The organism is Paenibacillus sp. FSL R7-0198, from assembly GCF_038000415.1.
In the GTDB taxonomy this organism is placed as follows: domain Bacteria; phylum Bacillota; class Bacilli; order Paenibacillales; family Paenibacillaceae; genus Paenibacillus.
This window is the reverse complement of sequence record NZ_JBBOCB010000001.1, coordinates 115,343-173,013: the sequence shown is the minus strand read 5'-3', so window position 1 is coordinate 173,013 and position 57,671 is coordinate 115,343. Positions and strand designations below refer to the sequence as shown.

Below are 57,671 nucleotides of genomic sequence, written 5' to 3'. Positions count from 1 at the left end.
GGATATTGAATACATATATTGAATAAATACAATGCCAGAATATAGAAAAAAGCAGCCGCTAACGGCTGCTTCAGTCTGCTTAATTACTCGTATATTTGACCCAATCGTACTCTGCATAGAGCGGATTGGCCCCATTATAAGGACCGAGCCAGCTATCTACTCCTGTTCCATTCCAGAGGTTCATCATGATTTTTCCGGGTGTTTTAGGAATATTGCTGGTTGCCGTGTGTTTCAGTACACCATCAACATACCATTTGATATGTCCGGGCTGCCAATCAAATGCATACGTATGGAAACCCTGGGATGCATCAAAACCTAGATTGATAATCTTCTCATGATTACCAACTCCATTGGTGTAATAATTAAACTGCACTTTGGTTGTGTCTTTTCCTAAAAATTCGATATCAATCTCATCCCATTGGGTGCCATGTGCGGGCCCTGTGTATGTGAAAAATGAGGAAACTACACCTGTGTTCTTGGCAGGTTTCATACTGACTTCATACAAGCCGTACCCATACGTATTCGTGGAACGGTACTCTCCGCAATCAAATTTGTTCTGTGCAGAGCTGGTCAAACCAAGCTTAAGCTTGCCGTCACTTGTAAAATTAACATTGTTAGCCCTCCACGTACAGTTAAACATGTTCCCGTTGGAATACCCATCTGCTTTTTGCCACGTACTTGCGTTAAAATAGGTTAGAGGTTCCCAGAACACATAACCCGCGAAAGCGCTTACTGAAAAAAACAAAGAGACGACACCAGTCACCACCAACGTATACCAAGACTTTCTCTTCATCATACACCTCCATGAATAATTCCAACATGTACAAGCAGTTTAATAATAGATAGCGCTTACATGGTTGGTATTTCCATTTTATCTGGAAGCAGAGTAGTACACTATAGCAAACTTTAAAGCAGAGATATTCATTTTTTAAGATTCTCGTTTCCGTATCTCATTATGACACGTAAAAACTATGCTACTTTCATACACGTAAGATTGATTGAATGAAGCGCCTGCCCTTCAGCATAGAAGGAATCAGGCGCTCCATGAAAACCATTTTTACATCTATCTCAACATGTTTGTTAATTTACTCACCCTAAAAGGGTCTATTTCGCACCAGCTTGTACCAAAATGTCTTCAATTTCCTTGAAGCCTTTATTCTGCGCATGACTGAGTGGTGACACCCCATCACGATCCGATATGTTTACGTCTGCTCCGTGGTCAATGAGTAATTGTATCGTCTCCTGCTGTTGAGCATTGCCATCGTTAAGAATGATCGCTTCGAGTAGTGCTGTCCATCCCAATTGATTCACATGGTCCACATCCACCGAAGTTTGAGTCAGTAATTCTTGCACTACATCCACATATCCATGCTCCGAAGCTGGAATAAGCGCTGTCCCTCCATATCGATTCGTTATCGCTGGGTCCGCTCCCGCCTCAACTGTCAGCTTCAAAATATCCAAGTATCCTTCAGCGCCAGCATACAGAAACGGGGTATTTTGCATATCGTCCTGTATATTCACATCTGCCCCCGCTTCAATTAACACTTTAGCCGATGTTAGATCATTATTGTAAGTTGCAATCATTGTAGCGGTTCGTCCACTCTGATCTTGAGCATTGATATTGGCACCTGCTTGAATCATTTGTTCGATGCGTTCAGTATCGCTGTCCTCTACTGCCTTGAACAGCTGCTCATCTGCTGAAGTCATGGCCTTTTCCTCCACGTTGGAGTCGTTTCTCATTTCAGGCACGCAGCCTTGAACGATCAACATACTGCTTATCAGGATAACGATGATCAGCGATTTACTCATACTGCCTCCCTTACTCCAGTGTCACGGTGACCGAAGAAGCGACACTCCAATCGCCAACTGGGTTTATTGTATACGTAGTACCCGGAGTTAACTTCCCATCATTTGTTAGGTCGAATACACCCGTCGCACCTTTTCGACTTGAATATTTATAAGTGGCCGTCAGAACATCCCCGCTAGGTGAAGTTAACGTTACACTTCGACCAGAGAACAGTTCATCCCCAGGGTCCTGGTCAAGCGTAACTTCAATGGAGGTTTCGCTCACTGCTTGAGCACTTGCAACCACCAACGAATCAAACGATTTCGCTGTAAATGAAGCATTTTCTAGGTTCGCCCAATCCGAAGTAACCGTATATGTGACACCTGATTTCAGCGTTTGACCCTCAGGCAAACGGAACTTCGGTTCTTGTTTACCATCTGTGGATTGTGTGAACGGAACATATCTGGCAACGATAGGCTCGCCACCTTCTGGCGTAATTACAACTTGTCTTGCTTGCATGGAAGAGATGATTTGAACCGTTTTGCCTCCTGCTTGCTCTTGATCATTCAGCACAAATGCATTAGCTCCTCGGCCACCGCTGTAAGCCGAAATGATGTAACCGTAATCCACTACACCGTTCACTTGCAGTGCTTCAATCTCGAATGTATCATTCGTTACTTGACTAGCCGTTGTCATGTTTATTTTCGTGCCACTACCTTCAAAGGACCCAGCGTCTTGCCCTTTGTAAGTCAAGTTGTACACTTCACCAGCATCTTGTACGGACGTTGGAACGATGTAAGTCGCAATCGACCCTGTTTTCAAACGGGGCATATTGGTTAACGTCAATCCGCCACTAAACGCAAAGTCCGTTTGTGCCTTGGCAAAAGCTTCATTCGCTGCTGTCAGCGGTTTGTCAAAAGTTACAATTAACGTAATGGCATTCAGTGATCTAACGCTCTTGATTTGAGCTTGCTCCGAAGGAATAGCTTGGTGTGCGGTTTGTAACAACACTGCTGTTTCGCCACGCGTTGCTGAACCGTTCTCGGAGTAGAACACGCTCATCCAATGGTGAACGGACTTTACATCACGTTGCATTGCTTTAGATACGACTTGTTCGAGTTCAGCATCCGACACTTGAGTCTGCGGATTGAATTGTCCATCGTTAGCTTGCATGATGCCGAGTTCAACAAGCTTTGACGCATATGGCGCATACCATGCATTGGGATTTACATCCGTTAATTCTACGGCTTCTCCCGTCTTGCTCTCCAAATTAAATGTTTTGAAAACCAATGAAGCTAACTCCGCACGGGTAATTGCTCGATGTTCACCCATAGATTGATCTGCATATCCGTTCATGATCCCCAAGCTATTCAGATCCTTGATAGCAGTTTCAATCTGTTGTTGGGTAAGCTGTGCGGTTGTTGCTGCAATGTTAGTAACGTATGTAGCTGCATGTACTTGATTCGCAGTTAGCGGGAATACTGCTGTACCTAATGCAGTTATGGTTAAAAAAGTAGCGATTTTGCGGGTTGTAGAATTCATAGTTGAATTCCTCCTCTATAGGTTGTAGTTGCCTGTATCTATAGAATAGAGGACAAAAAGAAACTCCCAAGGACAAAGTTATTAACAAAATATAAACTGGGTCTAAATTTTCACGAAACTTATGCAGTAAACCGATAGCCCGCGCCCCAGACGGTTTCGATATACTCTGGATTTTTGGGGTCTGTCTCCAGCTTCCCACGCAGTTTGCGAATATGGACGGTTACCGTCGCAATGTCTCCGGTGGAATCCATGCCCCAGATCCGCTCGAACAGATCAGATTTGCTGAATACACGATTGGGATGACTCGCAAGAAATACAAGTAACTCGAATTCCTTGGTTGTAATCGCCACCTCTTCTCCATTAACAAAAACGCGGCGTGATCCTTTATCAATGTGAAGCCCGCGAATGTGGATTTCATCCTGCTCAGCTGGTTTGTTTTTACCAAGTAGTCTCTCGTATCGGGTCAAATGAGCCTTTGCTCGTGCAACTAATTCACTTGGGCTGAACGGTTTTGTAATAAAGTCATCAACTCCCAGATTAAATGTCCTGATCTTATCGATTTCTTCCTTTTTCGCGGAAACGACAAGGATGGGCACCTCCTTCACCTCGCGAATGCGCCTGCAACATTCGAAGCCGTCGAGTCCCGGAAGCATCAGATCAACAATGATCAGATTATAGTCCCCCTCCAGTGCCTGTTTCAGGCCTTCATCTCCAGTATGGCAGAGATCCACAGAAAATCCGTTGAGCTCAAAATAATCCCGTTCCAGTTCCGCGATCGTTGTTTCATCTTCAATGATCAAAATGTTTGCCATTACTCATTAGTCCCTCTCTTCATTCAGCCGTTTCAGCTTGATATATATGCTCGTGCCATCATTGGGCTGGCTTTCTGCCCAGATGAAGCCCCCATGTCCATCAATTATTTGGCGGGCTATTGCCAGTCCAAGTCCACTTCCGCCCGTTGAGGAATTGCGGGATTGTTCTGCACGATAAAAGCGTTCAAATATATAAGGCAGTGCCTCTTCGGGTATTCCCCTGCCATTATCTTTAAAGCCCATTGTAATCCATTTCTCATCAGCTTGAAGTGTAATCTCGAACCGTTTGTGTTCATTCTCCATGTATTTGAGTGCATTATCCACCACATTAACAACGGTACGTTTTAACTTCTCTGGATCCACAGCAGCCATGGCGGGACCAAACACCTGGTTAATCCAATCCAGGGCAACATCTTTATCCTCCAGATCATATCTCAGCTCTTCGATGCTATCTTCAAGGAAATCAGCGAGATCAACTGTCTTGAACAGGAAAGGTTCTTGGTTCAAGTCGAGCTTGGAATACAAAAACAGTTCATCCACCAGCTTATCCATGCTAACTGCTTTGGAGTGAATGATATTAACGTAACTCTCCATTTTCTCCGGAGTATTAGCCACTCCGTCACGAATACCCTCAATATACCCTTTGATATTGGTAATCGGCGTACGGAGATCATGCGAAATGTTGGAGATGAGCTCTTTGCGGTTTACTTCGTCCTGCTCTCGTAATGCATAGGAGAGCTGTAATTGATTCCGCATGCTCTCAAACGCTTCGCTGAGTTGACCAACCTCGTCATTGGAGTTTAGCTGAAGCTTAAAGGATAGATTGCCATCTTTAATATGTTCGGCTGAACTTCGTAGTTGATTCAATGGCTTAATGAAGCTGCGCGTGATCCAGCGGAACAGGAGTAGATTTGCAATGATGAGGACGCCAATAAGCAGGAATGACATCACAGGTAGCAGTTTGCGAGTAAGCTCCGCAAAAGGGCTTCTCTCGCGAATGACAAAGATACTCCCTCGTTCCCCGTCTGAATACTGAAAATCAAATTTTGCATACGCGTAAAATCGCTCACCAATATTGAAGGTGCTCCGAATCTGGTAATTGTTAAGATCATAGGCAGGCAGTGCTTGCTTCAGCTCTGGCTGGTTGAAGGTCAGCGATTCGAAGATCTGGCTATTCTCCCGTCTGACGTAGAGCCCTGACTTCTCAGCTCGAAGCTTCATATCATATTCACGCAGCAAAACCTTGTTTTGCAGGTCGTCCGGGTCATTTTTGGCCAGGAACTTCATCTCTTGAAAGATCGATTCTCCCTGTTCAGTCAGGGGGTTGATCTGATAATGTACCTTGTATATATCACGGAAACTCTGTAGATCCCCTGTGGCCGCAATCGTATACAGACTTGCCGTAAGCAGGATGAACAGTAGACTTATAACGAGCATGCCCGTGAAAGACAGCAGCATTTTTATTCGAATTGACATGGGTTCCCCTTCTCAAGCAAGCAATTGGATTAGTTAGTGCACATGTTAACACAAGATGGATTCTATTGCCCATATGTAAAAAAGAGCTTTCTTTATCATTATATATGTTGACAGTGATAATCGTTATCAATAATGTTGGAGTAAGGTGCACAACGATTTATCTTAGAATGACCGGCAAACACTTTTGAAATGAGGTACGTAATGTGAAAGTAGACGTTAATCAGTTAGCAGCGCATTTTGCACACATTCCTTTTCAAGTAGAAGGAGTATATCGATATGCTAGAAATCCAGGGGTTCCCCCGGCTGACTATACCGATTCTTTTCCTGGATTTGTATTTCCTCTTACAGGAAAAATACAATTTCAATTTGATGGTACGCCCTATATCTTTTCACCAGGAAAAGTTGTACATGGGGGCGCGAAAATGAAACTGGATCAAACCGTGTTTCATAGAACGGACTGGGAATACATCCTCGTTTTATACCGGATATGTAGTTCGGACCTCGAAGAGACAAGCTTTTCCCATCAGCATTTTGAATTATCAACGGGTCAGTCCCCACGTCTGATCGAATTAATCACGCGTCTTTGGCATGTGTATAATCAGCGTGGAGGTATTTCAAAGTTTCAGACCGAGATGCTGTTTCGCGATGTACTGAATGAGACTTTAATATGTGTTGATCATAGGCAAAATAGTGGTGAATCAGATGTTTTATTCGAACGGGTCTCTACCTATATCCAAGAAAACTATGATCAAAGTCTGACTGTCGCATCGCTTGCAGAACAAAATAACGTTAATCGAAATCGACTTTCCTACGTGTTTAGAAGACATGCGGGTATGGGTCCGGCAGAATATATATTGAAATATCGTATAAATATGGCACAGCAAATGTTATTGGCAAGTGATGCGTCTGTACAACAGATTGCCGAGACCGTTGGCATTGCTGACCCCTTTTATTTTAGCAGAGTGTTCAAGAAACAATGTGGTATTTCTCCTACGGAGTATCGTCTGAAGTTCATCAATAATCCATCCTGATTTCAATAGGCATCCATGTTATACAAAAGCTTAGATCAGTATACTGAAACTATAGGATTAATACACAGGAGGAATGACGATGCACTATCAAGCTATTCAATTGAATGAGGAATTCTCGAAATTAAACGATCTTTGGTCTCCCAAACTCATTGGTGAAATGAATGACTATCAATTTAAGATCGTTAAGATTGCTGGAGATTTTGAGTGGCATGTTCATGAGGAGACCGATAAGTTATTTTTTGTGCTCGAAGGGGAAATGATAATTGATTTTCGTGATGGGCATGTGAAGATTTCCAAGGGTGAGATGTATATTGTCCCTAAGGGAGTCGAGATCAAGCCTTCCGCCGAAAAGGAATGTCATATCATGTTGATGGAACCTGGAAGCAAAGTAAACACTGACTGGACTAAGGCCGAATAAGCGTCAGTTATTGGAACCAGGATGTCAATTTGCAATATCAGAGTCAGAGAGCCGATAACCGCGTAATAGGGTTATCGGCTCTGCGTCTGTACGGCTAGTTCTTTGACATGTATTAATTGACATATATTAATCAGTAGTCTCTCGGTTATGTCACTTGTTGCTGGTCTTCCTGATCAATTCCACACCATCGTATGCCAGGCTTTCCAAACTTGCTGCCTTCTGCAGTATGTAATGATCAAAAAAGTTCTTCGCATAGTCTGTAACAATATTTCGCATCTCCATAGCATCCCGTTCACCTCTGAGTTCCTCATTAAAACTGGTAAACACGATGTCACAGTAATCCAAATGTGCAACACGATCAACTGAGAAATAATAGGTCTCCATGCTATTGTTAGCGCCAATAATCGCATTCATATTATAGTTAGGTTCACAAAACAGTAGCAAGAAGGGTTTCTTAAGATCGCTGTCAAGAAGTCCAAACGCACCGCTATCCAAGCCAATCCCGCAGGCGAACCGGTCGTCATCCCGGCAAACCATCGCCGTCGTAGGCCCTCCATAAGAATGTCCGACTATACCCATGCCGATGTCAAGCAGCAATCTGCCCTTAAAGATGGAATTCAGCTCTCCAGAGTCCAGTTTGTAAAGATAATCGGCTACATACCTTACATCTTCTGCCTGTGATTCACTATACTCTGTTATCTTGGAAAGTATCGGTAGTGCAAGCACGTTACGGCACATCTCAATGGCAGTTTCATCGTCAGGACGCATCTCCATCTTACCAGCCAACGCCAGCATCTCCGGATCTTCACCAAACGCTGTAATGACATCCGAAAAATCCTTGGATACATTAAACAGGCGCCCATCTTTACGTTTATACATCGTGCTATTCTGATGGCCGATGCTTACCACAACATACCCCATGCTTGCCAAGTCTGTACAGAGCACTGTACCCCATTCTGGAGAACCGCCTCCACCGCAAACATAGAATAACACTGGATAGCGCTTTTCCTTCCCGGAGAGAGCAAGGTCGTCGTAACACTGGGTCTTGATATCTATAGAGAAAACATCCTTCAACGCAGTGACAAGTGGCTGCTCATTAAACATCCCGTAGACTTCAGGAAACATGTACGTTGATGTAGTTTTACCTTCGCTACTGTCAGACGGATAATACACAAAAGCGGTCAGTTCTCTTTTGGAGTAATCTGATGCCGTGTACTCAAAATCCATCTGGGTTCGACCGACAGTATAGCCGCCAATTGGTTCTGGAAATACGTCATAGGTTTTCATTTTCTTTCCCCCTTGAGATCGTTAACCATTTCAGAATATTTATGATCTTCAAGCAGTCCATGGCCCATAAATTCAGCAAAGTATTTGCTGATCTTATGTTGCAGCTTAGAGTCCTTAATATCGAATTCTCTAAAAAACAAGATTAAATTAAGCTGCATTGACTCAAACATAAAAGAAATCAGGTCGTCGTCAACATCCGGTCGGAGATATCCATCAACCCTCATTCGGCGTAAAATGTCCTTGATCATGGGGAATGACTCGCCCTTTAACACATTCACATATACTTTAAGCAAAATGTCCTCAGGAATATATGAAAATGTTTTAGTCAGTTTGATTTCCAACTCATTCAGCGGCTCGGTCACCATGCCATTAACGTTACCAAATAAGCCAGTGAGGAAATAGCTGTAAAGGGAATCTTCATTACTGTTACTAAAATATGCAGCTCTTTTCTGGGTCACATTACGTATTAATTGACAATAAAGGTCATCTTTGTCTTCAAAATATCGATAAAATGTTCCGGGGTGCATGGACAAACTATCCAAAAGCATCTTCATAGTTATATCCTCGTAAAGGTTATTAACAAAAAGATGCATAGCGCTATTCGATATTTCCTCGCGCCTTGCTTCGTCTAAACGAAAGAAAGTATTTTTTGGCATAGATTACTCCTTAATATGAAGTGTGAACTGATTCACACTATACTGATAATACATTCACAAGTCAAATCGTATTAAGATAGATTGTTCAGAAACTCATTATCATTCGGCGGGCTGACCGGGATCAGCTTGAGACAGGAATTGGGTTCCTGATAACAAAAAAAGCCGCTAAAATAGCGACTTTTAATGGTACTGATTTACAACCCGAGATCATCCGCGAGTCCTTCAACTCCTGTGAAGATGGAATCCCCGTAACCCCAGAAGTTGTTGAAATCGATAATGTAGATTTTTTTGTTTTTAACTGCGTTAATGTTTTGTACCTGTTTGTTGGCAAGCAGCTTTTCAATCGTCTGCTCAGGATCAATGCCACCTGCATACCTCGAAATAATCATGGCATCCGGATTAATCTCGATTAACTTCTCCAGACTAAGTGTGCCAGTTTCATTAATAAGCATATTATGCATATTGATTAATGACATTGCACTTTCAATAAACGTATCACCATTTCCGTTGTAGATTCCAATAGTTCCATCACCATTATCCGAAAAAGATGCATAGTTGATCGTTTCAGAGCTAGCTCGGGCCGACAAGGCATTCTCGCGTGCTTTAAGCGTCTCAATATATGCCGCTGCATTGGCTTGTACGTTGAATATCTCACCTAATTCAGTAATATCCTGATACAGACTATCTAACGATGCATCAGGAACACTGGTGCTTTGTACGTACGTTTTAATCCCCATACCATTCAAGCTGCTTACTGTACCAACACCCCAGTCCGCATCCTCAAACAATCCACCACGCCCTACAACCAGGTCAGGCGTAGCCCCTATTGTCACTTCCTTGCCTACATAGCCTTCAGCAAGCACAGGAATTTGTTTGAACTCATCAGCAATATCTTCAGGTACACTACCAAACAACGCAGCTACACCTACAAGTTTGTCTGTCAAACCAAGGCGAATCATCAGCTCGGCTGCACCTTGGGTATTGGCAACTACTCGTTCAGGTGCCTTGTCAAACGTTTGATCCTTCTTCACCCATGTGCCGTTCTCTGTTGTATAATTTGAAACGGTTACCGGGTAAGTTGTTTCAGCAGGTGCTGAAGTCTCTACGTCGGTTTGTTCCCCATTTGTTGCATCATTCGTGGCGTTGCTCTCCACAGCTTGCTGTGAGGTTCCATTTGTATCTTCGCTTCCACCATTGTTGCTTGAACACGCTGCGAGCACCAGAATAATTGCAGTAATCAAACAAAGAAACATCCCTTTTTTAACGGATACCAACATGTAAATAATCTCTCCCTTTTGAATTCTCTCTTGTCGTTTAGACCAATATGTAAAATAACTATTGTCAGTATACAGTAAATGTAGAAGCATGTAAATGAGAACAATAATCAATATCATTCGTCTGATGAATTAAAAGAGACCCTCATATGGTGCCTCTTATTTTGGGCTCACAGAAAAACCAAGTTCATCTCCCCTGTACGGGATTGAACTTGGTTCCTCTTTTACTTAACTATTTATTACGTGCCTGATTAACTTTGGCGATAAGTTCATTAATAATTTCATCAGGTGACCGCTCATTCATCCATTGTTGGCCGAACATTTGGAACACTTTGATCATCGGGAAATCTGCCCAGAATCCCACAAACTCCTCGTTAAGATATACCTTGTCCGTAACATGCCCGTTCATTTCATTCAGGCAATACTCCAATTCCTTTTTCGCCACAGGATCACTCATCCACTCACTGAGCAGACTGAATTTGTGGAACGTGATTTCTTCCTTACCAAAGTCACAATGCAGACGTTCCGTAATTCGGAGATCTTTGGACGAGCTGCCAAGTGAAATTTGGAAAAACCCGGTCTCTGCCACCCAACGGTTATACTTGGTGTTGTAATATGAGAAATCTCTCTCTTCCAGTTCAAAAGTAATCTTGCGTTTTTCACCCGGCTCCAGTTCAACTTTAGCAAAAGCTTTCAATTCTTTCTCTGGACGGGTCCATGTGCACTCTTCATCGTGAACATACAATTGAACAACTTCTTTCCCCTTGCGCTTTCCGGTATTTTTCAATTGGAAGGACACAGTAACACCGGTGTGGGTCTGAGACACTTCCAGATCCGTATAGGAGAACGATGTGTAAGACAATCCGTGTCCAAACGGGAATTGAGGTGCCAGTTCTTTCCGGTCATAATATCGATAACCCACGAACAAGCCTTCGCGATAATACAGCTTGCCGTTCTCTCCGCGAATTCGCATATGTGAAGGGTTGTCCGACAGTTTGACAGGGAATGTCTCAGACAGTTTGCCCGAAGGATTTAACTGTCCGAATAATACATCTGCAATCACTTTACCCATGCCTTGACCCGACAACCAAGAATGAATCACACCAGGTACATGCTGTACCCATGGGCGCATCGCCAGTGCGGAACCGCTGCTCGTTACGACAATACACTTGGGTTGAACCGCGGCTATCGCGAGAATCAATTTCACTTGATGCTCGGGAAGATCAATGCCTTGCAAATCATGCATCTCCGATTCCGCATATTCCGGTTGGCCAACAAACAGTACAGCAACATCGGAATTCATGGCTAATGAGACGCTTTCCTTGATTAGCTCATCATTGATGGAGTCATCCTCCGGGTACCCTTCTGCATAAGTCATGGTCATGGCATCACCAGCCAGATTTTTTATCTCGTCCCATGGAATATCGACTTTTGTAGGCGTTACTTTTGCACTGCCCGCTCCCTGAATTCTCGGTTTTTTGGCAAACCGTCCGATCACGGCAATCGACGAAATGGACTCCTGCCCTAGCGGGAGAATCGCGTTCTCATTTTTCAGAAGCACAATACTCTCGGCCGCCGCTTTACGCGCGAGTGCATGATAGTCCGAATCTGGAGAAGAATCCAAGTCTTTCTTACCCGTTACTCGCTCAACCAACTTCAAAATCCGTCCCACACTTCGATCCAACTGTTCTTCGGCAAGGCTTCCGTTCTGAACTGCTTCAATGATCGCTTTGGCATTGTAATTGGCGGGACCCGGCATCTCCAGATCAAGCCCAGCCTTCAGACCGCGTATGCGATCATTGACAGCTGTCCAGTCGGATAGAACAACACCTTCATAACCCCACTCTTCTCTCAAAATATCATGCAGCAAATGTTCATTCTCACTTGTATATGTTCCATTCAATAAGTTATAGGAACACATAACCGTCCAAGGATCGGATTTCTTAATAATACGTTCAAAGGCGCTCAGGTAAATCTCGCGGAGCGTTCGCTCATCGATTTCCGAACTGGTTACCATCTTCTCGAACTCCTGGTTGTTACCCGCAAAGTGTTTGACAGAAGCGCCCACGCCTTCGCTTTGGATCCCGTTTATAAACGCCGCTCCAAGTTCCCCCGTCAAGTATGGGTCTTCCGAGTAGTATTCGAAGTTTCTTCCGCCAAGCGGCGTTCTTTTCATATTGACACCAGGTCCAAGCAGCAGCTCAACGTCCATGGTTTTGGATTCACGTCCCAGTGCCACACCGACTTCATACAATAAATCCGTATTCCACGAAGAACCGATGGCTGAACCCGTAGGGTAACAGGTTGCGGGTACATTTTCCGTTGTAATCCCCATTTCTTCATCGCTGTTTGTTTTACGGATGCCGTTTGTCCCATCGTACATATGAACTGGCGGAATGTTTAACCGCTCGATTCCTTTTGTCATCCACATATTCAATCCTGCGCAGAGTGAAGCTTTCTCGGCCAGCGTTAATGCCGTCAACAATTCATTGATTGATTTATCCATAGTACTCACCCTTCTAATATCAATTTTGTTCCTGTTCTTTCTTCAGTTCCTGTGCATCATACAGTTTGAAAAACGGAAACCAGACAATAAATACAATCACCAGGACGACCGCCAGCAAGATAAGCCCATTGAGTCCGGACATAATGTAGGTGGACAGGCCGATTGGCGTGTACCATAGCTGGAAGATCTGGCTCGGGATCCGTACCCAACCCCAGTCGAGAGCCAAGTACACAATCACCGGCGTGATAAGTGAGTTAATCCACATCGGCACCATGAGTAACGGATTAAAGGCAATCGGTGCTCCGTACACGACAGGTTCATTAATGTTGAACAAGGACGGGATAATCGTCGCCTTGCCGACAGATTTCAGTTTTTTCGAACGTGCCATCAGGAACCAAACAACTAACGGCAAAGTCGCACCCATACCGCCAATACCCAGCCAGCCGGAGAAAAAGGTTTCAAATGTGTTAATATTGACCGGATCTTGTCCCGCTGCGACAAGAGCTGCATTTTCTTCGATTGCAGGTATCCAGATTGCGTACCAGATCGGTGTCATGACCCACGGGCTTACGCCGAAAGAATACAGTACAACGCCAATGAAATTGAACAATAAAAATCCGGTTAAGCTTTGTCCAACGGCATTGATCGGCTCAAATACGTTCACGATCAGTCCAAAAATATCAAAATGAAGCTGATATACAAGCAACCATCCTGTTGTTAATACCAGGGCGATCGGGACGAGAAAATCGAACCAGTCCATAATGAATTCGGGAAGTGAAGACCCTTTTTTGAAGAACGAAAATTTGTTGCACATGATCATTACAAGAGCGACAAATACACCTACCAACAGTGCTGTAATCATCCCCGAGGGTCCAAATCGTTCAAGGATGAACTGAATGGTACCGTCTTCGTTTACTGTCGGGTTAAGCAGCATAACGAACAGAGATATCCCCGTCATTCCCGCCAGCAACTTGATTTTGTGTCGTTCTCTTTTTTCCATCACGACATAAGGCGTCAAAAAAGCAATAAACAACCCCAGCAAACCGAAACTGAATGTCGTGATGGGTGTCAGGTCCGGCATTCCCGGAATGAAATCCTGCAAAATCGAAATCAATGTAATAATCGAACCGATGAAAATCATCGGAATGGCGACCATGATGGCTTCTTGAATCGAAGAAACCCAAATATTGTTCGTAAACGCCTCCAATCTTGGCGCAAACGAATCTGTCATCCATTTCATGAAACGCTTCATCCAAAACTCCCCCTGTCTTCCTCTAAGCTGCCACAACCATAGTATATCGATTTGTGTTAACGCTTTCTTGTTGGAACTTGCCGCATCATGGTTCGTTTTTTGCCCAATCCATCACTATAGTTCTAGCTTGCCAGCCTGAACAAGAAATAAACAACAAAAAACATCCCTTCACTACTGAAAGGATGTCTTAAGAGCCTTTTTTTAATATTGCCTATCCAAAATGAGCAGCATTACCCCATGCGGTGGAAGAAAAATCTCTCTGCGCCAACTTTCATCTCTTATCATCTCTGTCCCCATCACGGGTCCACTCCTGCCGTTTAGATAGGCGATTTCTTCTTCCGTCAAGGAATATGGCGATCCCATGCGGGTCCACTCATCAAATACCGATCCATGCTCCCGATCCAGTTGATAACTGGTGCATTTATAAGGCCCCTCGAGATTGCTCAGGGTAAGTGCATAAGCTTTGCTGCCTTTTTCCTCAAATACGTCATAGCGGGTTGAACTGGATAATTCCGACCAATCTCCACTTGCAAACAGCTGGTCTACGTGAACATAGTGATAGAACAAAAATTGCATGCTTCCATCCCTTTTTCGGGTTCCGACATAACCGTCTCCCTTGACCATCAGCTCATCCCCAAGCTTTTGCATAAGCTCAAATGCATAATAGCTGGGTTTCTTCAGCCCATCTCGGTTAATCAGGCCAAAACCTCCGTAGAAAGGAGAAGCGGGAACGATACTTTCTTCGAATACATCAGTAAAGGACCAGAAAGCCATCGCTTTCACGTCACCAAGTGTGTTCATGGTGTGGTAAATGACAAACGGAGCCATGAACATGGTATCGTGCAGCAAGTTACGGTCATAAAGTGAAAAGTTCCATTCTGTGACATGAAGTTCAACATGACCGTACGATGACGCATTCATTTTTTGCCGCATAAGTGCAATACTCTCTTTATAAAAAGCAGGCGGCATGATTTGCGTTAAACGATCGTCTTCAACTTTTAGCTTGGGATACTCCGAATAGATGTGAAACGAATAAAAGTCGAGAGCCACTTCCCGCTTGCGGCAATAGGACAAAAATTCCTCAGCCCAGGTATCGTTCCAGAGAGATCCGTAACCCATAGCTGGCCCACCCACCTTCAGTTCCGGCAAAATCGATTTGATGGCATGAACGGTCGATTCGTAAAACGTAAAGTATTCTTCCTTGCTTCCTGCCCAACAAACACCCGCCAGGTCAGGCTCGTTCCATACTTCGAAATACCACTGCCTCACTTCTTCCGCCCCATAACGATTCAAACAATGGCGAACGAATTCACCAACAAGCGCCTGCCACTTGGCAGGGTCGGATGGCGGGCTAATATTCCCTCTCCACCAAAACAGCGTTTCTTTGGATCTCGCCAACTGGCTCGGCATAAAGCTTAATTCCACAAATGGCCGAACACCCTGATCCAGCAGGAAATCATACAACTTGTCCACATAAGACCAATTATAGAGGGGAGTGCCCTGCTCGTTCTCGCTGTACACCATCATCTCGTCATTGAAGATGCCGTGAAATCGAATATATTGAAAAGGTACTTTTCCTTTCAGCGCGGAGAGCTGCTTCCGCCAATCTTCACGTAAACCTTCAATGGCTCTCCCAGCCGTCATGGTCATATTCCAGTGCTTTTCGTAGACAGACGACGTCTGATCCGCACGAATTTCAATATAAGTTTGGTCTGACAGATGTACAGACGGTATAGGAAGCGTGTCTTGATCAGCGTCAACCTTAACATCCAGATATCGATACAGTAAGCTAATCGCATTCAACGTTTCCATCTCGTAATAATCTCCGCTTGAAGACTCCTCATATGTTTTGGGTTTGCGGTTCACATTCAACTGATGGAGTTCCGGTGTACGAGAAGCTTCCCGATAGGAACCGGGCGTACAGCCGTACTTTTCCTTGAAGTATTTGTTAAACAGCTTCACATTGGCAAATCCGCAATCCAGCGCAATCTCCGAGATATTTTTATCGTTTGCTGCCAGCTGAGCCTGAGCCTTCTCCAAGCGAATGAGCGTCAAATACTTTTGGAAAGGTATCCCGATTTTGTCGGTGAAGAAGTGGGAGAAATAATGCAAACTTAAATGTTCGGAATGCGCCATATCCTGCAGTGTAATCTTCTCATTGTAGTGTAAATCAATATATGTGAGGACCCTGTTCAGTCTTTTATAGTCATAATCCCTGCTACCGTCTTCCAATGCGGAATTCGTTCCACTGGAAAAATACCTCTGCAGGCATCCGCATAACATCTGTAATCTGCCCATTGTGAAATTTTGATAACCCGGCGTTTTTTTGTTGATCTCCCATACCATTTGCGCAAGATATTGTTTAATACTTTGCAGGCGAGGAGCGTTTTGTTCCACGTTCATAGCAGAGTTACAGGAGATAAACGCATTATTGTTCATCAACTCGGGACCGAACTGCAATGTTAATAACACATTGTCCTGATTGGTTCGTTCGATCTTGTGGACGGACATACTGTTAACCACAATCACATCATCTTCATGCAGTGTATATTGCTGCTGGTCCAGATACATGATGATTGAACCGTGGAGAACATATACAACTTCCACTTCCTTGTGCCAATGGAAATCAATATGTTTTACCGAGTTCACGAAGAGTTTCATAGGCAGATCGTCCTGATGTTGAATAAACTCATATAGATAGCGAATTGTCTGCACCTTCCTTCATACCGATTATTATAGCCACAGCATTTTGAAGATATCAACAAGCTAAACAGTAAGAACAAAAAAGCCGATCAATTAAGGTTCAATTGATCGGCTCTTCTATATAAATGTTCAAACTACCTATTCAACTAGATGGACTGCTATCTTACCAACCGCGGTTGGACATGCGCTCTTCTGGAGCCAATTTAGAAATTTCGATCCCTTTCATCGGGGCGCCCAAGTTTTTGGATACTTCGGCAATCAGTTTGTAATCTGTGTAATGTGTTGTAGCTTCAACGATTGCACGAGCGAATTTCTCAGGGCTATCGGATTTGAAAATACCTGATCCTACAAACACACCGTCTGCTCCCAGGTGCATCATTAATGCTGCGTCTGCCGGAGTAGCTACACCGCCTGCTGCAAAGTTAACGACAGGAAGTTTGCCGTTTTCATGAACTTCACGCAGTAACTCATAAGCTACACCCAGATTTTTTGCTTCAGCGTACAGCTCGTCCTTGGACATGTTTTGCACTTTGCGGAGCTGGCTGTTAATTAGACGCATATGACGAACTGCCTCAACAATGTTGCCCGTTCCAGGCTCACCTTTTGTACGAATCATCGATGCACCCTCACCAATACGGCGAAGAGCTTCTCCCAAATCTTTGGCTCCACATACAAATGGTACAGTAAACTCATGTTTATCGATATGGAACACTTCGTCTGCAGGAGTAAGAACTTCACTTTCATCGAGATAGTCCACACCTAGGGATTCAAGCACTTTGGCTTCTATGTAATGACCGATACGTGCTTTGGCCATAACTGGGATAGATACAACCTTCAAAACCTCTTCAACGATGGTAGGATCTGCCATGCGAGCTACACCGCCTGCTGCACGAATATCAGATGGTACCCGCTCAAGAGCCATAACAGCTGTTGCCCCTGCCGCCTCAGCAATTTTAGCTTGCTCTGCATTCATAACGTCCATGATGACGCCACCTTTTTGCATCTCAGCCATTCCTCTTTTTACACGATCTGTACCTGTTTGCATGATTGTAGTCCTCCTAATTAACTTTTGGGTGGTTTTCAATAAAGGCATCGCTCTAATCTATGATTTAGTATAGAATGAGAATGGTCATATAAAAAGATCCAATATTTTTGGTTTTTATTGTACCACTTCAATGATAACTCTGGAGGTCCTATGCAATTTCATGTAGCTTACAGTTCATATTTGAACCGAAAATATACAAAGATGAAAGCTCTATATCATGCCATTCGTGATGCAATTCATGAAGGTAATCTTATACATGGTGAGAAGTTACCCTCTACTAGAGAGTTAGCTGCGACGTATCACATTTCCAGAGGAACTGTGAATCAGGTCTATGATACGTTGACTGCTCAAGGTTACATTCATTCAGAGCATGGAAGAGGAACCTTTGTTGCTTACCAGTTGGATTTGAACAATAATGCGTCCACCGTGAAAGCTTGTACGCATCACTTATCCGCCTGGGGAAATCGTATTCAGCAGTTTGAACAGCATTCGATTCAAAGAAATGCACCAGCCAATGCTTATACACATGATTTCAGAATGAATAGCGACGAAGTGATCGACTTTAGCAAATATCAACCTGATTTCTCCAAGTTTCCTTACGATGAATGGAATAATCGATTGTATGCAGAGATAAGGCAGCGTGAGCATCACCTGAAAACAACTTCTGCCATGGTTAGTTCAACCGGGGATCCAAAATTGAGAGAAGCCATTGCTGCCTATCTTCGAAGGATGCGGGGCATTCAAGTCGATCCGGATCATATTGCAGTAACTGCAGGCTCCATGCAAGCTATAGCTCTACTCACTCAATTACTTGCAGATCCTGGGGATTATGTAGTGACAGAAAGTCCTTGTTATGTCGGAATTTCTAAAGCCATATTGGCTGCGGGTGCAAAGTTGATTGAAGCTAATCTCGATGGTCAGGGCGTTGTGCCTCAAGACTGGGAAGCACGTATGTTGTTTGTCACGCCGTCACGACAATTTCCTACTGGTGAAATGCTCAGTCTGGAACGCAGACAAACCTTGCTGGACTGGGCACAGCGAAATGATGCCATGATTGTTGAGGATGATTATGATAGTGAATTCCGATATCGCGGAATGCATGTTGAACCACTGAAAACACTCGATAAAGCTGGACGTGTAATCTACCTGGGCAGCTTTACCAAAACCTTGCCTTTAGAAGTACGACTTGGTTATGTGGTTCTTCCCCCTACCTTGGCTGACACCTTTAGAAAGGCACAGGCATTATATGAGCCAAGACCCGTCAACCTGATCGAACAACGGGCATTAGCTGCATTCATGACAAGCGGTCAATATGAGCGTCATCTGCGCAGAATGAATCGATTATACAGTCGCAAATTCCATCTGTTACTCAAACTTTTGAACAAAAACCTCTCTACATGGTTTGATTGGGTGGAGAATGAAGCGGGTCTACACGTGTTTGGTTGGTGGCGAGGTAATGTGACCACTTATGAAGCCTTTCGGGAATCAGCTAGGTCACAAGGTGTGGTATACTCAGAAGTCAGCAGTTCAACGTCTGTTGGTACGAAGTATGGTATCTATTTGTCTTTTGCACATTTGTCAGATGAACAATTACAGGAAGGCGTATCCAGATTAAAAAATGCCGTTACAACTGCATTGTGAGGTAAATCGTCTCCAAAGTGAGTACAAGAAGATCATCATTCGGAAGAGGGGCGATCGTTATGAATTGGTTAAATGAACTCTACAAAATGAATAAACAGGAACCGGACAAGGAAATCGAACGTTCTTTGGTTAACGCCATCTTCCGAATTTATGACCGGTTCCCACGTATCGGCCTTAGAGAGCGGATCGGACAGCCAGAAATGTCTCTTGATATCGCCGATGCATATATCCATGGACATAATGCCATGATTGAAGCTGGTGTCGGAATCGGCAAGTCTTTTGGGTATCTGATCCCAAGCCTGCTCACGAATCAAATGTCTCAGAAACCAGTCATTATAGCTACCTCCTCCATTCAGCTCTCGGAACAGATACATAAAGATTTAAGGATCATTGGTAGTCGGTTGGGATTCTCAACGGTTCGCTCCGTCGTGGGAAAAGGCATGGGTCAGTATGCCTGCCGAAGTAGAGCAGCGGAATTGATCAGTCTTGATGATGCTAACTCCTCCGTGTCTACCCTTGCGCAGCGCATATTAGATTATGAAATTGATGAAAGAGCCGATATTAAAGCTGGAATTAGTGATGCTGAATGGTCCCACGTTTCCGTGAATGATTGCAAATTTGAACGTTGTCATCATAAAACTGCATGTTTGTTTTACGATATGAGAGCGAAATTAAATGCAAAAGCTCACGAGATTGATTTTATTATCGTGAACCAGGACTTGCTCATACGGGATTTGATGAAGAAAAAAGAAGGAACCAAAAGCATCATCTCGGAACAGCCTGCTCTGATCGTCATTGATGAAGCGCATAATCTGGAAACAAAAGTTCGGGATGCCAGAACACTTGAGTTCACTTATCGAGGAATTTGCCGCATTCTGGATACCACGGTGCAGCTTCTAACGAAACAGTCCGGGGATAAAAGTCTCTTCTCACAATCCAAGTTCATCAAAAACTGCGCTGAGCGCATCTTCAAACAGGTAAACGCGGATCTTCTCGACCATGCCAAGCAGGATAACGACCGAATCAAAGTGTCAGAGATCAAAGGAATACCGTTGAACCAGGTCTCGAACGAATTAAAAGATCTCAGTCTACGTCTTTCCATTTTGACCTCACGCCACGAGCGGGAGATCGATGACGCTTTTGAAGCCATAAATGGGCTCATTACGCTCATCCATGTCTTGGCTGAAATAGAGGACAACTATCTCAGATGGGCAAGCAGTCCCCTGGGAGTAACCACAATCAGCATCTGTCCCAAAGATATAAGCCAATTTCTGAAATACGCTTTATTTAATGGCAAGATACCTGTAATCCTAACATCAGCAACGCTGTGCCAAGGCGGGGATACGCTGGAGGAACAATATTCTTATATGACGCACTCCCTCGGTTATAAGGGAGATTTCCTAGAGCGCCAACCTTCCCCTTTTGATTACACCAACCATACCATGATGTATATTTCGAACAAAGTTCCCTATTACCACCACGATCAGCGCGAAAACTATCTTGAAGCAGCTTACAAAGAAATGGTCCAACTCTGTAATCTAACTCAGGGAAGAACAATCGTCCTTTTTTCAGCAAAGGAAGACATGAAGTACATTTACAGAAAGTTGATCTCAAGGGCTAATGAATACACATGGGGAGTCCATGTTCAAAAAGAAGGATCTTCCCAGGACAGTGTTATCGCTGAATTTAGGAAAAGCAAAGGTGTACTCTTGGGTACAGGTGTATTCTGGGAAGGCGTGAATATTGAGGGTTCTGACCTGTCACAGGTCATTATTTTCCGGCTGCCCTTCCCTGTCCCGTCGGACCCTGTTTATGAATATAAGGCATCTGTAACAGAGAATCCGTTCATGGAGGTGTTTGTACCGGACATGCTTCTTCGGTTACGGCAAGGAACTGGACGCTTGATCCGTAGTGAAACGGACCTTGGCATACTCAGTATACTTGACTCCCGTCTCAGCGCAGCGGCTAAAAAGAGTTACCGGGCACAGGTGCTGGACACGTTGCCGTTCAAAAAAGTGACGGAGGATTTTGCGGTTTTGGAGAAATTTGTACAAATTAAGGGGATACGACGTACGGATTAGAAGTGGTATAATACGTAACCTTGAAAAACTGCCTAAATTACATGAAACGGCCCTTTCGCTCATAAAGCGGAGGGGCTCATTTCATGCTGTAGGATATATGCTACAATATATTCCAGATCTACGAATCCCAAAGGAGGCATTTACATGGTTGAAAGACCAACTAAAGAGGAATATGCAGCTTATTATGAAGGGTACATGCAGCTTGTTCCTGAAGGGAACATCATCGAACGCTTAGAGCTGCAAGCCAACATCATACCAACTTTACTCTCTTCATTGACAGAGGAGCAAGTAAATTATCGGTACGCCGAAGACAAATGGAGCGTGAAAGAGGTCATCGGCCACCTTTTGGATAACGAACGAATTATGAGCAGCCGATTGCTTCGCATCGCCAGAGGTGACCAAGCGAATCATCCCGGCTACGATCAGGACGTGCTTATGCAGAGCCATCCCTTCAATGCGTATACCGTAGCTGATTTGAATGAAGAATATGCTGTCACACGTCGCTCAACCATTCTTATGCTCCGTCGCCTCACCCCGGAAGCATGGCTCTGTAAAGGGATCGTCAGTGATAATCCTGCTTCAGCTCGATCGATTGCATTTGTTATGGCTGGACATGAGCTCCATCATTTATCAGTACTTCGCGATCGCTATTCGTTAGATTTGAAATTATAAAATTCATTCAAAAAGAGACTTTGAACCTACATTCTCAGTAGGATCAAAGTCTTTTCTCATCAGTCGTTTTATCGTTCAAATTATCGTTCAAAATGAATCAGATGTGTATCCTCTCCCAAAGATAATGTGGAATAATGATTCAGAATAGGAATGTCTCCATTGAATTCAATGGGCAGGACCACATAGCTGGATTGGAAGTAATCCGATCCGTTCCAGCGATCTGCAAAGTATAGATACTCCTCTTCTGATCGCTTCAGCACAAATGCTGGTTGCGTTCGGTACGTCGTTTCATCGCCAAAATCGCTTAGCATCCCCCATGGTCCATCCATCGTATCCGCCATCGCGTATTTCCCTTGATTGGGGTCCCAGCCTGTGCAAAATGAGGTCAGCATATAATACTTGCCATTCCGTTTGAAGACAGCTGGCGCCTCCCGATATTCCCCTTGCCACAGCTTTCCGACAAGACTTTCTACATTAAGATAATCCTTCTGCAGACGATAGATGTGCAGGTCCGCATTGTCTCTGGCAGCCGAAATAAAATATGCTGTCCCGTCATCGTCCTGAAAGAGCGTGCAGTCACGCGACATATACCCGTACGGATTAAAGCTGCCATGATACACGAAATGGCTATCCGGAGAATCCGATGTGGCAATGGCGCATGCGGCATCGTTGTAATTATTACCATTCTCATAGTGAACCCAGAGGACGAACTTCTTTGTCACCGTGTTGAAAAGTACTTTAGGCCGTTCAAGATTCACCTTTCCACCTTTATCGTTCACTAATCCCAGATTTGTCCGAACTCGAATGGGTGCAGCTGGCGTAGAGGTCGTCAAGATATGGTTTCGAAACTCCCAGTTGAATAGATCTTTGGAACGGTAACAACTCACATATATATCGTCTCTCCGATCTTCGCCATACCAGTAATAATAGTCGTCATGGAATAACATATGTCCACCATGGGCATGGATCGGCTGACCGCTAAGATCCTTCCAAAGTGTACCATTGGTTAATTGATTATTCACACGGTTACCTCTCTTCTTTTAAGAACAACGTTAATTGGTGTCCGATCCAAATACCTTCACTTCCCAAAGTCTTGGCGTGTACCAGTTGTTAGGGTTGTTATGAAGTGACGCATTTTGCATGTTAATTCGTACGTATCTGGCAGCAGTGCTCGATAGCGTATCTGAGGTGAAACCGTAAGATGTGTTGTTGGTTCGATCCAGTGCTACGGTCCAGTTTACATTATCCGTGCTGGTCTCAATTTTGTATTTGTAAAATCCTTCGGAGCCTTTTTGCATCCACCAGGAGATTTGCACATTATTTAACTGTTGAACGGAGCCGAGGTCTACCTTCCACCAATGTGGCCAGGAACTGCCTGTGCCGATCCATTCGGTTTGATAGTTACCATCATTAGCATAACTTGCCGGATTTGTTCCAGTAGCCGTTTGGGCTGTTGCCGGTTTACCCTGAGACAGCAGTTTTCCATTCTGAACCGGAATTAGGACATCATCGCTTGTGTTGTACAGGACTTGATCAAAATAATCATAAAATGCGTAACCATCGGAGAACCACACAGGAAGAAGTCGTTCCTCCGTTGTTCCGTTTTGCGTACCTGCCCAGCCGAACATCCAGCGATACGCAACCATAACTACGTTGTTGCCCGTATCTGGCTTCACCCGCATAACGGAACCGGACTGCGCCGAGAAGGTTGACGTGTTGCCAATTGTCCGTAATTCAGACCAATCTCCGTCAATGCTTGTTGCTGATGAATACAAGGGTATACTCGGGTACCAACCTGCCGCTTGGGAAGAGAACAAATAATAAATGCCATCTTTTTTGATCATCTTGGGCAGTTCCCTGTGTTGATTTTGATAAATAACAGAAACTTGGTGATCCACATCCAACCAATCGGAGGTTAACTTATATAAGATGGTGTCCGAATTATTATTGGCCGTAGAGATCAGATACGCCGAATCATCGTCATCTTTGAAAATGGAGATATCCCGGGATTGGTTCCCTTCCGGCCGAAAGCTTTTGTGAAATGTAAAGTCTTCTCCAGGTGTAGCTGAAGCCACAGATACTCTGGCAAGCGTGTAATCTGTACTATTTTCATAGTGAGCCCAAAAAACGAATTTGTTTGTGGGCGCATGGTATAGAATATTAATCCCCTCAAATTTGGAGTTCGCCAGATCGGGATGATCCGTGTAGGACAGGACCACTTTGTCGTTACCGTAGGTGATATCATCTGTTGATGTCTGTTGAATCATTTCTCCAAATCCACCTGATGGCTTTTGAACAAAATTAAACCTGTAGTAGGTATCCCCAACTTTAAGTTCATTCGGGAGCATAAGCGTTGATTGCGTTGTGTTATCAAAAGTTGTGAGGTCTTCTGGAAGGCTATAAGGGGTATATTCTGGCGAGACAGCGGAGGTTAACAAGGAAGTTCCGCCATATGCCTTCACTTGATACTTGTATGTGTTACCTATATTGAGTTCATAATCATCCGTCGTTGTACCGGTTAAGGTCTGTAATAACGTATAAGGTGCATTGTTCTCGGATCTGTATAACTCGTATGCAGTCGCTCCCTGGACAGGTGCCCAATGAATTTTGGCATTGGATACTTTGGATTCATTCTTCAGGACAAACAGTGTTGCAGCGATCTTGGTCTCTTCACCAGCAGTAGCGTGAACGGTTTGAGTTGAGGACGTTAAATGCACTGTTAACAACATCAATGCAATGACGATAGCCATCCACGATTTACCTTTGATCATGTCTCATCATCTCCTTTTTTTAGAAGACCAACCTCCCTGTTGCCGGAAGGCTGGTTCAGGTGAAACTAGACTTTATTTCAAATTCATCAGTGTCATTACATCCGTCTCGCTGGCTTGGTTGTACCATTCGTTAACTTCTTCGATAACGGTGTCTCCGCCTTTTTCATGCCACTGTTTCACAAAGGTATCAAATGCTTCAAGCGGCTCATTGCCATATATGATTTTGGTGAACGTCTCTTGTTCCATGGTAGTCAACTGTTCCCACACATTTTGCATCGTTGGTGTTGGTGGACCGTTAAACTCATTTGGCAGTAAAACATCTCTGTTTTCATACGAAATCCGATATCCATCCTGTGTCGTTTGATCTTTTGAAGCGCTTTGAATGAGGACGCCCGTGTCGGCTTTAACTCCATTCGCCAGATCGTAGTACGATTGGCCAGGACCATCAACACTCGGTGTATTTTTGGTAAATGCCATTTTCCCAACGCCCTGCACAGCCTCTAATGGCGTATTAAATTTCGTTGGATCAAAAGTGACTTCGTCGTTGACGATATCGTAATCGTATCCCTGCGCGTAGCCGTATTTAAAATCTCCCGTACTGAACGCCGCGTCGTACATTTTATCGTAGTACAGGAAGAAGGCTTCCATGTTCTGAAAATCCTTGTTAAACATGAACACACCATCGTTCAACTGGGCGGATTGATAGGTCTTATCACCGTTCACACCTTGAATGGTCGGATAAGCACTGATTTTTGCACCCTCCACATTTTTCTCTACGTCCTTCACACTGTCGTAAAGCCAAGGACGACCAATGATGATACCAGCTTTCCCCTCCGTAAAATCGGACAGTGCATCCCATGCACCTTGGGTGGCCAATTCTTTGTTCAAGTACCCTTTTGCATACCAATCGCGTAACTTGGCAAGTGCCTCTTTGTTGCCAGCAGCCACAGATCCATACGTGAGTTTGCCATTGTCGTTATGCCATTGCCTTGGAAGATGTTTGCCCGTGTATGCGCTGAATATCATGACCGGATCGCTGACCCAGCCCGTATTGTAGGAATCTTTACCTGAAAAAGTAAAGCCGTATGTGTCTTTCTTGCCGTTCCCATCGGGGTCCTCATTAGTGAACGCCGCGATGACTTGTTCAAACTCCTCAATCGTTGTTGGCGCTTTCAAGTTTAAACTGTCCAACCAGTCCTGGCGGATCAACATGACTTCACCTTCCGTCAAATTCGGCGCAATGGCCATCCCGTAGACCTTGCCCTCCCTAACCACTGGATTGAAGGTGGTCGGGTATTGTTTGTATATTTCTTTTATCCGGTCAGGCATGTAGGTTGAGATGTCTTCTGTAATCTCCTTGACTTGCCCCGACTCAATCAGATCATTGACCAGCATGGTGTCATAGACGGGCAGAACGTCGGGTAGTTTCTCCGAACCTGTCAACGCCAGCCGCAGCTTGGTATTGTATTGTGAAGCATCACCTCCCAGCAGGGTGGTTTGGATTTTGATACCCAGGTTTTGTTCGCCCCAGCGGGTCAATACATTGTCATTTAACGTCTCACCGTTGATGTACTTTCCAGCATTTTCATCCTGTTGTTTGGCGATGGTGATCGTAAACGGTGGATCATATTTTCCGTCCTTAAGCACCGATGCCGGTACGGTCTCGGAAGCACTCTCCCCTTTGCTACAGCCAGCCATAAGAATAGCCGACAGCATAACCATACTTACCATTTTCCATAAATCAGTTCTTTTCTTCATGGAAACATGCCCCCTTCACTCACTCAATTTGTTTTCTATATAAGCTCAACTAATTTCATATTTACACTGACACTCCGATGACAGAACAACCTTCTGATCGCTGTTATCCCCAGAATTTTTGATTCACTTTTACAAAGGTGAAATTCTGGTAATAGCGTATGCTTGCGATGCAGCTTTCTTTCAGAAAGCTTTTAGGCGAACGCTCCGCTTCTTCAGGCTTTTTCTGTCCTCTCCGTTATCGTGTAAATTTTAGTTGAATTTATATAGCGATCCAATTTTTCGTCATCCTAACTATTCTTTGACGGCACCTAGTACAATTCCCTTCACGAAATATCGTTGTAAAAAAGGATAGACCAAAATGATCGGTAGTGTGCTGACGAAAATTTGAGCTGCTTTGATACTTTGTTCCGACATTGCAGCGACTTCAGACTGGCTCATCGCCATATTTTGCATATTGCTCTGCACGACAACGGTCTGTAAGAACGAAGCCAGCGGATACTTACTTGCATCCGACATGTACAAAATCCCGTCAAACCAGGAGTTCCAGTGCCCCACCATAATGAACAGGGATACGGTTGCGATGCCAGGCAGAGATAATGGTAAATATATTTTGCTGAGAATTACGAAAAAGGACGCTCCGTCAATGAAAGCTGCTTCTTCCAAGGCTTTTGGAATCGTTTTGAAAAAATTAACGAGAAGAATCAAATTATAAGCACCAAAAGCGCCTGGAAGCACAAGCGCCCATATGGTGTCCTTTAATCCAAGGGCTGTGATCAATATGTAAGAAGGTATCAATCCCCCCGAGAAGAGCATGGTGAAGATAAAAAACCACATGAGCACGTTGCGTCCCCGGAATTCCTTGGACAAGGCATATCCTGCACAGGTAAGGATAAACATGCTGATGGTTGTACCCAGTACGGTTCGAGTGATGGATGTCAGCATGGCACCGTTGAAATTAGAATTGTTGAACGTTTTTACATAGGCGTCCACATTGAACCCGACTGGCCAAAATGAAACCATATTACCGCTAATAGCCGCTTTGCTGCTGAGCGATTGTGCCAACAGATGAAGTAGTGGAAGAAAACACGCCAGACCAGCCAGTATCATGAACGCGTAATTAAAATAGGAGAATACTCTATAACCTGTCGTCTTATGGTACATGATCCCTCTCCCTCCTAGTTAGAATATTTTGTAATTGGCATACTTATAGGCCAGCCTATAAGAGACAACGATCAAGATCAAGCTAATCCCCGATTTGAACAGTCCTACAGCGGTTCCGAAGCCGTATTGCCCGTTTAACAAGGATGAACGGTAGACATAGGTGTCAATGATATCTCCTGTACTGTAGACAAGCGGATTGTACAGATTGAAGACTTGATCAAAGCCCGCGTCCAGAATATTGCCCAGACTCAGCGTAGAAATGACGATAATCATGGGCAACATGCTAGGCAAGGTAACGTATCGAATTTGCTGCCGGCGTGTGGCCCCATCGATCTCGGCCGCTTCGTAATAAGATGGATTAATCCCTGCAATGGTCGCTAAGTAGACAATCATGCCAAAACCAAAGCTCTTCCACACATCGCTGATCACAACCGTGAACCGAAACAGATCAGGATCACCCAAGAAGTAAATGGGATCGTTCCCGAAAATCCGGGTTAAGATGTGATTGATTCCTCCGTCTAATCCCAGAATGTCGATCATCAACCCTGCCACAGTAACCCAGGACAAGAAATGCGGTAGATACACCAGTGTCTGTACACTTTTCTTAATGCCCATATTTCGGATCTCGCTCAGTAGAATAGCCATGACAATCGGAACGATAATACCAACGATAATTTTGGAAACGGCGATAATTAACGTATTAACGATCGCTTGTGTGGCTTCTTTGTACTGGAAAATTCGTTCGAAATTATCTAACCCGATCCACCGGGAACCTGTGATGCCCAACCATGGTTTGTAGTCCTGAAATGCCATAAGCAAACCTACCATCGGGCCATAAGAAAAGATGCACACAAACACAAATGCGGGAATACACAGAACGTACAAAGGCCAGCTTTTCTTGATTTCCTTTTTGAATGAAGTCCGCTGGGAAAGCTTTGTTTTTGTTTGTTTCGCGGATCTGGCGGGCACAATCTCGTTAATGTTGCATACCTCCTCTATGATGGATTTTCGAAAGCGATCCTTGAAGATAAGCTTAACAAAAGCGCTTTCATTCCAAAATGCCAAAATTTCAAGATCATAACCCCGCCCTGAAGCATTTTAAAACCGCTTTCATTTATCACCAATGCTACCCTTCCGCTTTTCGAAGGTTTGGCTTATATTAAAGTTAATCCGATCTGGAGTTTGAACTTCTACGTTTGGCGATATGAAAGGAAACACATATGATCAGAAAAATGTATATGAAACGATTCATCTATTTCTTTGTTTTTTTTCTGCTGCTGACGTTGAGTTTGTTTTTCGTAATGAACCGATTGAGCTCCAAGACACTTGAAGAAAATCTGATTGGAGCTTCCAAAAACCAGCTTGATTATGTGAAAGGCATTCTTGACGGGATTATGTACGAGGCAAATATGTACGGGGTTCAGTATGCAGCTGACAGCGATGTCCGGTTTTATCAGAGGCATGTTATTGAGCTGAGCAATTACGATTCCCAAATGAAGAAAAATGAAATCGTTGATCGCTTGCGGCAAACGCTCCTATCCAGTCGATCGATTGAATCGATCGGCATTTACTGGAAGTCTGAAGAAACGTTTCTGTCCACGAACAATACACAGGAAGCGAGACTTCCGTTCAAGGATGTTCATCAACGGGGATGGCAAATTGTCGGCAATAGCTTGTATTACTTTGCCCTCTACCCTTACATCCAAAAATCCGGACAAAATGAACCGACTCAGTACGTCGTTGGTGTAAAGCTGAATACCGATTATTTGAAAAATCTGCTGAAAAAGGCTGTGAACAACGACAGCTCAAACGCTTTTTTTTGGTTTAATTCCCATCAGCTATGGAGTGAGAAAGAAGTCGACAACGATCTATTGAAAGCGGTTACTGAAATGATTTCTCCACAGCCGGAGATCACTTTGAAATATGATTATCATACCAATTCGGACGATTACTATGTTCTTTCCCGATATATTGAATCAATTGACGCCTACCTGATTACATATACACAGACAAATGATTTTCTGCAACCGATTGACCGTAACCGCAAAGTATTTTTTGCCAGCATTTTAGCCGTTTTCACGCTTGGTTTGGTTGTGATCTTTACGTTTTACCGGAACTATTACCGTAATATTCGTTTGTTGGAACGGAAGTTTTCACAGGTCGAACAAGGCAATCACAACACCCGTATTACCGAAAATACGGATAGAGAGTTCTACAGCCTGTTCAGAAGTTTTAATCATATGGTTACCGAGATCCAGGATCTGTTCGTATCCTTGAAGACTGAAACGGAACTAAGACGAAGTGCGGAACTTCAACAACTCCAAGCTCAGATCAATCCTCATTTTTTGTACAACAGTTTGTTTTTCATCATGTCGGTGGCTCAGTTTTCACCTGATTCTGTCATGCGCATGAGCAAACATCTAGCTGAATATTATCGTTATTTAACGAAGTTGGACCGGCATGAAGTCACGCTGGAAAGCGAGCTTCAGTTTGCGGAACATTTCCTGATTATTATGGCTCTTAGCAAAAAAATCGAGTACAGCATTGATCTGCCGCCGGAACTGGCGTCCCTTCCCCTCATGCCGTTGATCATCCAGCCAGTGGTTGAAAATGCGATTCAACATGGAATCGAAGGACAGCAAGGTGCCCATCGGGTGACGATTGATGTCAAACAGACGGAAGCTGTGATAACGATCAAGGTCTCCGATGACGGAAAAGGTCTTTCGCTGGATGATATCCGCAGCCTGGAGGCTCGGCTTGAGAGCGATTCTCCCCCTGAAGGAATTAAAGGCGTAGGGCTCTGGAATGTAAATCGACGTCTGAAAAATACGTACGGCGAACGTAGCGGGTTACATTTTGCTACCAATGATTGGGGCGGCTTGTCCGTCCTGCTGCTCATCAGCATTCCCGACGTGAAAGGAGATAACTAATGCGATTATTAATTGTGGATGACGGACATTATGTCGTTGAGTATATGAAGCACTTGCTCGATTGGAACACCTTTGGCATTGATCAGATCGAGACGATGACCAATTCGATTGAAGCCCGGGACATGTTGACTCAAAACCATATCGATATTCTGATCACTGACATCCGAATGCCCGAGGTTTCAGGAATCGATCTGCTTCAACATATCCACCAACATAACTTGCCAACCAAAGTCATCATCCTTTCGGGCTACTCCGAGTTCGAATATGCGCAACAAGGAATTCGTTTAGGAGCGCTCGACTACTTGCTCAAACCTGTCGACAAAGATGATGTGGAGAAAGCCATGTCTAAAGCCATCAACAATATTACAAAGACACGTCCCGCTCAATCGATCGCATGGGAGAACTTTGATGGATTGGCGTTTCTGCTATCGTTGCTTGGTCATAACGAGACATTAAGTAAGGAATATGAGGCTTATACCAAATTTTTAGAGAAACGCCGTTTTTGCTGCTTTAAGCTGGAGGGTTTTACACAGGAACATGAGGATGTTATAAAACATGCTGTCGGAGACAATTTGGATCGTCTCGTTTGGAATGCGGGAACGCGACTGTTCGGTCTTGTTCCGGAAGAAGCTGCTGGGGAACTGACCATCAAACTGGAGCACTCGGTCGTGTCCCCTCCCTTTTCATTGACTGATCGAAACGTGACCCGTCAGATGTTCTACAGGTTCTTCCTTAATGAGGATGTACACTCAGAAGACTTCATAGGCATATTCAACCATTCTCCATCATGCGGTGATTGGGAGTCAGCCGGAAATATCATTAAAAAATATGATCAAATCCGTCTCCGAAAACAAAAGGCAATCTTTCTGATGAAGACCATTCGATATGTATATCTGACGGATAAGGATCGCGACATCTCTGAAACCGTGGATTGGATATTCAACCGGTTACGGTATCCTGATGAACTATGGTCAACCCTTATGGATCGGGTCAGTCGGATCAGAAACAACAAACAGATGTCCATTCAAGGCATCGTCGACAAAGTGCAAACGTATATCGAAGATCATCTGTCACATGGCCTTAGCCTGGATGAACTGGGAAAAGTTGCACATCTCCATCCTGTTTACATTTCCAAACTGTTTAAACAGGAGACAGGCGAAAATGTGTCAAACTACATTTCCAGGAAAAGATTGGAGAAGGCTTCTCAACTGCTTCAAGATTCGGCACTTCGTGTAGCCGATATAGCGCAAATGGTTGGTTACCGAAAAAATCAATATTTTATCCAGTTGTTCAAAGTGGAATACGGAGTTACGCCCTATCAGTACCGCAGAAATATGATCCATCAATGAGAGCGAATAAATAACTTCATTAAATGGATATAAATCGGGTTGACCATGTAGCCATTCGGACTTACGGAATATCTCTTACCCGTGTCCAATCGTCGTATTTGTTCCATTTCCTTCTCATTCAACTCAAAGTCGAATATTTCATTGTTCTCTTTAATCCTTTGAGGATTCGATGATTTGGGGATGACAATAATTCCACGTTGCAGATGCCAGCGCAAAATGACTTGGGCAACCGACTTCTGATGGCAAAGGGCAATTGCCGCCAGCTCCGGATGCTCCAGCAGCGCTTTGCTTCCCTGCCCCAACGGTCCCCAAGCCTCATGCAGAATCCGATGCCGAACCATATAATCATGCAATTCGTGTTGCGGAAATTCCGGATGGGTCTCGATCTGATTTACCATCGGCGAAATCCGGGAATGCTTCTTCAGATGCTCCAGATGCCGTATCTTGAAATTGGCTACACCTATAACTTTGATTTTACCTGAGTCGTATAATTCTTCCATCGCCTTCCAGGCATTCACGTATTGAGGACCGGCAAAATGAATTAAATACATATCGAGATACGTTACGTTCAGCTTCTGGCAAGTCTGCTCGAACGCCTTTTTCGTCGCGCGGTACCCCAGGTCTGTCGTCCATACCTTGGAAGTAATGAAGAACTCCTCTCTGGGAATGTCGCTGTTTTGGATGACTCGACCTAGCGCCGCTTCATTACCGTAAATTTTGGCTGTATCGAAATGGCGATAACCCATTCGAATAGCCTCCTCGACAGTCCTATCGAAGGTCCCCCCGTCTTTAATCTTATATAGGCCGAACCCGAGTTGCGGAATGTCCACTCCGTTTGCCGCTACGACTGTCTGATTCATTCGCAACTCCCCCTCCCCGTGTTTCCTATTTGTTGTTCCGAAGCTTGTTCTTCGCATTGTGCTAGCAACTTTTCTATTTGGTTCACCAGGTTTTTCAACAATTTCAACTTGCTACGGGAGTCAAGGCTGTAATAGTTGAGAGTTCCTTCTTTGCGAACACTTATTATCTGTGATTCTTTCAATATTTTCAGATGATGTGATACGGTCGGCCGGGAAAGGTGAGTCTTCATCCTGATCTCTCCTACGCGCATGCCGGGTTTTTGCGGCCCTTGAATCAAGGCTATGAGGATGGCTTGCCGGGTTTCGTCTCCGATCGCATTTAACACCTTCTGATTGTTCTTAAATTCGATAGCAATCGTGGTCGCAAGTTCCTGATCCAGGTAAATCATCCCCTTCCATTTAGAACGTTTAATACTTTTGTAGATACAGCCTATCACAATCTCGGATTCGGCTGTACATCGGGAAAGAAATTCAAGAACCTATTTTTCCCATGTCTTAAGAATACACTAGCAAAAGAAGAACCCCCCCAGACGAATGGAGTGGCTTCTATAAATTGAACTTATTTATTCTTCTGTGCAATGATGATATAGACGGGTTGGTTAGCAACTTGCGTCGGTGAATGGATCGTATTTATAACTGAGAAACCTGCCTTAATGATTTCCTCCTCCATGACCTTCGATGAAACTCTTGGACCAGTAGGCATCACCGACTTCTCTAATTCAATGCACAAAAAAATCCCTTTGTCTTTTAATAATCTGTGAATTTCACCCAGTACGATTGAAAGAGGTTGAACCTCGTGTAAGGATATTGAAGCAACAGCCTTTTCAAATCTTTCGTTCCCAAGTGGCATCTCTTTGAAATTTGCGGCAATGGTTTCAATATTGGTTATGCCTTTTTCCTTAGCTTTCACCTCTAGATACTGTAAAATATCATTATCGTAATCCAATGCAACTACTCTTTTCACATAATTAGCAAAAGCAAAGCTTATATAACCTGTGCCAGCCCCAAGGTCTAATAGTTCGTCCTCTTTATTAAGCTGTATAAACTCAAATAACTCCTCTGCTGGGAATCTCTCAATATTCTCTAAGTGCTCAATTTTTCTTTGTATCTTAGGATTCATTTTCATACTCCTCACCTAAACGTATTTGCAAGAACATTTACGGTTCACTTGTTTGGAACTGATATTGTAGATATAAATTATCTTTAATCACTACGATATAAAGAACAAGATTTGTAAATAACAAATATCCCTCCGACCCATATGGCGTAAGAAATCCCGCAAGCCTTTGACCGCGGGTATTTAGAAAAAAGGAATGTAATTACATAAATCTTTATTGGAATAAGTTCTTTCCCCTCAACCTTTAAGATAGGCAATTACATGGATAAAACAAAAAAAAGCCGCTGATTTAGCGACTTTGAATGATATTATAAAACCAACAATTCAAACTCTTTGAATACCTGAACTCCAGCAGATTATTCTATGAAAAATATTTTCCTGAGTGTAAATCTTCTATTTCTTGAGAAAGTCTTTTAGTATGTAACTTCATATAACATTGAGCTTTTTGCAAAATATCTGTATGCCCACCTAGATCATACAAGATTGTAGTAGATAACACTTGTACAATATAAAGGCTCGTTTGAGTTGCCATCCATTCAAAAAAATTGAAAAACTTCTCAATTTGTTCTGTATCATCATTTTCACGAAGCAATCCTTCAACATAAGTAGCCACTTCATCACCAAAAAACACATGTCCTAGAAACTCTTGATATAAATCCAAATGTTCTATATAACAATCGTGGAATTCAGGAAAAAGTTCTAAAAATTGATTGATTAAAATACCTTTCTCCATTCTCCAAGCTCCCTACCTTCCTGCCAGCAAATACTTACTGTTCTTTTGGTTTAAAAAACATCTTGCCAACCATAAGTCCCATAGCAGATGAACAGATCAGATACCCAAAGAACAAGAAAAGTAAATAAACACCATGAAGATCTGCAGGAATCTGTTTCAAACCTTCAAACCAAGCTAAACGAAAAGGATAAAAAATGACTACCCAAATGATCAGCAAGAAAAGAAGAAAATTAATTATTTTTAGCACAATAATGATCCTTTCAAGCTTGAGTGGAAACAGTTGAATGTATATGCTTCATCTTTCATTTCGCATTACCTTACCACTGTCCGCACTATAATAGTTAGCTTATGTATTAGGGTTGATATGTTGAATCTATAAATAATTACTAATTATAACAGGAAACACTAAGGGTATATCTTATTCTTCAGTCCAACGTCAACGTTAAGTGTATAATTCGTGTCTTGCTTTAAGTTTAGGAAGATGATCGTTACGGCAATAAGAAGCCCTTTCATTTGGTAGAACGAGCTTCTTTTTGCGTTTCACGATAACACTTTATGCTTACTGGACACCAGGCGCGTTTTCATTCGTAGTTAAATTCGATCTTTTCTTCTTTCTTGGCTGCCCTTTCCAGGACAGATATGTCCAAATCCGTAGCAGGTACTCGACAGGCCCATTGCTAAATTTCTTAAGATATAGCGGACTGAGCCACAATTGAGTACCGTACACAGCAAGCGCAATAATTGCTCCGATAAACACGCCCGCACTTCCAAACAGTCCCAGGCCATATCCATAGAAAATTGTCGTACAGATTACGCTCTGCATCAGATAATTCGTCAACGAGAGACGGCCAACCGCCTCGAACCTGCCCAACAGGCTGGAACGGCGGTTTCCCGCATACAACAGCGCAAATGCGTATATGTATCCCAGTGCAAGCAATGTTCCTCCAAGCGTCCCCCCGATTCCGATACCGAGCCAACCTTCCGCACCCAATTGTGGCGCCAATACGCCGTATGCTTTGAGTATCAAACCTACTGGAATCAATAACGATGCCCGGCGAAGATACATACTCCGCATCGTTTGGGGATCGCTAAACGTGCCGATTCTGGCAGCGTGCATGCCGAGCAGGAACATCGGTACTGTCATGAGTGGGGCTAACAGCAGGATCAACAAGGCAAATGACAGCTCCAAATCCCCGCCGAATGGATCGCCGTTATTACTGAAATTTCTGATTTCCGCGTATGAGCCGCTACTGTATACACCCTGACTTTGAATGATGTAGTTCTCCATATGAATGGACTCAGTAGCCAGCGGGTTCATCGGATTAGATGCCGGGATACCAAGTATGCCCGCTCCGATGAGTAGCAGTACCGCCCAAATGAGCAGCGTTTTGGGCTTCCGATTCAGGAACATGAGCAGGAAGAAACCGAGTACGCCATAAAATGCCAGGATATCCCCTTCCCACAGATAGATGATGTGCAATAATCCGATTCCAAACAGTAGTAGAAAACGGCGTGCCAGATGACACTTTGGCCGTAAATCTCGTGATTTTAGGCTTTCCGAGAGCTTAACCATTCCGAAGCCAAACATAAATGCAAAAATCGGCATAAAACTGCCCACCACAGTGATCAGCAGGAACGAGAGGAAAGCCTGATCAGCTCCGCCGATCCTGAACAGTTCGGGTTTACTCTGGCCATACATTCCATATTGAAAAGCCAGCATATTCGCCAGCACAATGCCGGCCAGACTGAATCCGCGCAATCCATCAATGACTTGAACGCGCTTTTTTGATGTGCTCAATCAATCACCTCTGTCTATAACATAAAGATCAGATCTAAATATACGTTAAATCCTTCCATAATTTCAACATAAATTAATAAGTGAACGTTTATATTATGATTTACTTTGACGTACCAATAAAACAAAGACAAAAAAAGTCGCTAAATTTAGCGACTTTCAGTTTGAACACCTTAAAGAGTGACAATAATCGGACCATTTTTAGTAAGAATAATGGTATGTTCTATTTGAGCTACATAGCTGTTTTTAGTAACAAAGGTCCAGCCGTCTCCCGTTTGTTCTACTTCTTCTTCTGAAGTTGAGATAAATGGCTCGAATGCGATAACCATGCCTTCTTTTAACAATTCATCATCCGATGGATCATTATAATTATAGATGTGGTCAGGTGCTTCGTGTATTCCACGTCCAACACCATGTCCTGTAAGGTTTTTGATAACCGTTAATTCATGCTGTCTGGCAGTTTGGAATACGGCTTTCCCGATTCCACTTTTTTTGGAGCCTGGTTTTGCTTTTTTAAGACCTGCTTCAAATGCCAGTTTAACAACGTCGCATATTTTCGTTAACACTTCTGCACCTTCGCCTACGACAAACGAGAGTCCCGTATCTGCAAAATAACTGTTCTTGGAGCCAGACACATCAATATTAACGATGTCCCCTTCTTGAATAACCCGATCTCCCGGAATACCATGTGCCACTTCTTCATTAACACTAATACAAGTAAATCCCGGGAAATTATATTCACTTTTTGGTGCAGAAACTGCGCCAGCTTTCTCAAAAAGCTCTCCTGCCAAATCATCAAGCTCTTTAGTGGTTATGCCTGGGATGGTTCTTTGAACCAATTCATCTCTAATTGAAGCCACAATTTTGCCAATTTCCTTCAAGCCATTAAAATCTTCTTCTGTTCTTGCGATCATTTTTTCTACCTCACTATCTTTTATCACTAATTGATTACATAAGTATTTTTTTGATTGAACATTAGATAATCATATCCAAAGCAGCAAAGCTTCGCAACTTTTTTATCAAGCTCACAGATCAAAATCCGATGAGTTCAAACAGTTTTGTTTTTAGTAGGGCACCATGACGTTGATCAATTGGAGATCGTAATGCGAAGATTAGAAAAGAAAGCCTCAGTCCCGATATCTACGAATAGACCAATATATCCAGTGATCACTGTCGCTTTAGTCTGATCTATAGAAATACACTCGGTCCCACCAATATATGCTTTCAGATTTGAATTATCCATGACTAATGTAAGATTAACCCACTCTGCAGGACCAATGTCTGCTCCCGCTTCGAAACGTCCATCCGGGTATTCCTGTCTCAGTCTGTCGAACTTCCAATCCGGATATGCGAAATACTGGAGGGCACGTTTGTCGCGCGGTGCCTCTGGTTGTGTCTTTAAGCCATTAAGGGGACGAATATAAACGGCTTCAAAGGCATCCGTATGGTCACTTATGCGATATGCCAGTCCTGCAAATCCGCGTGCATAAGCCGGAGCATCATCTCTTAACTTGCTAAAGATGTCCACCGATAAAGTACCATTTTTAAATTCTACAGGAATTTTCAAGAATGTTGGCATGTCGATGAAATCAATGTTTGGTACACCATCGGATACCTCATCCGTTAACGTAACTCGTAATGTATGACGACCGCCCATCTGAACTGGGGTGGCAGTAACCGAGTGAGGTTGTGCTCCTTCTGGAATCGTCTCAAGATTGTAATCGATGATCCGATTGCTCATAACTTTCTCCTCCTCATTCATTCGTGATTACGATTTTACCATTCGCTGTATTGCTCTCCATGAACAGATGAGCCGCTGCTATTTCTTCGAGCTTGAACACTTTAGCAATGGGCGGGACAAGCGCATGATCCTTGATGTGGTTAAACAGATTGACTAACACCGTTTCTTTAATAACTTCACTTGTAAAAGCCGTAAACAAAACACCTGACGGTATATCAATTAATGGTTCAAACGAATTAAGGGTCCATTCATTGCCCAAGATGCCTGACATGCATAAGATGCCTCTCTCCGAAACCAATTGCAAAGACTCCTTCAAGGTAAGCGTTCCGATCAATTCCAGCACTTTGTCTACGCCAGTTGGAGCAATTTCAACTACTTTATTTGTAAAATGTTCATCATCCAGTATTGCGAAGTCCGCACCCGCCTGTTGAAGATAAGCCAGCTTTCCGCTGTCACGAGTGGTCGATATGACGGTGGCTCCTACGCTTTTGGCAAGCTGGAGGGCAGCCAGGCCAACGGAACTGGTCCCGCCACGAATGAGAAGTACTTCTCCCGTAGTTAATTGAAGACTTTCAAATAACGATGCGTATGCCGTGTAATACATTTCCGGAATGGCAGCGAGCGTAGTCCACTCCAGTCCTTCAGGAATGAGATACACCTGCTCTGAAGGAATCAAAGCATACTCCGCATAGCTTCCATCAAATTCTCGCCCCAACCCTCCCATCAGAGAAGCAACATGCTGCCCTTTTTGGAATGTGCTATCCGATGCGTCCTCGATCTCCCCCACGCACTCAATACCAATGATCCGCGGAAATTGTACGGAGGGTGAGTGCCCCTGCCTTGTATACATTTCTGAGCGGTTAATGCCAAATGCTCTGATTTTGATTAACACCCAGCCTGGTTTAACTTCGGGAATAGGAACCTCCTGTACGTTTAGTTCTTCAGGTGCGCAGGCACCTTCCAGTACAACTGCCTTCATCACAATTTATCTCCCCGCTCCGATATAGATTCGTTTTTCCAACTGAATGAATAATGCATTTGTCGCTAGGGCAAGTCCTGCGGACAGGATGCTTCCCCATAGAATTTTATCGATATTCATGGTGCGTAAACCATCATATAAGATCGTCCCTAACCCGCCTGCGTTGATAAATGCAGCAATAGTCGCCATACCAATCGTAGATACGGAGGCAAGTCGCAGTCCTGTAAAAAGGGTTTGAATTGCCAAGGGTGCCCGAATCTGAATCAATATTTGCAAACGACTCATGCCCAGCCCGGTAGCCGCCTCAATGATAGGTTCGTCCACATGATTCAAACCGGCGATAAAATGGCGCAGAAGAATGTATTGATTATATAGAATCAGCACGATGATTGCCGTCGTTGTACCCAACCCCGTCACAGGAATCATGATGGTGAACAAAGCCAAGCTGGGGATGGAATACAGAATGGAAAAAACATAAATGAAAACGCGTGACACCCAGTCCGAAGTCAGTACTACGATGGTAAGAATCACGGCAATAATAATGGAGATCACCATGGTAATGACCAGGATCTCCATATGCTCTAACAGGGCTTTTCCCCACTTATCTGGATGTTTGATGGCATAGTCTATCATTTTAAGTCCTCCCAGAAACGCTCTTGCTCCCTTGAAGATTGAATAAGCGACGCTACAAATTCATCGGCAGGATGATTAACGATTTCTTTTGGCGTATCAAACTGGCACACTTTTCCTTGATTCATAATAATGACCCGGTTACCCAACTTGAACGCTTCATTAATGTCATGTGTGACGAACAAGAATGTTTTATTCGACCCTCCATGAATTTTCAATAATTCATCCTGTAAATGGAGACGGGTAATCGCGTCCAAAGCTCCAAAAGGCTCGTCCAGAAGCATGATCGCAGGATTGGTCGCCAAAGCCCGGGCGAGTCCAATTCGCTGTTGTTGTCCTCCAGATAATTGGGAAGGATAGCGATGTTCATACGTCCGAGGGTCCAGTCCCACCAGATGCAGTAGTTCGGAGACCCTCTGCTCAGTTTTCTCTTTATCCCATTTCAAAAGACGAGGTACGGTAGCGATATTTTTCGCGATAGTCATATGCGGGAACAATCCAACCTGCTGGATGACGTAACCAATCTTTCTTCTTAACATCACGGGATCTATAGCCGCAATATCTTCTCCAAACAGCTGAATGTTTCCCTGAGAAGGTTCATACAAGCGGTTTACCATTTTCAAAAGTGTTGTTTTTCCAGATCCAGAGGAGCCTAGTATCGTAATAAACTCCCCTTCATCAATAGACAAATTCACATGATTCACTGCGTATTCATTGGAGTTTGAATAGGTTTTGCACACATGATGAAATTTGATGGCTGGTGGCCCCATATTACCATTACGTTTATTGGATGGATTCATAAAAGGCTTTTGCAACGTCTTCATATTCTTCTTGCTCGACATCCACTTTGGCATTAAGTGCTGTGATCGTGTCTGTGTCCAGTGCCGAACTGATCTTGTTGATGACTTCAGCGATATCTGGATGTGCAGACAGTACTTCATCCCGGATGACAGGAGCTAAGTTGTACGGGGGCCATACTTGTTTGTCATCTTCCAATAGGATGTACTGATCTTTATTTACGAGTTGTCCCTCCGTCGTATATGCAGGTGCAACATCTGCCTCGTTATTTTTAAGCACTTCATATTTCAGACTATTGTCATACACTTTGGAGGACTTCCAGTTTAGCTTGCCATATACTTTTTCCAATGCCGGAATACCATCTGCACGCTGATCCACTTCGCCTTGGGAGGCAAATCGAAGCTCGGTTGCATGCTTTTGCAAATCAGTAATCGTCTTGATCCCCAATTTTTCCGAGGCTTCTGCACGAATGACGAGCCCTGCTCCATCATTAGCTTTGGAATAGTCGAGCCAGGTTAAGTTGAATTGTTTTTTATATTCTTCCTTCACTGTGGCATATACTTCATCCGGATCTGTCAACAAGTCCAGCTTCAGGATGGCTAACAAACCGGTGCCTGTGTATTCGGGGTACATATCGATATCTTGATTTACAATGGAAGAATGGATCACAGAACCCGCAATGTTAGGTACACGCTCTACTTGGTAACCAGCATTCTCCAACGCCAAAGCGTAAAGTTCCCCCACAATCAGATTTTCAGTGAAATCTTTGGTGCCGATTCGAATCGATGTTTCTTTATTTTCCGAAGCCTGATTTTTTTGCTCACCACATGCACTTAATACGAGTGATAATGCGATGATAAGTGAAGTTATGATATAGATTTTTTTCTTTTTATTTTTCATGTCGTTTTCCTACCTTTGCAAAAATTGATATCGAAATAAAATTCGTTCGGATATATCAAGCAAGACTCCGATGACGATGGCTAAAATCGCCACAGCTCCCCCGCCAATTAGAAGCAAATCGATTCGATTGAGTCCCAGACCGGTAAAAATGATCTCACCGAATCCCCCAGCTCCGATCTTGGCCGCCAAGGTGGCACTGGCGATAATTTCAATGGCAGCTGTTTTGATGCCTGTCACAATGAGTGGTGCAGCAAGAGGGAACTTGATCTTCCACATCATTTGAAGATCTGACATGCCCGCCCCTTGAGCAGATTCAAGAATGGATAGAGGAATATGGTTCAAACCGGAAATGGTATTCATCAGTATGGGAGGTACCCCCAATAAGATTAAAGCAATCAATGCTGGCTTCGTACCAGTGCCCATTAACGGAATTAATAGAAGTAATACAGCCAGGCTAGGTACAATCCGCAAAATCTGAATGAGCGATACAATCCACTTTTCCGAGCGTTTGTATGTGATGGTCAGATATCCCAGCGTTATTCCGATCCATGCAGAACAAAGCAATGCCAGTAAACTGACCTGTATATGCTCTCGTCCCAGAGCGAAGAAAGCACGCCCATGGTCTGAGAAATAGGTTGCCAATTGCATCCACAAGTTTTCTTGCAATATGTTCCCTCCTTTCATTTAAGTTGCTTTTCCCTCGACAGCTTTATAATATAAGCATTATAATCGTTTTGAAAGTAGGCACCTTTTTATTAGATAGGAACCAAAAAGTAACTATTGGAGGATTAGCTTAAATGTTTACCAAAAAAGAGTTGCCCGAATGCCCTGTAGCAACAACAGTTGGTTTAATAGGTAACAAGTGGAAATTGCTTATCATGAGAGATCTTCTGAAAGGAACCCAACGGTTCGGTGAGCTTCGCAAAAGTATTCCGGAGATCAGCCAAAAGGTATTAACCGAAAATTTGCGTTCCATGGAAGGAGACGGTATTGTCATTCGCACCGTATATGCGGAGGTACCGCCCAGAGTCGAATACAGCTTGAGTGATTTAGGTAATACGCTGAGACCCATCATTAGTGTGATGGAAACATGGGGAATGGATTATAAGAAGCTGAATGAAGATACTACGACCCATACAGCTGAATAGGATACGGACAGTAGAAAAAGAGCGCACCCATGTTTAGGATGCGCTCTAAATTAGCTGTTCATGGAGAAATCGCTTTTGGCCCACTCCGCAACCCTTCGACTACTTTCTTCTTCCGATAGATCTTCAATCCGAGTCAGAATAGACCACCGTACGCCAAAAGGGTCTAGTATACTTCCGAATCGATCACCAGACGCAAAGTTAATAATCTCTTCTCTTACTTTCGCCCCTCTGGATACGGCGGTTGCAATGGTTTCATCCACATTAATGACATAAATCCCTAAAGAATAACATGCATGATCTTGATCTGGGGGCAAAGCCAATTGATATGCCTGGTTCGCTGCCCCCAGCTGTAAAAACCCATTTCCAAAATCCAATTCGGCATGAACGATCATTGTGTTACCCTTTCCATCCGGATGCTCAGTGATATCCTTCACCCTTGCATTGAAAACAACTTTATAGAAATGGATTGCTTTAGAAGGGTCCTTCACTGTTATAAATGGAGTAATCGATGTAACGCCGTTAGGTGTGCCCTTCTTTGTATATTTTCCGGATACTGCCTTGTGTTTTGTCTGTTCACTCATATGTATACTCCGCCTTCCTTCTCAGTAATCCGAGATTGTCATCATTATAAAACAACTTCACTGACATCTACTGTCAGTGAAGTTGTTAAAGTTGATAATATTCCATTAACTCGGATACAACAGCAACAAGTCTGTCCTTCACACGCTGTGGTTCGATGACTTGAATGGATTTCCCATAGGATAGGAGAAAATAGGGGACGTATGTATCTATTGATTTTTCATCAAATAAAAAGATGGCTTGATTGGGAGTCCGCTCTTCCAGATAATGTCCCATAAACCAATGCAGCCCCAAGTCATCCAATGCTTCTGATCGGCCTTCGATAAACAAGGAAATTAACCCCTCTTTGCCCACTACATCAGGTAACAAATTTTGCATAAATAATTCACGAGCAGAAAAAGATTCAGAACGCTTAAAGCGAAGCGAAGTAGGCTTGATTCGCAGAATACGATCTGCCCGAAAGCTGCGGAATTCATTTCTCAAGTGGCAAAACGCAATGGTATACCATTTATTATTCCAGTAAACCATTCCATACGGGTCTATTACTCTTTTTTTGGGTTGTTCATCACGGCTTCTGCGATAATCAATTTCGACAGAGCAATCATTCGCCACTGCTTGCTCCAATTCCGCCAAGATCGGCTGAAACGATGGGTCTCCCATGCGATTGATAACGTTAAACCCGGCTAAATGACGACGAAGTGTGTTTTCCTGCTCCTGATTTGTATACATTTTCAATTTGGATGTTGCATTGTCCAATGCCTCACTCAAAGGGTATCCAGCTTCTTTTGCAAACACAGCAGCTTGGAGAAGTGCCTTTTTTTCATCAATATCAAATAACAGAGGTGCTTTGATATGCTGATTCAGCAAGCTATACCCGCCGTTGTGACCTGTATCAGAAATGATCGGTACTCCACTGGCACATAATGCATCAATATATCGATATACGGTTCTTATATTGATTTCTAACTTTTCGGACATTTGTTTTGCAGTTACTTTGGTGCCTGAATTCAGCATCCATAGAATGGCTAACATATTATCGTTCTTTGGCATAACCTACATCCTTTGAAAAATATTATTAAATAAATCCTCTATCATTAATTAACTATACATTATCAAGCAAGCATAACTAAAGACAATGGGATCAGTATACCATTTATTAAAGGAAAATTTGATGTTACATTGTACAGTTTCAATGAGAAAACCAAGTTATATTGCATACAAAAGAAACCACAGGAAATCTTTCTCTCTGCGGTTTCTTTTGTATTATTTCCTCTAAGTTATTCTACCTTATCCAAAAGCCCGAGTATAAGTGTAATCGCCTCCGCCCGAGTAGCTGTCTGCATCGGTGCAAAACGATTGCCGCCTACACCGCCTACCAGTCCGGCCTCTACAGCAGAAGCTACATATGAAACTGCCCATGCCGGAACATCCTTGGCATCTTTAAAGTTTAGTTTTGCATTAGAATCAGTAGGGATTCCTCCTGCACGTACGATCATGGTGACCATCTCTGATCGGTTTAGTGTTTTATCTGGCCCGAAAGAACCATTGGCGTAACCATTGACAATGCCCAGGGATGCAGCTGCTGCAATGTACGGTTTGGACCAAGCAGGAATTTTGTTTTCATCCGTATATTGAACATTGTTGCTTACGTTATTCAGATTTAATGCACGACCTAGCATTGTGATGAATTCGGCACGTGTGACTTTCTGATTCGGACGGAATGTATCATCGCCATAACCATTCACGAATCCAGCTGCAAGCGCTCGATCAATGGCAGATTTCGCCCAGTGCCCAGCCGTATCTTTCATTGGTGGTGTGTTTTCACTATTATTATTATTGTTGTTTGATCCTGCCCCTGTCTCATTGCCGGGATTGCTTCCGTTGCCAGTACTGTTGTCAGGACGGTTCTCGGTTACTGTATCTCCAGCGTTTCCTGAGGAGTTATTCCCGCTGCTGGACCCGTTACCTGAGCCGGGATTTGATGGTCCCGGATTGGATGTACCCGGATCTGGAATCGTAGTCTCTGTTTTCTTCACAATACCAAACTGATCAATGATGAACGGAGTGGCCCCATTCACATTCTGATCAATTTCATACGTAATCGCCGTCAGTTTGCTATCATCTATCGTAATTCCCACAAAATTTTGGACCTGACTACGTTTGGGACGGCGGTTATCACTTGGGTCCGGGCCATATTGTGCCGCATGATTTTCTTCTGCACGCTCAAAAAGACTGTAGTAGGCCTCTCCCAGACTCGTGCTTTGATTTTTGTAATATACTTTTGGACCTGCTGTTGCCGGAATCAGATAGATTGTGCCATCGGGATTCACAGAGTACTCCATCTTCTGTCCATTTTGCATTTCCGTGACTATTTCTGGTTGACGTGCGCTCCCCTTCTGGTCAATCGGTTTGGTGCGTGCATAGATATGGTCATGCCCCTGAAGAACAAAATCAATGTCAAGTTCCGCCATGATCGGAGCAATCTTGGAGCGTACTCCATTCACTCCCATAATGTCAGAGTCTGTTGCATGGTTCGATGTTGTGTAAGGGCCTTTGTGAATGTTGACGATGACCCATTTTGCTCCCTTTTTCTTGGCGGCCTGAACATCATCCTTCAGCCACTTGACTTGCTCTAACGAAAAATTGTCATACTCCGTTGAATCCTCATTGGAATTCAATACAACAAAATGTGCATTGCTATAGTCATAAGAATAATAAGCTCCTGTTTCTGTTGCCGAATTCACCGGAGGCTGTACATTAAAATGATCAATAAAAGCATAGTTTTCGTCCTCATGATTCCCGGAGGATGGGACAATGGTTGTATTCAACAGGCTTTCCTGTGAATGTCCGAGCAGCCAGTTCCATTGTTCTTCTTTGACACCTTTATCAACAATATCACCGTTATGCACAACGAACTGTGCATCCGGTACTGTAGTCAGCGCTTTGGCCAACGTCTCGGAAGACAGAATAGCCTCATCTTCTTCTTTCGCTTGCGTATCCGCCAGATCAATGAAAGTGAATTTGCCTTTTACTGGTGCTGTACGGAACGTACCTGTTGCACTCCATACTTGCTTGGTAGCATCGCCTACACGGAAGAAATAGGTCGTATTTGCTTTCAGATCTGTCGCTTCTGCTTTGTGCATCCGCTCGGTTGGAGCATTGGCAGGCTGAGCAGAACGTCCTTCAAATAATTTGGCTTGTGCGAAGTCAGGTGCTGATGATGTTTTCTCCACGACTTGAAGGTCGCTTTGTACTAGTTTATCTGACGTATACCATGTGAACCCTTTGCTCTTGGTCGGATCTCCATGGAACGTTACCGTTATTTTGTTGATCTGTTCTGGAACAGGAACCGTATTCGTTTCTTTGAGAATTCCGAATTGATCTACAATGAACGGCTCTCCGTTATTGGTATGTTGGTCAACCTCATACGTTACAGCAGTAAGTTTGTCACCATCGATTGTGAATGAAACAAAATTCTGAACCTGGCCTCTGGCTGCGCTTGTAGTATCACCATACTGCCTTGCATGATTCTCTTCAGCACGCTCGAACAAGCTGAAATACGCTTCACCTAATTCTGGCTTTTGGTTCTTAAAATATACTTTTGCCCCTGCAGTAGCTGGAATCATATAGATTGTTCCATCTGGTTTTACTGCGTATTCGATACTCTGTCCGTTCAGAGTCTCCGTAATTTTGGACACATCTTCAGCTGTGCCATCACTTTTTATTGGCTTTGTCCGAGCATAGATATGGTCATGTCCTTGAAGAACCAAATCGATACCCAGTTCATTCATCAACGGAGCAATTTTATTACGTACACCGTTTGCACCAATAATATCGCTGTCTGTGGCGTGGTTGGATGTCGTATACGGCCCTTTATGGATGTTCACAATGATCCACTCTGCTCCGGCAGCTTTTGCCTCTTCCACATCCTGCTTCATCCATGCCACTTGCTCGTTGGAGAAGTTGGCGTACTCCGAGGAATTTTCGTTGGAGTTCAGTACGATAAAATGAGCTTTGCTGTAATCATAAGAATAGTAAGTACCTGTTATTGTTCCAGCATTGTCTGGCTGCTTCAGGTTAAAGTGCTCGTAGAACGCATAATTCTTGTTCTCATGATTGCCCGCGGATGGTGCAATAGTCGTATTCATCAGACTGGATTGGGAGTGACCAAGCAACCAGTTCCATTCCTGCTCTGACGTTCCATTTTCTACAACATCACCATTATGAACAACAAACGCAGCATCTGGAACCTGGGTTAACGCTTTAGAAAGTGTAGAGCCAGATAGAATAGCCTCATCCTCTTCCTTAGCTTGGGTATCCGTCAGGTCAATAAACGTAAAGGCTCCGTTCGTGGGAGCTGTTTTGAATGTGCCAACCTCACTCCATATGCCCAGATCTTGGTCGCCAACGCGAAAATAATAGGAGGTATCCGGAATAAGATCTGTTGCTTCCGCCTTATGCACCATCTCTCCCGGAGAGTTGGAAGCCACGGATGAGCGTCCGTTGAAGCTTTGCGCTTGACTGAAGTCAGAAGCGGATCCCTGGTTCGGCAACACTTGAACAGTGCTTTGTGTGGATGCAAGAGGTGTATACCAAGTGAAGCCTTTACTCGTGGTAGCATCACCATAGAAGGTAACGGTTACTTTACTGATATCCAGTGATGGCGCTTCCGCCAATGCTTTAAGCTCCATGTCAAAATACAAATCTGAGCTGCTGTCGCTTTGTTGATGAACTTCAACCGCAATTTCGTTGTTGCCATCGTGCAGATAGGTTTTCAACGGCTCAGTCAGATCAATGTCCTCATACATTACAGGCAAATCTTGACTTGAAGTTGCTTTGGTTGAATACTGAATCTCGCCCTCAGGCATACCAAAGCGACGTATTTCCACACCGTTTACATAGATAACTGCCCCATCATCAATTCCGAACGTGCCGAGAATTTGTCCATAACCATTAATTTCATCCTTATTAACGGTTAGGTTTGTTCTTAAATAGGTCGTCCGGTGTTTTAACTTTTTGTCGTCACCATAACTCACTTCCGTTTTGAGAGGCCCGAAATAAGAAGTGCTTATACCGTTACCGTTGTCCTTGTAGCCAAACGGGGCGGGTCCGATTTCCCATGATGAATCATCATATGAAGTACGCCATTGCGATTCCAGATTCTGACCCTGATCGAAGTATCTCCAATTGGCGTTGCGTTCTAACAGAATGTCAGGCTCAGATAACGATGCGGCTTGAGCTGAATTGACTCCCCCAATACCCGCGAACCATCCGAATATCAAAGAAAGCGATAACAGGATAGGTAACATCTTTTTGTAGAAGTGACTGATCATAATTCTCTCCCTTGTCTGTTTGATAGATTGGCTTATGTAATTCCAAACAGAACTAGCATAACAAGAGGAGATCAAGGGTCCATTACTTGAATGTAAAACTTATGTAAAAAATTACATCTAATATAATTCATATAAGTTCTAGCTGTTACAATTGGAGAGACATACTCCATTGACTCGTTCAGAACTAGAATATGTTTTTAAAGAGTAATAATCTTAACTCATCGAAATGAATGATTACATAAAATAACTTCTTTGGGTAACACTACAAACAAATTCTCCGGTTTGGAGTGAAGCCTGTGACGAAATCCGCATCAACAATCAGTACCTCTGAAGTTATTATTGTGGTTATTAACTCCATTCTTGGTGCAGGAATACTAACGCTTCCTCGTACGATTAGCAAGGCGGTAGAAACACCCGATGTATGGATCTCCGTCATCCTGGCTGGTTTGATCGTAACCATAGTCAGCCTGCTTCTTGTCACTTTATGTCGTAGATTTCCCGGTAAAACGGTGTTCGAATTTATTCCTGAAATCACAGGAAAATGGATTTCTTATCTAATTGGACTTTTAATTATCGTATATTTTGTTGTTCTATGTTCATTCGAAGTCAGAGTCATGGCTGAAATTACAAGTATGTACATTCTTGAGCGTACCCCTAGTTGGGTTACCATTATGGTCAGTTTGTGGATTGGTATTTACATGCTAACAGGTGGTCTTAAGGTCATCATTCGTGTCTTTTCAATCGTTCTGCCCGTTACGCTGGTGTTGCTCGGGCTTGTTTTCCTTTTGAGTACTAAAATGTTTGATATCACTAATCTCAGACCCATTCTGGGTGAGGGGATTATGCCTGTATTGAGGGGACTCAAGCCATCATGTCTCTCCTACTCCGGATATGAAGTTTTGCTCATCGTCACAGCTTACATGAAAGACGTGAAGGCGAGTAATAAAACTGCCATTTTCAGCATACTTATTTGCACGGTGATATACATGGTCACGATTGTCACAGTTGTGGGAAATTTATCTTTGTCGGGTGTTGAGACGCGGATGTGGCCAACATTCGATATGGTTCGAAGTTTTGAGATTGAGGGATTTCTTTTTGAACGTTATGAATCACTGTTCATCGTGTTTTGGCTGATGCAAATCTTTGCAACCTATGCTTTTAAACACTATTTTGCATCCATTGGTATTCGAGATTTGTTTCGTCTCAAAAAAATTACCGGAATACAATTTGCGATGTTACCAGTGCTGTATTTGATTGCTTACTTGCCTAAAAACCTGGAGGAAACGTTAGCTTTGGGTGATTTTCTCGGCAATATGTCCATTTTTTTATTTGGCTTGTTACCACTGCTACTGCTGATCCTTAGTTTTGTTCGTAAAAAAGGCGGGAAGCAGGCTTCTAGTGAAGCACTTAAGGTAGATTGAATGTTGGATTGGTGCTCAGAGCACCTTTCTATTCTGGCTCCAGTAACATAATGCATTGCGTAATTAGTACAAAAAACAAAAAAAGCCGCTACAATAGCGACTTTCAATGGAAGTATTCGTTACATCATTTACATCCAGACAGCAACAGACCGATATCTATTATTTATTAAAAGTAACCTTTTCTGTTCCGCCTTCAAAAATGATGGATGTGTCTCGCGGCTTCGATTCCGCAACTTTACGGCCGCCTCTGTAAGAATAAAGTACGCCGGCTTGTTTGCGAACAGCCTCATATTCGTTCTCTGCTTCAAGTACGATGAAGTTAGCAGGTTTACCTTCTTCAATACCGTATACATCCTCAATGTGTAACGTTCTTGCGCTGTTTTTTGTAATGAGGTCGATTGAATTTACGATCTGGTCGTAACCAAGCAACTGCGAAGCATGAATCCCCATGTGCAGTACTTGCAGCATGTTGCCTGTACCGAGCGGATACCATGGATCGAAGATGTCATCGTGACCAAAGCACACATTCAGACCTGCTTCCTGCAACTCTTTGACACGCGTCAGCCCTCTTCTTTTTGGATACGTGTCGAAGCGTCCTTGCAGGTGAATGTTAACCAGCGGATTGGAGACAAAGTTCAGATCTGCCATCTTCAGCAAACGGAACAACTTGTACGTATAAGCGTCATTATATGACCCCATCGCGGTTGTATGACTTGCCGTTGTGCGTGAACCAAGTCCACGTTCATAAGCTTCCTTGGCTACAACTTCTACGAAACGGGATTGCTCGTCATCGATTTCATCGCAATGGATATCGATAAGACGATCGTATTTTTCAGCCAAATCAAACGCAACTTTCATTGAATCAACGCCATATTCCCGTGTGAATTCGAAGTGTGGAATGCCGCCGACCACATCAACGCCCATTTTCAGTGACTCTTCCAGCAATTCTGCCCCGTTTGGATAAGAGTGAATGCCTTCCTGTGGAAAAGCAACAAGCTGGATGTCCATATATGGAGCCATTTCTTCTTTTACTTCAAGCATCGCTTTAACGGCGATCAAGCTTGGATCGGTAACGTCCACATGAGTCCGTACATGCTGGATACCTTGTGCCAACTGCCACTTGAGTGCTGTTTTGGAGCGTGTTTTGACATCTTCATGTGTCAAGAAAGCCTTGCGCTCTGACCAGCGTTGAATGCCTTCGAACAGCGTTCCGCTTAGATTCCATTCCGGCTCGCCTGCGGTGAGCGTTGTATCGAGATGAATATGCGGCTCAATGAACGGTGGCAGGACAAGCGATCCGTTGACATCCAGGACTTCCTCATTGTCGGTCACTTCCAGCGATTGTGTGATTCGCTCAAACTTCCCGTCTTTCACAACAATATTCCATAGTCCTTCTTTACCCCGCAATTTTGCGTTCTGTATAATCATTTATTTTCCCCATTTCTTTGGATTCTTTCGCAGGAACAATCAGCATCAAGACGATATAGGCCACTGCTGTACCAAGCAGTGCGTTCAATGGTGTTACGCCAGGAGCCAGTTGGGCGAATGCCACGCCGATGGCCCATGCGACCATCGCTACCCAGTTTACATTTTTGAATGACATGTCAGCAAATGGCTTATAGTTTCTACGTTTTACAATGAAGTAATCTGCTATAATAATAGCCCCGATGGATGGTACCGCCGCGCCCAGTACGTTCAGGAAACTGACGAAGTTGTTGTACATCCACATGGCGAATACGGTACCCACAATGCCGTTTACGATGACGAAAAATTTCTTTGAGATTTTGGTGATGTTGGCAAAACCAAGACCTGAAGCGTACAGTGCATTATCGTTGGTCGTCCAGATATTCAAGCCCAGAACGATGATTGCCGGGATGATCAATCCTTGCAGGAACATGACCTCCGAGATATCAGCCAGGTTATAGGCCATCGCACCAACTGCACCGAACAGAAACATGAGTGAGTTACCCAAGAAGAATGCAATCACTGTTGCGGTAACTGCCTGTTTCGATGTTCGGGAAAACCGGGCAAAATCGGGTGTCAGCGTTCCGCCGCTTATGAATGATCCGATACAGATCGTTAATGCTGCCGCCGCGGTAAGCGACTGAGTCGGCGTGTAATCAAGCAACCCTTGCAGACCACCCAGCGAACCCGCACCTTCGAACATGGAGTAACCACCGAGAATGGCAATCGCAGGAACCGCGATATATCCGAGAATGACGAGTGACTTCATACCGAAGATGGCTGATGCTGTCATGGCAAGTCCGAACACGATAATCAACAGGTACACGTTCCAGTCCATGGCTTTGGCGACCGGAATCGCGAACATGGCTACGCCTACTCCGAACCATCCGACCTGTGTGAAGCCTAGCAGGAACGAAGGTAGATACGACCCTTTTGCCCCAAAAGCATATTTAGCGAGCAAATGTGTGGACAGCCCCGTTTTGGCAGCGATATGTGCCAGTGCCCCTGTGTAGATACCGAGCACCAGATTGCCCGCAAGCACGATGCCAATGAACTCCATGAACGTCAAGCTTACTCCCAACGTGCCTCCTGCCAGCATGCTTGCAGAGAAGAAAGTGAAACCGAGCATGACGGATAACGTCTTCCAAAAGTGGTTTCTTTGCGATTTCGGCACAGCTTGCCATGAAAACTCTTGATCTTGTTTGCTCATCAGAATACCCCCAACATAAAGTGTATCTGATACCAAAAAAAGCAGAAAAAAGAGGCTACTCGTCAAGTTATACACTGACAAGTAGCCTCTTTTTGCATCATAACCCGCGCGAAGACACAGAGCATCCCATGACGGGATAAGCCCTGATTCTCGCGTGATTATGAAATCCGCTGCCCTTGCCAGCCTCTCTGGACTGAATTAAAGGTACCAGTATTCAATTACATACTATTATTTTGGAAAAACCTGAAGTTGTCAATGTCATTATTATCCAAGGGTTATTAATTCCTTATATAGCAAGCTGTTTTTGATCACGACTACTCTGATGACAGCGCAGCTGCGGATTGAAAATAATGCAACGAACAAATAGATGCACGCATTGACATTTGTACAAATAAATTCACTGCGTTTTTTTCATTGTAAGCCGCTGAAAAGGCACCTATAATTACGTTGTAATTGATAATGGTTATCAATGAGAAAAAGAGAACTCAGGGGGGAAACAATGATGAACAGTACAATTAAGAAACACCTATTCATATGGGGAGCAAGCTTCCTTCTTCTATCCGTCCTTGCAGCATGCAGCCGTTCGGAAAGCGCACCTTCACAAGAACCTGTGAAGACCAACGAGCAAACGACAAAAAGCTATACAACCCAAACAGACGAAGTGATTGAAATACCAACTCAACCACAACGAGTGATCTATCTTGGTTCAACACTTGGAGATCTCCTGGCCATGGATATCCCCGTGGTTGGAGCCAATCTGATTCATGCTTCCGAAAGCTATATTGTAAACCGATTAGAAGGTATTGAGGATGTCGGGAACCCTGGTGATTTGGAGGCAATAACGGCTTTGCAGCCTGACTTGATTTTGAATGGTTATCACCAAGATGCTGACCGGAACGCCGCTTTTTCGAAGATTGCGCCTACCATTCCGTTCAACTCGGCCTTACCATTTACAGAACGCGTCCGCGAGCTTGGCAACATTTTTGGCAAACAGGATGAGGCAGAGCAATGGATCAGCAGATTTGATACAAAAGCGGAAGCGATGTGGGACAAGCTGAATGTGGCTGAGGGCGAGACAGCAACCATCTTCTTGCAGTTGGGTAAACAGCTCTATGTGATGGGTAATCGTTCCTTGGGTGTAGTCTTGTATCAAGAGCACGGATTTGCAATTCCACCAGCAATTCAGCAAAACATTATCGACAAAGACCTAACATTCGTCGAACTTTCGGAAGAACTAATGCCGGACTATGCAGGAGATCATCTCTTTGTCCTAACGCTGGATAATGACGAAAGTCGAGCTGAATCTGATCGGTTGTTACAGAGTACACTATGGAAAACATTGCCGGCCGTTCAGCAAGGACACGTCTATACAGCTTCAGCCGAATGGAATACCGACAACCTGCTGGCAGTGGAGCAATTGCTTGATGAATTACCGAAATGGATGAATCAATAATAACGCATTGATGATGGCGTCAAAATCCTCCAAACCCTTTGGGCTATGGAGGATTTTTTGATTTTGTAAATTTGTACTGCGTGTAATAAGGTTTGCAACGAAACATTCTCTAACGTGTAAAATGTGGTAAACTAGTAATTGAGAATTGTTATCACTAGATTGGAGTGCTCCCGAATGCATATGGCTTCCCTATACATCCAACTGCAGCAGCATGATCTGCTTCAGCTCACACCACTGCAGGAAACCAATCATCATAATCCATCAACCAAGAGCAAGGCTGCCAATGAATATACATTGCTTATTGCTCTGGATCATGGAATTCAGCTGTTAACAAACAATATTTCGAAAGATCTGAGCCAAGGCAGTTGTATTCTGCTCCCTACTCAGCAATCCTACATTCTCAAAACTATAAAAGAGCAAGCACTTGTAGCTCGGTATACCTTTCTTGCTTTTCAGGTGGATAAGTCGAATCTGCTCCCGGCTTGCCCTCCTCTTATTCTGGGCTTTCCTTACAGGCTATCTCTTTCTACTATAAAATTGGCGTTGGCAGGAGAGGACTGGATCTCTCCGTCGCCTTTGCAAACCAACAAGCAAAATCGGTTGCAGGAGACGAAATTTACGCCTACGCATCATTCAAAATCAGCGGTTACTCAGACCCGGCTGCAACTGATAGTTAGCCTGATGGCTCAGTTAGAAAGCGCTGCTCCGCCAGTGCAAAATGATCAAGCGGTTCAACGTACACTCAGCTATATGGAGCAGCACTACAACGAAGATCTGACCGTAGAGCTTTTGGCCGAAATGGCCGGCATGGTTCGATGGCAATATAGCAAATTGTTTAAGGTGATGACTGGCAAGAAGCCAACGGATTACCTGGCAGAACTTAGAGTCCAGCATGCTAAAAGGCTACTGTCCAGTTCTACCGATACCTTGCGTGAGATATCCAGACAAGTCGGTTTTAAGGATGAGTATTATTTCAGTCGGCGTTTTCATCAGCTCACAGGACACCCTCCACGGGAATACGCGAATATACTAAGACGGACCAGGCAAAGAACGATAACCGATTCCCTCGGCAGGCAGATTTCCCTCCCCAATGAGGCTATGCGTATCGTGGCCACAGGTACCAATACCCTTGGAGAGTTGCTTGCTATAGGTATCCGTCCAGTCGGTGCGGGTATAACTACAATGAAATCACAAGTCATATATCGGAACAAACTGCTTCAGATCTCTGACATTGGACTGCAAGCCGCACCGGAACAAGTCTCCCTGCTGAAGCCTGATCTTATACTGTTAGGCAACTATAGTGAGCAGCAGTTACCTCGACTGGATGCCATTGCACCTACCATCGTTTATCACGAATCAACCAGCACTTTTGAGCGTCTTCGTTATATTGCGGATCTTTTCGATCGAAGCAGAACGGCTGAACAGTGGATCGACCGCTATGAGGAAAGTGTCAGGAGGATACGGCGACAATTGGCGGATGATTATATTGCAGGAGAACGAGCAACTGTCTATCTGGTGCTGGGTAAAAACATATATGTTATGGGACAGACGGGATTTGCCGCTACCGTGTATGAATCACTTGGCTTTCGACCCACTGAATCCGTAAATCAACTGATCATTAATGGCAGACCTTGGATACAAATTGATTACAATAAAATCACACAATACGGTGGAGACCGAAACTTCGTGATGGTACCTCAGGAGGAGATGAATGTAAATATACCTTCTCCGCTACAAAGTTTGGTTGGCATGTTGGCACCCAGTAAAGTACATATAGTAGAAGCTGGCTGGAACTACGATGATCCCCTTACCCGTGAGAGGTTATTGACGATTCTACCCTCTATTTTTGCTAAGGATGGACTCACACCTATGCTAGTAAATGAAAAAAAATAAACCGTGAAGCACGGTTTATTTTTTCAAAACATTTTCTCCATCTTACGATATGTGTCCAACAACCTCTGGTAATACTCTTTCGTATTCCTTATATAAAACATAACGATTAACACCTCTGGAAGAGTTAAGTGCTTCATGCGCGTGCTGAATAGCGGTATCACGGTTTTCTGCTTTGAGTTCAATACCCGCGAGCAATGTTGATCTCATCCACTGTTTTTTAATGCATTGAAGTCTTTCACGCGCATCTTCACTTTTCCCGTCTTCCAAGAGTAGAATAGTTTCGTAATATGTACGGTAGTCCGATAAGCCGATATGAGGTACAGCTTGCCGAATGGCAAACATATTTTTGAGATGAAGACCATAAGCGGCATTAAACGAGGCCTGCGTCGACTTCCGCTTATATTTCTGCGTAATCTGCTCCATCACAAGTTCTGCCTCATCATCGAGTCTGTTCGCAAGAACATAATTAATGTAAATGCCAGGTGTATTTTGCTGTTTGCGTAAGAAAATCTCCACACGGTCTATACGTTTTTCCAACGACAAAGGATAATAAAAGCGCAACATAAACATGATAAGAGCGGCTATAAGCACAACCCCTAATGTCAAAAATAGTGAGTAATCATTCCAGGACATAAACAAAACAAAGACAAACACCGCCAAATAAAAGACGAATTCCCCCCAAGATTTCCTCATACCTATCTCCTTCTAATAGAAAAATAACCAGCAAGTTTATATTATATCAAATTTAATTCCCCTTTTTGTATAATCTTAGGAAACAAAGTCATGCAAAACACTCTATCCCGTTTTTAAATCAAGCCTGACTAGATTTACTGATACAACAAAAAAGCCGCTATATTAGCGACTTTCAGTTGAAATAATTAAATTTATTATTGTGCACTTAATAGCTCTTCAAAAGCTTTTATGTTCGTGTCAAAATCAGGAACGGTTTGAGTTTCTTCAGCAGATTTGACCAGTTTTACTACTAAATCATTATAAGGAGTCGCAATTCCGGTACCCTCTGCTCTGCTTGAAACAACCCCGTTAATATAATCAATCTCCGTTTTTCGGTTCTTCTCCAGATCTTGAAGCATGCTTGCTTTGAGCAATCTGGAGGGCTCCATCACGTAACGTAATGTTTTCACCCGTTCAGGGATATCTTCTTTGCTGTTCAGTTCGAGTGAACTGATGTCGAATCCATTCATTTTAACCAATGTGACCCCATTGGCACGAGCAACTTTAATCGTCTCGTCCGCAATGTGAGCTGCACTTACAATGCCGGCTTCATGATCGATGATCTCCCCATATTCACCATTTAATGCAGCAGACAAACCACTGAATGCATTGTTGATCAGCAATTTGGACCATTTGGTTCCAACCAGGTTATCGGAAATATGTGTTCCACCCACAAGATCCAACACTGATTTCACGCGTTGAATTCGTTCGGTGATTTCACCATTTAATTCGCC

At 43.7% G+C, this 57,671-nt stretch carries 47 protein-coding genes (1 of these 47 cut by a window edge); 11 read left to right on the top strand and 36 right to left on the bottom strand.

Going from position 1 to position 57,671, the window contains the following annotated elements:
• Positions 1-79 precede the first annotated feature (79 nt).
• From bglS to MKY87_RS00655, 5 genes are all read right to left on the bottom strand, one after another.
• Positions 80-793, bottom strand: coding sequence for a beta-glucanase (bglS, locus tag MKY87_RS00675; protein WP_338594963.1), 714 nt, complete (start codon positions 791-793; stop codon positions 80-82).
• A 311-nt stretch (positions 794-1,104) separates the two neighbouring features.
• Positions 1,105-1,809: an ankyrin repeat domain-containing protein gene (locus MKY87_RS00670; RefSeq protein ID WP_340962506.1), complete on the bottom strand. Its 705-nt coding sequence runs from the start codon at positions 1,807-1,809 to the stop codon at positions 1,105-1,107.
• 10 nt (positions 1,810-1,819) lie between these two features.
• On the bottom strand, positions 1,820-3,328 hold the full coding sequence (locus MKY87_RS00665; protein ID WP_340962505.1) for an S-layer homology domain-containing protein: 1,509 nt from the start codon (positions 3,326-3,328) through the stop codon (positions 1,820-1,822).
• Between the two features lie 119 nt (positions 3,329-3,447).
• Positions 3,448-4,140, bottom strand: a complete 693-nt coding sequence (locus tag MKY87_RS00660; protein ID WP_047843050.1) for a response regulator transcription factor — start codon at positions 4,138-4,140, stop codon at positions 3,448-3,450.
• A 6-nt stretch (positions 4,141-4,146) separates the two neighbouring features.
• Entirely contained in the window at positions 4,147-5,616 is a 1,470-nt protein-coding gene (locus tag MKY87_RS00655) for a sensor histidine kinase (RefSeq protein WP_340962504.1), read from the bottom strand.
• 203 nt (positions 5,617-5,819) lie between these two features.
• Between MKY87_RS00655 and MKY87_RS00650 the strand changes: the two genes are divergently transcribed.
• A complete protein-coding gene (locus MKY87_RS00650) occupies positions 5,820-6,647 on the top strand; it encodes an AraC family transcriptional regulator (protein WP_340962503.1) in 828 nt (275 codons plus the stop codon).
• 79 nt (positions 6,648-6,726) lie between these two features.
• Positions 6,727-7,065, top strand: a complete 339-nt coding sequence (locus MKY87_RS00645; RefSeq protein ID WP_340962502.1) for a cupin domain-containing protein — start codon at positions 6,727-6,729, stop codon at positions 7,063-7,065.
• A gap of 150 nt (positions 7,066-7,215) precedes the next feature.
• Here MKY87_RS00645 and MKY87_RS00640 read toward each other — a convergent pair whose 3' ends face one another.
• The 7 genes from MKY87_RS00640 to pdxS all read right to left on the bottom strand — a co-directional run bounded on the left by MKY87_RS00640 (position 7,216) and on the right by pdxS (position 17,791).
• Entirely contained in the window at positions 7,216-8,352 is a 1,137-nt protein-coding gene (locus MKY87_RS00640) for an alpha/beta hydrolase (RefSeq protein WP_340962501.1), read from the bottom strand.
• On the bottom strand, positions 8,349-9,008 hold the full coding sequence (locus MKY87_RS00635) for a TetR/AcrR family transcriptional regulator (RefSeq protein ID WP_340962499.1): 660 nt from the start codon (positions 9,006-9,008) through the stop codon (positions 8,349-8,351). The genes MKY87_RS00640 and MKY87_RS00635 overlap by 4 nt, the downstream gene beginning before the upstream one ends.
• Positions 9,009-9,202: 194 nt before the next feature.
• Entirely contained in the window at positions 9,203-10,249 is a 1,047-nt protein-coding gene (locus tag MKY87_RS00630) for an ABC transporter substrate-binding protein (protein WP_340962498.1), read from the bottom strand.
• Between the two features lie 265 nt (positions 10,250-10,514).
• Entirely contained in the window at positions 10,515-12,788 is a 2,274-nt protein-coding gene (locus MKY87_RS00625; RefSeq protein ID WP_340962497.1) for a beta-glucosidase, read from the bottom strand.
• Between the two features lie 19 nt (positions 12,789-12,807).
• A complete protein-coding gene (locus MKY87_RS00620) occupies positions 12,808-14,040 on the bottom strand; it encodes a PTS sugar transporter subunit IIC (RefSeq protein ID WP_062834547.1) in 1,233 nt (410 codons plus the stop codon).
• 201 nt (positions 14,041-14,241) lie between these two features.
• Entirely contained in the window at positions 14,242-16,701 is a 2,460-nt protein-coding gene (locus MKY87_RS00615; protein WP_340962496.1) for a GH39 family glycosyl hydrolase, read from the bottom strand.
• Between the two features lie 205 nt (positions 16,702-16,906).
• The gene (pdxS, locus tag MKY87_RS00610) at positions 16,907-17,791 is read right to left on the bottom strand and encodes a pyridoxal 5'-phosphate synthase lyase subunit PdxS (protein WP_340967356.1); all 885 of its coding nucleotides are present in this window, start codon (positions 17,789-17,791) and stop codon (positions 16,907-16,909) included.
• Positions 17,792-17,938: 147 nt separating this feature from the next.
• Between pdxS and pdxR the strand changes: the two genes are divergently transcribed.
• From pdxR to MKY87_RS00595, 3 genes are all read left to right on the top strand, one after another.
• Positions 17,939-19,429 (top strand): MocR-like pyridoxine biosynthesis transcription factor PdxR, encoded by a 1,491-nt coding sequence (gene pdxR, locus MKY87_RS00605; protein ID WP_340962495.1) that lies wholly within the window; start codon positions 17,939-17,941, stop codon positions 19,427-19,429.
• A gap of 59 nt (positions 19,430-19,488) precedes the next feature.
• Complete coding sequence (locus MKY87_RS00600; RefSeq protein WP_340914641.1) at positions 19,489-21,510, top strand: ATP-dependent DNA helicase; 2,022 nt, start codon at positions 19,489-19,491, stop codon at positions 21,508-21,510.
• A 144-nt stretch (positions 21,511-21,654) separates the two neighbouring features.
• On the top strand, positions 21,655-22,182 hold the full coding sequence (locus MKY87_RS00595) for a DinB family protein (protein ID WP_340914642.1): 528 nt from the start codon (positions 21,655-21,657) through the stop codon (positions 22,180-22,182).
• 80 nt (positions 22,183-22,262) lie between these two features.
• Here MKY87_RS00595 and MKY87_RS00590 read toward each other — a convergent pair whose 3' ends face one another.
• From MKY87_RS00590 to MKY87_RS00570, 5 genes are all read right to left on the bottom strand, one after another.
• Positions 22,263-23,204, bottom strand: coding sequence for a family 43 glycosylhydrolase (locus tag MKY87_RS00590; RefSeq protein WP_340914643.1), 942 nt, complete (start codon positions 23,202-23,204; stop codon positions 22,263-22,265).
• Positions 23,205-23,234: 30 nt separating this feature from the next.
• On the bottom strand, positions 23,235-24,953 hold the full coding sequence (locus tag MKY87_RS00585; protein ID WP_340962494.1) for a discoidin domain-containing protein: 1,719 nt from the start codon (positions 24,951-24,953) through the stop codon (positions 23,235-23,237).
• Between the two features lie 72 nt (positions 24,954-25,025).
• Positions 25,026-26,711, bottom strand: a complete 1,686-nt coding sequence (locus MKY87_RS00580; RefSeq protein ID WP_340962492.1) for a hypothetical protein — start codon at positions 26,709-26,711, stop codon at positions 25,026-25,028.
• Between the two features lie 291 nt (positions 26,712-27,002).
• Positions 27,003-27,872, bottom strand: a complete 870-nt coding sequence (locus MKY87_RS00575) for a carbohydrate ABC transporter permease (protein WP_017688372.1) — start codon at positions 27,870-27,872, stop codon at positions 27,003-27,005.
• A gap of 18 nt (positions 27,873-27,890) precedes the next feature.
• Complete coding sequence (locus MKY87_RS00570) at positions 27,891-28,775, bottom strand: ABC transporter permease (RefSeq protein WP_036616097.1); 885 nt, start codon at positions 28,773-28,775, stop codon at positions 27,891-27,893.
• A 317-nt stretch (positions 28,776-29,092) separates the two neighbouring features.
• On the opposite strand from MKY87_RS00570, the gene MKY87_RS00565 reads away from it, so the two are divergent.
• Both MKY87_RS00565 and MKY87_RS00560 read left to right on the top strand, forming a co-directional pair.
• Positions 29,093-30,802, top strand: a complete 1,710-nt coding sequence (locus MKY87_RS00565; RefSeq protein ID WP_340962491.1) for a sensor histidine kinase — start codon at positions 29,093-29,095, stop codon at positions 30,800-30,802.
• Positions 30,802-32,151: a response regulator transcription factor gene (locus tag MKY87_RS00560; RefSeq protein WP_340962489.1), complete on the top strand. Its 1,350-nt coding sequence runs from the start codon at positions 30,802-30,804 to the stop codon at positions 32,149-32,151. Before MKY87_RS00565 ends, MKY87_RS00560 begins: the two co-directional genes overlap by 1 nt.
• On the opposite strand, the gene MKY87_RS00555 is transcribed toward MKY87_RS00560, so the two are convergent.
• From MKY87_RS00555 to MKY87_RS00500, 12 genes are all read right to left on the bottom strand, one after another.
• Positions 32,145-33,011: an aldo/keto reductase gene (locus MKY87_RS00555; RefSeq protein WP_339783845.1), complete on the bottom strand. Its 867-nt coding sequence runs from the start codon at positions 33,009-33,011 to the stop codon at positions 32,145-32,147. The two genes, MKY87_RS00560 and MKY87_RS00555, sit on opposite strands and share 7 nt — an antisense overlap.
• The gene (locus MKY87_RS00550) at positions 33,008-33,400 is read right to left on the bottom strand and encodes an ArsR/SmtB family transcription factor (protein WP_339783846.1); all 393 of its coding nucleotides are present in this window, start codon (positions 33,398-33,400) and stop codon (positions 33,008-33,010) included. Before MKY87_RS00550 ends, MKY87_RS00555 begins: the two co-directional genes overlap by 4 nt.
• A gap of 170 nt (positions 33,401-33,570) precedes the next feature.
• Entirely contained in the window at positions 33,571-34,131 is a 561-nt protein-coding gene (locus MKY87_RS00545; protein WP_340962487.1) for a class I SAM-dependent methyltransferase, read from the bottom strand.
• 358 nt (positions 34,132-34,489) lie between these two features.
• Positions 34,490-34,861: a DUF7674 family protein gene (locus MKY87_RS00540; RefSeq protein ID WP_339783847.1), complete on the bottom strand. Its 372-nt coding sequence runs from the start codon at positions 34,859-34,861 to the stop codon at positions 34,490-34,492.
• A gap of 559 nt (positions 34,862-35,420) precedes the next feature.
• Entirely contained in the window at positions 35,421-36,659 is a 1,239-nt protein-coding gene (locus MKY87_RS00535) for a DUF418 domain-containing protein (RefSeq protein WP_340962486.1), read from the bottom strand.
• A 170-nt stretch (positions 36,660-36,829) separates the two neighbouring features.
• On the bottom strand, positions 36,830-37,570 hold the full coding sequence (gene map, locus MKY87_RS00530; protein WP_340962485.1) for a type I methionyl aminopeptidase: 741 nt from the start codon (positions 37,568-37,570) through the stop codon (positions 36,830-36,832).
• Positions 37,571-37,743: 173 nt separating this feature from the next.
• Positions 37,744-38,397, bottom strand: coding sequence for a hypothetical protein (locus MKY87_RS00525; protein ID WP_339783850.1), 654 nt, complete (start codon positions 38,395-38,397; stop codon positions 37,744-37,746).
• A gap of 13 nt (positions 38,398-38,410) precedes the next feature.
• Complete coding sequence (locus MKY87_RS00520) at positions 38,411-39,376, bottom strand: zinc-binding alcohol dehydrogenase family protein (protein WP_339783851.1); 966 nt, start codon at positions 39,374-39,376, stop codon at positions 38,411-38,413.
• 6 nt (positions 39,377-39,382) lie between these two features.
• On the bottom strand, positions 39,383-40,009 hold the full coding sequence (locus tag MKY87_RS00515) for an ABC transporter permease (protein WP_339783852.1): 627 nt from the start codon (positions 40,007-40,009) through the stop codon (positions 39,383-39,385).
• Entirely contained in the window at positions 40,006-40,806 is an 801-nt protein-coding gene (locus MKY87_RS00510) for an ABC transporter ATP-binding protein (RefSeq protein WP_340962483.1), read from the bottom strand. The genes MKY87_RS00515 and MKY87_RS00510 overlap by 4 nt, the downstream gene beginning before the upstream one ends.
• The gene (locus tag MKY87_RS00505) at positions 40,790-41,704 is read right to left on the bottom strand and encodes a glycine betaine ABC transporter substrate-binding protein (protein ID WP_340962482.1); all 915 of its coding nucleotides are present in this window, start codon (positions 41,702-41,704) and stop codon (positions 40,790-40,792) included. Before MKY87_RS00505 ends, MKY87_RS00510 begins: the two co-directional genes overlap by 17 nt.
• 9 nt (positions 41,705-41,713) lie before the next feature.
• Positions 41,714-42,370, bottom strand: a complete 657-nt coding sequence (locus MKY87_RS00500; protein ID WP_340962481.1) for an ABC transporter permease — start codon at positions 42,368-42,370, stop codon at positions 41,714-41,716.
• Between the two features lie 131 nt (positions 42,371-42,501).
• Here MKY87_RS00500 and MKY87_RS00495 point away from each other — a divergent pair, with 131 nt between their 5' ends.
• Positions 42,502-42,852, top strand: a complete 351-nt coding sequence (locus tag MKY87_RS00495) for a winged helix-turn-helix transcriptional regulator (RefSeq protein WP_338586759.1) — start codon at positions 42,502-42,504, stop codon at positions 42,850-42,852.
• A gap of 50 nt (positions 42,853-42,902) precedes the next feature.
• Here the strand turns inward: MKY87_RS00495 and MKY87_RS00490 are convergent, their stop codons facing one another.
• The 3 genes from MKY87_RS00490 to MKY87_RS00480 all read right to left on the bottom strand — a co-directional run bounded on the left by MKY87_RS00490 (position 42,903) and on the right by MKY87_RS00480 (position 48,764).
• Positions 42,903-43,433 (bottom strand): VOC family protein, encoded by a 531-nt coding sequence (locus MKY87_RS00490; protein WP_340962480.1) that lies wholly within the window; start codon positions 43,431-43,433, stop codon positions 42,903-42,905.
• A gap of 85 nt (positions 43,434-43,518) precedes the next feature.
• Positions 43,519-44,481: a helix-turn-helix transcriptional regulator gene (locus MKY87_RS00485; protein WP_340962478.1), complete on the bottom strand. Its 963-nt coding sequence runs from the start codon at positions 44,479-44,481 to the stop codon at positions 43,519-43,521.
• 227 nt (positions 44,482-44,708) lie between these two features.
• Positions 44,709-48,764 (bottom strand): S-layer homology domain-containing protein, encoded by a 4,056-nt coding sequence (locus MKY87_RS00480; RefSeq protein ID WP_340962477.1) that lies wholly within the window; start codon positions 48,762-48,764, stop codon positions 44,709-44,711.
• Between the two features lie 296 nt (positions 48,765-49,060).
• Here MKY87_RS00480 and MKY87_RS00475 point away from each other — a divergent pair, with 296 nt between their 5' ends.
• On the top strand, positions 49,061-50,185 hold the full coding sequence (locus MKY87_RS00475) for a GerAB/ArcD/ProY family transporter (protein ID WP_339783859.1): 1,125 nt from the start codon (positions 49,061-49,063) through the stop codon (positions 50,183-50,185).
• Between the two features lie 159 nt (positions 50,186-50,344).
• Here the strand turns inward: MKY87_RS00475 and MKY87_RS00470 are convergent, their stop codons facing one another.
• The gene (locus MKY87_RS00470; RefSeq protein ID WP_091030327.1) at positions 50,345-51,613 is read right to left on the bottom strand and encodes a cytosine deaminase; all 1,269 of its coding nucleotides are present in this window, start codon (positions 51,611-51,613) and stop codon (positions 50,345-50,347) included.
• Entirely contained in the window at positions 51,582-52,859 is a 1,278-nt protein-coding gene (gene codB, locus MKY87_RS00465; protein WP_091030329.1) for a cytosine permease, read from the bottom strand. The genes MKY87_RS00470 and codB overlap by 32 nt, the downstream gene beginning before the upstream one ends.
• Before the next feature lie 499 nt (positions 52,860-53,358).
• Here codB and MKY87_RS00460 point away from each other — a divergent pair, with 499 nt between their 5' ends.
• Both MKY87_RS00460 and MKY87_RS00455 read left to right on the top strand, forming a co-directional pair.
• Complete coding sequence (locus tag MKY87_RS00460) at positions 53,359-54,312, top strand: ABC transporter substrate-binding protein (RefSeq protein ID WP_340962476.1); 954 nt, start codon at positions 53,359-53,361, stop codon at positions 54,310-54,312.
• A 174-nt stretch (positions 54,313-54,486) separates the two neighbouring features.
• Positions 54,487-56,205, top strand: coding sequence for an AraC family transcriptional regulator (locus MKY87_RS00455; protein WP_340962475.1), 1,719 nt, complete (start codon positions 54,487-54,489; stop codon positions 56,203-56,205).
• Between the two features lie 42 nt (positions 56,206-56,247).
• Here the strand turns inward: MKY87_RS00455 and MKY87_RS00450 are convergent, their stop codons facing one another.
• Positions 56,248-56,865: a hypothetical protein gene (locus MKY87_RS00450; protein ID WP_340962474.1), complete on the bottom strand. Its 618-nt coding sequence runs from the start codon at positions 56,863-56,865 to the stop codon at positions 56,248-56,250.
• Positions 56,866-57,092: 227 nt separating this feature from the next.
• On the bottom strand, positions 57,093-57,671 hold the 3' portion of the coding sequence (locus MKY87_RS00445) for a ketopantoate reductase family protein (protein ID WP_340962473.1). Its footprint extends 453 nt past the window's final position; 579 of the gene's 1,032 nt are visible here — the last part of the coding sequence; its start codon lies beyond the right edge, outside the window; the stop codon is at positions 57,093-57,095.

Excerpts from the sequence above, each read along its gene's own strand:
- MKY87_RS00490 (WP_340962480.1), bottom strand. The coding sequence starts at position 43,433 with ATGAGTGAACAGACAAAACACAAGGCAGTATCCGGAAAATATACAAAG.
- MKY87_RS00560 (WP_340962489.1), top strand. The coding sequence starts at position 30,802 with ATGCGATTATTAATTGTGGATGACGGACATTATGTCGTTGAGTATATG.
- MKY87_RS00510 (WP_340962483.1), bottom strand. The coding sequence starts at position 40,806 with ATGAATCCATCCAATAAACGTAATGGTAATATGGGGCCACCAGCCATC.
- MKY87_RS00670 (WP_340962506.1), bottom strand. The coding sequence starts at position 1,809 with ATGAGTAAATCGCTGATCATCGTTATCCTGATAAGCAGTATGTTGATC.
- MKY87_RS00515 (WP_339783852.1), bottom strand. The coding sequence starts at position 40,009 with ATGATAGACTATGCCATCAAACATCCAGATAAGTGGGGAAAAGCCCTG.
- MKY87_RS00505 (WP_340962482.1), bottom strand. The coding sequence starts at position 41,704 with ATGAAAAATAAAAAGAAAAAAATCTATATCATAACTTCACTTATCATC.
- codB (WP_091030329.1), bottom strand. The coding sequence starts at position 52,859 with ATGAGCAAACAAGATCAAGAGTTTTCATGGCAAGCTGTGCCGAAATCG.
- MKY87_RS00640 (WP_340962501.1), bottom strand. The coding sequence starts at position 8,352 with ATGAAAACCTATGACGTATTTCCAGAACCAATTGGCGGCTATACTGTC.
- MKY87_RS00665 (WP_340962505.1), bottom strand. The coding sequence starts at position 3,328 with ATGAATTCTACAACCCGCAAAATCGCTACTTTTTTAACCATAACTGCA.
- MKY87_RS00460 (WP_340962476.1), top strand. The coding sequence starts at position 53,359 with ATGATGAACAGTACAATTAAGAAACACCTATTCATATGGGGAGCAAGC.
- map (WP_340962485.1), bottom strand. The coding sequence starts at position 37,570 with ATGATCGCAAGAACAGAAGAAGATTTTAATGGCTTGAAGGAAATTGGC.
- MKY87_RS00495 (WP_338586759.1), top strand. The coding sequence starts at position 42,502 with ATGTTTACCAAAAAAGAGTTGCCCGAATGCCCTGTAGCAACAACAGTT.
- MKY87_RS00645 (WP_340962502.1), top strand. The coding sequence starts at position 6,727 with ATGCACTATCAAGCTATTCAATTGAATGAGGAATTCTCGAAATTAAAC.
- MKY87_RS00485 (WP_340962478.1), bottom strand. The coding sequence starts at position 44,481 with ATGCCAAAGAACGATAATATGTTAGCCATTCTATGGATGCTGAATTCA.
- bglS (WP_338594963.1), bottom strand. The coding sequence starts at position 793 with ATGAAGAGAAAGTCTTGGTATACGTTGGTGGTGACTGGTGTCGTCTCT.
- MKY87_RS00600 (WP_340914641.1), top strand. The coding sequence starts at position 19,489 with ATGAATTGGTTAAATGAACTCTACAAAATGAATAAACAGGAACCGGAC.
- MKY87_RS00520 (WP_339783851.1), bottom strand. The coding sequence starts at position 39,376 with ATGAAGGCAGTTGTACTGGAAGGTGCCTGCGCACCTGAAGAACTAAAC.
- MKY87_RS00655 (WP_340962504.1), bottom strand. The coding sequence starts at position 5,616 with ATGTCAATTCGAATAAAAATGCTGCTGTCTTTCACGGGCATGCTCGTT.
- MKY87_RS00565 (WP_340962491.1), top strand. The coding sequence starts at position 29,093 with ATGATCAGAAAAATGTATATGAAACGATTCATCTATTTCTTTGTTTTT.
- MKY87_RS00660 (WP_047843050.1), bottom strand. The coding sequence starts at position 4,140 with ATGGCAAACATTTTGATCATTGAAGATGAAACAACGATCGCGGAACTG.
- MKY87_RS00575 (WP_017688372.1), bottom strand. The coding sequence starts at position 27,872 with ATGTACCATAAGACGACAGGTTATAGAGTATTCTCCTATTTTAATTAC.
- MKY87_RS00470 (WP_091030327.1), bottom strand. The coding sequence starts at position 51,613 with ATGATTATACAGAACGCAAAATTGCGGGGTAAAGAAGGACTATGGAAT.
- MKY87_RS00595 (WP_340914642.1), top strand. The coding sequence starts at position 21,655 with ATGGTTGAAAGACCAACTAAAGAGGAATATGCAGCTTATTATGAAGGG.
- MKY87_RS00635 (WP_340962499.1), bottom strand. The coding sequence starts at position 9,008 with ATGCCAAAAAATACTTTCTTTCGTTTAGACGAAGCAAGGCGCGAGGAA.
- MKY87_RS00625 (WP_340962497.1), bottom strand. The coding sequence starts at position 12,788 with ATGGATAAATCAATCAATGAATTGTTGACGGCATTAACGCTGGCCGAG.
- MKY87_RS00550 (WP_339783846.1), bottom strand. The coding sequence starts at position 33,400 with ATGATTTACCTGGATCAGGAACTTGCGACCACGATTGCTATCGAATTT.
- MKY87_RS00525 (WP_339783850.1), bottom strand. The coding sequence starts at position 38,397 with ATGAGCAATCGGATCATCGATTACAATCTTGAGACGATTCCAGAAGGA.
- MKY87_RS00455 (WP_340962475.1), top strand. The coding sequence starts at position 54,487 with ATGCATATGGCTTCCCTATACATCCAACTGCAGCAGCATGATCTGCTT.
- MKY87_RS00615 (WP_340962496.1), bottom strand. The coding sequence starts at position 16,701 with ATGAAACTCTTCGTGAACTCGGTAAAACATATTGATTTCCATTGGCAC.
- pdxR (WP_340962495.1), top strand. The coding sequence starts at position 17,939 with ATGCAATTTCATGTAGCTTACAGTTCATATTTGAACCGAAAATATACA.
- MKY87_RS00545 (WP_340962487.1), bottom strand. The coding sequence starts at position 34,131 with ATGAATCCTAAGATACAAAGAAAAATTGAGCACTTAGAGAATATTGAG.
- MKY87_RS00585 (WP_340962494.1), bottom strand. The coding sequence starts at position 24,953 with ATGATCAAAGGTAAATCGTGGATGGCTATCGTCATTGCATTGATGTTG.
- MKY87_RS00480 (WP_340962477.1), bottom strand. The coding sequence starts at position 48,764 with ATGATCAGTCACTTCTACAAAAAGATGTTACCTATCCTGTTATCGCTT.
- MKY87_RS00580 (WP_340962492.1), bottom strand. The coding sequence starts at position 26,711 with ATGAAGAAAAGAACTGATTTATGGAAAATGGTAAGTATGGTTATGCTG.
- MKY87_RS00540 (WP_339783847.1), bottom strand. The coding sequence starts at position 34,861 with ATGGAGAAAGGTATTTTAATCAATCAATTTTTAGAACTTTTTCCTGAA.
- MKY87_RS00555 (WP_339783845.1), bottom strand. The coding sequence starts at position 33,011 with ATGAATCAGACAGTCGTAGCGGCAAACGGAGTGGACATTCCGCAACTC.
- MKY87_RS00620 (WP_062834547.1), bottom strand. The coding sequence starts at position 14,040 with ATGAAGCGTTTCATGAAATGGATGACAGATTCGTTTGCGCCAAGATTG.